A 44,143-nucleotide genomic window follows, 5' to 3' on the forward strand; every position below is an offset into this window, starting at 1 on the left:
CGGGAATGCTTCCACCGGGCAAAAGGCAGGGCGCTGTGCGACCACTGCCGCGCCGCAGTCTATACGAGAACCCACCCGCCTGCATGGGGGACTTCCACGGGCGCCGGAGCCATCCGGGGGTAGAATGCCCCCGCGCCGCCGCATCGCGGGGCCCCGGGGACCTGGAGCATGGCCAAAAGGAAGACGCTGCCGCGGGTGGCCCTGGTGGGGCGACCCAACGTGGGAAAATCGAGCCTCTTCAACCGTCTGCTGGGCCGACGGGAGGCCATCGTCCACGACCGCCCCGGGGTGACCCGCGACCGCATCGAGCGGAGAGTCCGGATCGAGGGGCGGGAGGCGATCCTGCTGGACACGGGCGGGCTGGTGCCCAGTGCCGACGAGGACTTGCTCCAGGTGGTCACGCGCCAGGCCCTTTTCGCCGCCCGGGAAGCTACGGTACTGGTCTTCGTCATCGACGGCAGGTCCGGGGTGACCCCGCTGGACGAGTCCGTCGCCGCCCTGTTGCGGGAGGCGGATGTTCCGGTGGTCGTGGCGGTGAACAAAATCGACGTGCCGGCGCTGGTGGATCACTCCAACGAGGCCTGGCGCCTGGGGCTTGGCGAGCCGATCCCGGTTTCCGCCGAACACAACCTGGGCTTCGACGAGTTCCTCTCACGGGTGGCGGCCCATCTGCCGGAAACCGAGGAGGAAACCGAACCGGACGATCCCCACCGCCTGCCGGACCCGGAAGACGAGTTGCTGCTGGCGGTGGTGGGGCGACCCAACGTGGGCAAATCATCGCTGGTCAATCGTCTGGCGGGAGAGGAACGGGTTACCGTCAGTCCCCTGCCCGGTACGACCCGGGACGCGGTGGACGTGGCGCTGATCCGGGATGGACGGCGTTTTCGACTGGTGGATACGGCCGGGCTGCGCAAGCGCAGCCGGGTCGCCGAGCGCGACGAGGCCATCGGCATCCTCTTCACCCGTCGACGACTCGAACGCAGCCATCTGGCGGTGCTGGTGCTCGACGCGGTGATGGGACCCACGTCCCAGGACGTGGCGATCGCCGGTGAAATCGCCAAGGCCCGCCGGCCCCTGATCCTGGTGCTCAACAAGTGGGATCGGATCGAAGATCCCGAAGCGGCGGTCGAGCGGATCGACGATGCTCTCGAGACCCGGCTGGGGTTCGTGCGCTACGCTCCACGCCTGACGGTCTCGGCCCTCACCGGGCAGCGGGTCTTCAAGGTGCTCGACACGGCCCTCGACGTGGCCCGCGCCGCCGGGCGCCGACTCAAGACCTCGGAGCTCAACCGCTTTCTCGACCGGGTGGTCCGGCGCCACACGGCCGAGGGGGGCAGCGCCCCCAAGATGCTCTACATCACCCAGACGGGGGTCCTGCCCCCCCGCTTCATCATTTTTCACCGGGAGCGGGCCCAGATGACGCCCCAACTCCGCCGTTTTCTGGAAAACCGGCTCCGGGAGGCGTTCGATCTGGGACCCACGCCTGTCGTGATCGACTTCAAGCCGGCTCCCCGGCGGCGCTCCGCGGATGGGCGCGGCGAGTGACGAAACGCTGGGGGCAGGAAAGTCTTTTGACATGCGGCTTGCCCACGCCCTATCTTTCCCGGGAATACGCACCGGAGGGGTGCGTCCGGCTGGCGGCCTGACGAGCGGCGGGTCGCCGGGGAGAAACTTCATGGTCGTCTTCAATTACTCGACGCGAGAATTGACCACCAAGATCGTCTACTACGGCCCGGGACTCTGCGGCAAGACGACAAACCTCCAGTTCATCTACGACAACATGCCTGCCGGGGTCCGCGGGAAAATGCTCTCCCTGGCGACCAAGTCCGACCGGACTCTCTTCTTCGATTTCCTGCCGATCGATCTCGGCGAGATCCAGGGGATGAAGACCAAGGTCCAGCTCTACACCGTGCCGGGCCAGGTCTTCTACAACGAGACCCGCCGCCTGGTGCTCAAAGGCGCCGATGGGGTGGTTTTCGTGGCGGACAGCCAGGAGACCATGCTCGATGCGAACCTGGATTCCTTCCGCAATCTCGAGGAGAACTTGAGGGGGCACGGACTGGAGCTTTCCCAGGTTCCTCACGTTTTGCAGTACAACAAGCAGGATTTGCCCAACGCCCTTTCCGTCGAGCAGCTCAACGAGAAGCTGAACAAGTACAACGTGCCTTTCTACGAAGCCGTGGCGACCACGGGGGTGGGGGTCCAGGAGACCCTGCGGCACATCACGAAGCTGGTGCTGCTGCATCTCAACGAGCGCTACTCCGGCCAGCAGGCGGGACTCTCCGCACCACCCTCCATCGAGGCGCCGGCCGCGGCGGCTTCCGCTCCTCCGGTGGCCACCCCGGTCGCCGGCGATCCTCTGCCGCCCACGGCGACGCCTCAGGCCCCCCCCGCCGCCCCGGTCACGGTTCCTCCCGCGGGGGCCCAGACCCTCGTCGACACTCCCGCGGCCGAGGTCGCTCCCGCCGCGGAGGCACCGAGTTTCGAGTTCGACGACGCCTTTGCCGGGGCCGCTCCGGCGGCCGCGTCCCCGACGCCGCCTCCCCCGTCGCAGGACGTCGCTTCGGGCACCGAGCCTGCCCCCACCGCTCAGCCGGCACCCGCCCCCTCGGCCCCCGTGGCGCCGGCCGCGCCTCCGAGTGCGCCGCCTCCGAGTGCGCCGCCGTTGGGTGACATTTTCGGAGTCGAGCCGCAACTCGCGGTGACTCCCGGGCCCGCCACCGACGACGAGGTTTTCTCCGTGCCGGCTCCCCCTGCGGCGAGTGCCGGCGGAGCGACGATCAAGATCGACCGGCGGGATCTGAACCTGCCGCCGGCGGATCCGCCCGCGGCTTCGACGGCGGTGGCCGCCGTGCCCACGGCCACGGCGACCGCCGTGGAGGTGGAGCCCGAAGATCCCCTGTTCCAGGAGCCGGCCCTGGAAGCCACCCGGCTCGTGGTGGGGCAGCCCCAGGAGATTCTCATTCCGCTCGAGGTGGCCACTTCGGAAGGGGTGCGACGCTATCGCCTGACCTTGACTCTCGACCTGGGTGAGTGAGCTGGAACGGGAGACCTCAAGGTGAGTACGACAGCGGTCAAGACCCGGAGATTTCTCGCAGTGCCGAAGGGCAGCTATCCCGAGCCCTTGAGGGTGCAGGTGCAGGCCTGCGACCCCTCGCCGCTTTCCGCACCTCCCGCGGAGGAGGCCCTGTCGCCGCCGGCCGACGAGCCGGCGCTGCCTGTCGCCTCGCCGCCGGTGTCTCCGGAGGCGGCGCCACCGGCGGAGATCGCCGTTCCGGAGGCCGGGCCGGCCCTGCCCGAAGCGCCGCCGGTTCTGGCTCCCGACCCGCCCCCCGCCGCCGACCCCGCACCGCAGATGGCGGCCGAAGAGGTTCGCCCGGGGGCGGCCCGGGGGCGTATTCTCGTCGGTGGTATGGCGGGGGCCTTGTTCGGCCTTGCGGCAGGTGGAATGCTGCTGGCGCTCTCGGGCGGGGCCGATGGACTGGAGGCGTTATCCCAACCGTTGGAACTCTGGAACGCGGTCGAGGATCCCCTGGTCAAGGCCAGCGCCCTGCTGGTCGCGGTGGGCTTCATCCTGCTGGGTGCGGGGTTGGCCGGCCGTCGGCGCGGCGAGCACGCTGCCCGAGCCGAGCGCTGATCGCCGTCCTGCTGGCTCTTGTCGTCCCGGCTCCCGCGGTCCATGCCGCCCGCCCCAGGGTCGAGCATGCCCGCGTTAGGGACGGCATCGATCTCAACAGCCGCATGTCCCGGGGCGAGACCATCGTCCTGGCCCGTGTCCTCAAGGTGCCGGGCAAGGCCTGGCTCGAAGTCATCGAACGTCTGCGTGGTCCCGAGGACCTGCCGGCCGAGTTGCGCGTCGCTTTCCGGGGAGCCAACCGCATGCGCGAGCCGGGCACCCCGGCATTCGAAGTCCACGAGGGAGAGCAGGCCTTTTTCATCCTCGAGCCATGGCTCGACTCCCACGGGGAGCGCCCGGCGCTGGATCTCTACCGGCCGGCTTTCGGTTACCGCTCGCGGATACCGCTGCCGGCCGAGGGTCGCCAGGCCCTGCTGGAAGCGGTGCGGGCGCTGGTGCGGTACCAGGACGACGCCGACCGCGTCGCCGCCGAGGGCCGTCTCGTACATTGGCTCGAGGGCTCCAACCCGCTGCTGGTGGACATCGCCCTCGAACAGGCGGCACGTTTCGGACTGGCCGACCACCGCTGGGTCCCCGGGCTCCTGCGGCGCAGCCGCGATGCCGATCCTCGGCGCCGCGAACTGGCGGCCACGGCCATGGGGTTGAGCCTCCTGCGGGGACGGCTGCATCGGCCGGCTCATCACCGCGGGGCCGGCGGGGACAGTGCCCTGGCCGCCCAGTGCCATCAAGCCCTGGTGCGGCTGGCGCGAAGCGATCCCCGGCCCGAGGTGCGTCGCACGGCGGTGCGTCAGCTGGTGGACAGCGTGTTCGATGTGGATGCGGTGCTCGCCGCGATCGCCCGTGAAGATGAGGACCAGGCGGTGCGTCTCGAGGCTGCGACCGCGATTCACCGCAGGCGTTCGAAAGGTGGGGGAGAAAACCACCGGGGTTCGCCGTTCGGGGGCTGATGTTGACCCCGGCCGGGGCCGCTCCATATATTCGCAGGGAAACTCGGCTCCGCGCCTGTTGCACCGCGGCGGGGTGTGGGCCGCATTGCGAGAGCGCATGGCATCCGACGTCTTCAGATCCCTGACGGTGTCCTACAAGGCCGGTGAGCGTATCGTCGCCGCCGGCGAGAGAGGGGGCTGCCTGTTCGTCGTCAACGCGGGCAGCGTGCGGTTGCGCGAGCCCGGGGCGGGGGAGGGCCACCCTTCGAGACTGCTCGGGAAGGGGGATTTCTTCGGGGAGTCGGCGCTCCTCGAAGGGCAGCCCTACGGGGTGAACGCCGAGGCGGAGACCGACTGCGAGGTCGTCGAACTCGGACCGTCGGTCTTTCAGCGCCTGCTCGAGGCCAACCCGGAATTCGCGGTGAGGATGATGCGCAAGATGGCAGCCGCCCGGCGCGAGTTCGGCAGGCCGGCGCCCGACGCTCCCGCGGCGAAGGAAGCCGGAACCGTGGCGCCGGCTTCCTCGGCGACCGGTCGGCTGGTGCTCGATGGCGGAGGCGCGATCTTCCCCCTGCAGGGCGAGCAGGTTCTCGTCGGTCGCTACGATCCGGTGACCGAGATCCAGCCGGAAATCGACCTGACGGGAGTCGATACCCATCGCTCGGTTTCCCGGCGCCATTCGCGGCTGACCCGTTCGTCCGAGGGCTGGATGGTGGCCGAGGAGGTGGGTGCGCTCAACGGAACTTTCGTCAACGGCGTGCGGCTGGCTCCCGGGCAACAGGTTCTGCTCCGCGATGGGGACGTGGTTTCCTTCGGCATGGTCCGGGTCGTCTATCGCGAAGCGGAGTAGACTCACGGGGAGATGTTCCCTCCCGCCGACCGTCATCCGTGCTACCGCCTCCTGGCCTTCCTGGTCGCCGGGCTGCTGTCCGGGACGCCGTCCCGGGGCGCTCCCGCAGCGCCGAAGGGAACTCCCGTCGACATCGTGGTGGAATCCCGCCGGGCTGTCGCCGACCGGGACAGGGACGCCTTCGAAGACGCCCTGCTGCTCGCCCTGGTCACCAGCTCGTGCCCGGTGCGCCCGGCCGAGCCGGGCGAGAAGCCCGCCTTGAAGGCCGTCGTGCAACTGGAAAAGTGGCGGGAGGGCCAGGTACCGGGGGGCGTGAACGTCTACGACTACGAGACGGGAACGACGCGCCGCGGCGTGCGGCGCGAAGTGGAAGTGCGCTACGCGGTGCGCATCACGGCCACCGCCGACGGGCGCCTGTTGCGCAAGGCGGAGAGCCGCTTCGTCGAGGTCGCCTCCACCCGCAAGAACCCTCTGTGGGATCCCTACGTGCAGTCCGTGGAACGCGCGCGGCGCAAGGCTTCGCGGGAGATCCTGCGCTGGATCTGCCGGGCCCAGCGGAAGCTGGCCAGGTTGGAGGCAAAGAAGAAGCGAACGTCCCGTTGACCCTTACGCCGGGCGGGTGTTACGCTGCTGCCGGGTCGGAGGAAGGTCCCCGGGGGGCGGGCCGGAACGTGCTCCCCGCGCGTGCCGCGCCATCGGCCTCCAGCGAATATTCAGGGCTTGAACGGGTCCAGGACCGGGTGGCGCGAGAGATGTCCGAGAACACTTCCAATCCACGGCCCGAGATCTTCGCTTCCCCCGTCGACGCTCCGCCACCGACGGGGCTCGAGGTCAGCCTGCCCCAGTTCGAGGGGCCTCTCGACCTGCTCCTTCATCTGGTGCGCAGCCAGGGCATCGACATCCTGGACATCCCCATCACGGAGATCGCCAGCCAGTACAACGCCTACCTCGATCAGATGCGTGAGCTGGACCTGGAGGTGGCCTCCGAGTACCTGGTGATGGCGGCCACCCTGGCTCACATCAAGTCGAGAATGCTGTTGCCGCCCGATCCTGCCGAGGAGGGCGCGGAGGATCCGCGCCTGGAACTGGCGATGCAGCTGCTGGAGTACGAGAAATACCAGAAGGCCGCCGAGGCCCTGGGGGTGCTCGAGACCAGCCGCGAGCTGATGTTCGTGCGGAACGCGCCCCCGCCGGAGGAACTGGCGGGGGTGATGACCCTCGAAGTCGACCTCGACCAGCTGGTGGGAGCCTTCGAAAAGGTGCTCGCGCGACTGGAGAGCGAGGATCTCAACCAGGTCATCCGGCGCGAGAACTTCAAGATCCACGACATGATGGCGCGCATCCTGGCGAGCCTCGAACAGGACGGGCGAGCCAGCTTCCGGGACCTGGTCGAAGCCTGTCGAACCCGGCTCGAGAGGATCGTGCTCTTCCTCGGCTTGCTCGAGCTGGTGCGGCTGGGTAACGTGACCGCGCAGCAGGCCGGATGGCGGACCGAGATTCTCATCCGCCGGCGTCACGACCGGCCGGCGGAGGCTCCCGGGGCTGCGGTGGACGGCGATGAGTGAAGAACACAACGAGCAGTTTGCGGTCCCCGAGGAGGCCGGAAAGGAGCCCGGGGCCGAAAAGGGGCTGGACATTCTCGCCTGTCTCGAGGCCATGCTCTTCGTCTCTCCGGAGCCGCTGGCGATCCGTGAAATCCAGGCGGCCCTCGAGGGCACCGGTCGAGAGGAGATCGAGGCCGGGCTCGAAGCCCTGGCCAAGGCGCTGACGGGGCCGGGCAGGGGGTTGCGCCTGGAGGCGGTGGCCGGCGGCTACCGACTGGTGACCCAGCCCGCCTTCGCGGCTCCACTCAAGGCCCTCTTCCGCTTCCGCAACCGCAAGCGCTTGACGCCCGCGGTGCTGGACGTGCTGGCCATCGTGGCCTACGCCCAGCCGATCACCGCGCCGGAAATCCAGGAGATTCGCGGGACCGACCCTTCCTATGCCCTGCGTTCCCTGCAGGAGCGGCGCCTGGTGCGCATGCTGGGGCGCAAGAAGGTGGTAGGCCGGCCGATCCTCTACGGCACGACTCGGCACTTCCTCCTGCACTTCGGGCTCGACAGCCTCGAGGATCTGCCCCCGGTGGAGGCCTACGGGACCCGGGTGGTGCCCGCTCAGGGGCGGCTTTTCCCGGGCGAGGCCGTGGAGGTCGAGCCCCTGGACGGGGAAGGTGCGGAGGCCGTGGAGGCCGGCGACGAAGCGGGGGAGGGGGCGGCGACGGGGGACGTGATGGAACTGGCCGACGCCCTGTCGCCCCCCGGTGAGGTCGAGGCGGAGAGCGGCTCCCGGGGGACGGCGGGTGAAGACGGCGCTCCGGAAGGCCGCATGGCCGCCGCTCCCTCGCGCACCGAGGAGGAGGTATGAGCGCCGAGAGACTGCAGAAGATCCTGGCCCGCGCCGGGATCGCCTCCCGTCGCGGCGCCGAGCGCATGATCGAAGAAGGGCGGGTGACGGTCAACGGCAAGGTGGTCACTCGCCTGGGAACCCAGGCCGATCCCGAACAGGATCACATCAAGGTGGACGGGAAGTTGCTGCTGGCGGGCCGGCAGGGTCCCCGGCGCTACTTCCTGGCCTTCAAGCCCCGGCGCATGATCACGAGCCTGGCGGACCCGGAGGGCCGGCCCACGGTGGCGGACCTGCTGCGGGCGGCGCGGATCCGGGCGCGGGTCTTCCCCGTGGGGAGGCTGGACTGGGACGCGGACGGACTGCTGCTGCTGACCAACGACGGGGACCTGGCCCAGAAGGTGCTCCATCCCCGCCAGCACATGCCGAAGACCTACCGGGTCAAGGTCAAGGGGCATCCGGACGAGCGCACCCTGCAACGGCTGCGGAAGGGTGTCGTCTTGGACCGGGGCCGACGTACTCTACCCGCCGAAATCCGCCGGGAAAGCGATCTGGAGGGGGCGAGCTGGCTGCAGGTGACCTTGGTCGAGGGGCGGCCGAACCAGATCAAGCGCATGTTCGAGCAGGTGGGGCATCCGGTTCGGCGCTTGCGGCGGGTGGCCATCGGGCCGCTGCGCCTGGGCCGGCTGCGTGTGGGAGAGGTCCGTGAGCTGAGCGAGCGGGAGCTGATCCGGCTGCGGCGGGCCACTGGCATGTCGGACGAGATCCAGGCCCCCTCCCGCCGTCGCGGGAAAAAGAGGAAAAGTTCTTCGCGTCCTTGACCCAAAGTGCTGCCACACCTAGGATTGGGGCTTCGTGGCGCGGGAGGTCCATCGTGAAGCTCCCCGCAGGAGGGTTCGGCGGCGTCGGATGGACGCCGGCGAACCACGGGCGGGTCTGGCCCTGATTCACGTCTTCGGCGCCTTCGCCGGGGCGGGGGTGGGGCCAAATCCCAAGGCCGGCCCGGTATCGGAGGTCTACAGGCAATGGAAACACAACCCAGGCAGAACGAGGAAGACAACAAGCAGGTTCCCGACGCGGAGCTGGATTTCGCAGCGCTGCTCGACGAGTATTCTCCGGCGGAAGACATCCGGGAGGGTGCCGTCACCCGCGGCCGAGTGGTGAAGATCCTCGGTGACATCGTCCTCGTGGACATCGGCTTCAAGAAAGAGGGGGCTGTCGCCCGCTCGGAGTTCCGCAAGACCGGCGAAGAAGACGAAATCAAGATCGGCGACACCGTCGAGGCGGTGGTCGAGTCCCTGGCCGAGGACGACGACTACATCCCGCTCTCCAAGGAGAAGGCCGAACGGATCAAGGTCTGGGAACGGGTCGAGGCGGCCCACCGCTCCGGCGAGGTTCTCACCGGGCGGGTCATCGATCGCATCAAGGGCGGCCTGTCGGTGGATATCGGAGTTCGCGCCTTCCTGCCCGGCTCGCTGGTGGATGTGCGTCCCGTGCGCAATCTCGAGCATCTCAAGGACCAGGAGGTGCGCGTTCGGGTGATCAAGATGAACCGCCGGCGGGGCAACATCGTCGTCTCCCGCAAGCATGTGCTCGAAGAGGAGAACGCCGAGAAGAAGAAGGTGACGCTCGAGACTCTCGAGGAAGGCAGCCGCGTCAAGGGCGTGGTGAAGAACATCACAGAGTACGGAGCCTTCGTCGATCTCGGTGGCATCGACGGTCTGCTCCACGTCACCGACATGTCCTGGGGCCGTGTGAACCATCCTTCCGAGGTGGTCAACATCGGCGATGAGTTCGACGTCCTGGTGCTCAAGTTCGACCGTGAGAAGGAACGGGTCAGCCTGGGCCTCAAGCAACTCCAGGAAGACCCCTGGGCCAACGCCGGCGAAAAGTACCCGCTGCTTTCCCGCGTGCGGGGCAAGGTGGTCAGCCTGACCGACTACGGCGCCTTCGTCGAACTCGAGGAGGGCATCGAAGGCCTGATCCACGTTTCGGAGATGTCCTGGACCAAGCGGATCAAGCATCCGTCGAAGGTGCTCAACATCGGCGACATGGTCGAGGCCGTGGTGCTGGACGTGGACGAGGAAAACCGTCGCCTGAGCCTGGGTCTCAAGCAGACCACTCCCAATCCCTGGTCGGTGATCCAGGAGAAGTACCAGGTCGGCGACGTGATCCGCGGCGTGGTGCGGAATATTGCCGACTTCGGTGCCTTCATCGAGGTGGAGGAAGGCGTCGACGGCCTGGTGCACATTTCCGATCTGACCTGGAACCGCCGGGTCAAGCACCCCGCCGAAGTGCTCAAGAAGGGTGAGGAAGTCGACGCCAAGATCCTCAAGATCGACACGGAGAATCAGCGCCTGAGCCTGAGCGTCAAGGATCTCCAGCCCGATGTCTGGCAGGAGTTCTTCCGGCGCTATCACTCGGGGGACATCCTCGAAGGCAAGATCGTCCGCCTGACGGACTTCGGTGCCTTCGTCGAGCTGGCCGACGGTGTCGAGGGCCTGGTGCATATCTCGGAGATGGCCCACGAGCGACTCGAAAAACCCCAGGACCGCTTCCAGGTCGGGCAATCGGTCAAGGTCAAGATCCTGCGGACCGACCCGGTGGAACGGAAGATCGGCCTGTCGATCAAGGAAGCCCTCGATGCCCTCGGCGGTCGTGACCTCGAGAGCTACAACGAGCAGGTCGCCGAGGAGAAGTCGGCGGCCTCGATCACCCTGGGCGATATGGCCGGTGGTGAGCTGGCCGCGCTGCGGGAACGTGCGGCGGCCAAGGCGCGGGGCGACGAAAACGCCTCCGCTTCGGAGGAGGAGCCCGAAGAGGACAGCGGAGCGGAGGACGCATGACCAAGGCCGACCTGGTGGACAAGGTCGCGGATGCGGCGAGCCTGTCCCGTGCCGAGGCCGAAGCCGTGGTCAACACGGTGCTCGATTCCATCGTCGGTGCCCTCAAGAGCGGCGACAAGATCGAGTTGCGCGGATTCGGATCGTTCAGGCTGCGCATGCGACGTCCCCGCCAGGGGCGGAATCCCAAGACGGGCACCCGGGTCGATGTACCGGCCAAGGCCGTTCCCTATTTCAAGCCGGGCAAGGAGCTGCGCGAAATGCTCAACCCCCCCGGCGGGGAAGGCAATGCCGGCGGCACGGATGCCCAGGCGCCGGAGACACCTCCGTCGTCCTAGCCGTCCGGGATGGAGTCTTTTCGATGGGAGGAGCCGATATCCCCACGCCGGTCTGTGGCGCCGGCGGCGGAATGTTCGGCGCCTCGCGCGGAAGAGGCTTTTTCGGTCGACGGCCGGGCGCCGAAGGCGCGCTTGCGCGGGACGACGCCGGGCGGGGCGGCTGAGTTCGTCAGTCACGACTTCATGGCGGGGGACACCTCAGGGTCGTCCCCCGTTTTTATCTCCAGGCGGGAGACGGGCGCGTCTGTCGCGGAGTGACGAGAGGGCGGGAGTGAAGTGATGGAGAGGCTCTACTGGATCGAGACCTGGGGCTGCCAGATGAACGAGCACGACTCGGAGAAGATGGCAGGCATCCTCGAGGGGCTGGGCTATCAGCGCGCTCCGAACGCGGAGACGGCCGATCTGGCGCTGCTCAATACCTGCGCGATTCGAGAGAAAGCCGAAGAGAAGGTCTACCAGGCCCTCGGGCGCCTGGCGGAAGCGAAGAAGAGACGGCCCGAGATGATCGTCGCGGTGGCGGGTTGCGTCTCCCAGCTCGCGGGAGAAGACGTGCGCAAACGCGCGCCCCTGGTGGACCTGGTGATCGGTCCGCGGGCCGTCAGCCGTCTTCCCGAACATCTGGCGCGCCTTCAGGACGAGCGCGGCGTCGTCGATACCACGCTCTACCAGGACAGCCTGATGCGGCGGGCCGAGCCGGTGCGCAAGATGCAGGGGCGGAGGAAGGCCTGGGTGACGGTCATGGAGGGCTGCAACAAGACGTGCAGCTACTGCGTCGTGCCCACCACGCGGGGCCGCGAGGAAAGCCGCAGCCTGGACGACATTCTCCGTGAGGTGCTTGCGCTGGCGGCGGAAGGTTACGTGGAAATCGAATTCCTCGGCCAGAACGTCAACGCCTACCGCTGCCCGGACACGGGGGCGGGACTGGCGGACCTGTTGCGGGCTGCGAGCCGCGCGGAGGGCGTGCGGCGGTTGCGCTTCACCACGTCCCATCCGCTCCATCTCCGGCAACCGATCATCGATGCCATGGCCGAGATCCCGGAGGTCTGTCCGGCTCTTCACCTGCCGGTGCAAAGCGGCTCGACGGCAGTGCTCAAGGCCATGCGGCGGGGATATACGCGCGAGAAATATCTCGAACGGGTCGAGCAACTGCGCCTGGCGATGCCGGACATCGCCCTGGGGACCGACGTGATCGTGGGTTTCCCCGGGGAGAGCGAAGAAGATTTCGCGCAGACCCTGAGCCTGGTGCGGGAGGTCGGTTTCGACCAGATGTTTTCTTTCGTCTACTCTCCCCGGCCTGGCACCGTGGCGGGCATGATGGCGGACTCGGTGCCCCACCAGCGCAAGATCGAGCAGTTGATGGAGCTGCAGGCCATGCAGCGCGAGATCCAGTTCCAGCGCCATCAGCGGCTGGTGGGGCGGGTGATGGAGGTGCTGGTCGAGGGGCGCTCGAGGCGGGACGCCGGCGAGTGGGCCGGCCGGACGGTGTGTAACCGGATCGTGAACTTTCCGGCCCGGGGACTGGAGATCGGGCAACTGGTGGACGTCCGGGTGACCCAGGCCCGGCCCAACAGCTTGCGGGGGGAGTGGCTGCAGCTCCAGCAGGCGCTTTCTTGACTTGATTCGGGGCCGCACGTATTGTTCCTGCAGGTGTTCGATGCTGGTTTTCTCCGCCTGGCGAAGGCGGGAACGGCAACTCCGGGGCTCTCCGTGAGGGGGGGCCCGGGAGGGCGGATCGCCCGAAAGTCGGTAGCCGGAGGATCCCTCGATGGCGGTTGAAATGCGGATTCAGGGATTGATGATCGATCCCATCACCACTATGCCGCTCTTGGTTCTCCGGGATCCCCGGACCGATGCCAAGCTTCCGATCTGGGTGGCCGTCTTCGAGGCGAACGCCATCGCGACCGAACTCGAAAAGGTCAAGACGCCACGGCCGATGACCCATGACCTGCTGCAGAGCCTGCTGCGGGAACTGGGTGGCCGTTTGCGCAAGGTGACGGTGACCGATCTTCAGGACAACATCTTCTACGCCGTGCTGGAAGTGGAGTGCGGGGGAGAGATCCGGGAGATCGACGCCCGCCCCTCCGACGCCATCGCGCTGGCCCTGCGCTGCGGGGCTCCGATCTACGCTCGCCAGGAAGTGATCGAAGCCGCGCAGAACATCGACTTGACCCAGGGGCACCGGGACTCCAAGCGGATCCGGGAGTGGTTGCAGGGCCTGGGGCAAAGCGAACTCGGCAAGTACGAAATCTGAAGTGGAGAGCAGGAGGTGCGGCTTTTTCGGCTGCTCTTTTTCTGCCGCCGACTTTCGCTTTCGTTGGTATATCGCTTTCGTGCCAGGGAAAACCCCGCCTTTTCCGCTCTTTCCGGCCCCGGTGATGGATTCGCGTTCCACGGGCGTTGATTTCTACCTTTGCGTTCCCTAGCATGTTGCGAGCAGTGGCCGGGGCGCTTCGCATCCGTCTGGTCGCGCCCGGCACCGTTTTCGTCCAAGCCAGTGTTCACGCGGGCCATGAGCCCGCCGAATGGGGTCCAGATGATCATTGCCATCGCCAATCAGAAGGGGGGCGTGGGGAAGACCACCACCGCCATCAACCTGGCCGCCGCCCTGGCGCAGAAGGGGCACCGCACCATCCTCGTTGACCTTGACCCTCAGGCCAATGCCTCTCTTTCCTACGTGGATATCCAGACCGCCGCCAAGTCCATGTACGACGTCCTGGTGGATCCGGAGGTGAGGCTTGCCGACGTGGTCCAGGAGTGCAACGTGGAGAATCTCAAGGTGGCGCCGGCGAGGCTGGCGCTGGCCAAGGTGGAGCCCGCGCTGGCGGGCCAGCTCGACGCTCATTTCCGCCTGAAAGACAAGCTCGAGGCCGCGAAGGAAGGATTCGATTTCGTGATCATCGACACGCCCCCGACCCTGGGCATGCTGACGGTCAACGCCATGGTGGCCGCGACCCACCTGTTGGTTCCGATCCAGTCCTCGTACTTCGCCCTGGAAGGCACCGACGACCTTCTGGAGACGTATGAGAGGATTCGCCTGAGAGCCAACCCCGGCCTCCAGTTCCTGGGTGTGGTGGTAACCATTCACGACAAGCGTACGATTCTCGCCCGTGACATCGATAAGCAGATCAACGAAGTGTTCGGGGACAAGGTGTTCCGGACGCGGATTGGAAAGAATGTTCGACTGGAGGAGTCTCCGGCCTACCGGGAGCCGATCTTCTCCTTCGCGCCTGCCTCCCGGGGAGCTGCCGACTATTACAGCCTGTCGGAGGAGGTACTCAATCGTGTCTAAGGGAAGGGGACTGCCGCCGTCCGCGAGAATGCGGGCTGACGCCCATTTCGTGGACCATATCACCGCCGCACGCCCCGCGGCGGTGGGGCGCATGGTAGAGATCGATTTGATTCGGCCTAATCCGACCCAGCCTCGCCGGGAGTTGGCCGGCATCGAGGAGTTGGCTGAATCCGTGCGGGAAAAGGGGATCCTTGAGCCGATTCTCGTGCGGCCCCGGGAAGACGGCACCTTCGAGATCATCGCGGGGGAGCGGCGATACCACGCGGCGCGCCGGGTGGGCCTGGCCAACGTCCCCTGTATCGAGGTGGATGTGGATGATCGGGGGTGCCTGGAGATTTCCCTGATCGAGAACTTGCAGAGGCGGGACCTGACGCCTTTCGAAGAAGCCGAGGCGATTGCCCGGCTCGTGGAGGATTTTTCCTACACCCACGAACAGATAGCGCGCAAATTGGGGCGTTCCCGTACGAGCATCACTGAGCTCTTGAGCTTGAATCGGATGCCCCCGGCGGTCCAGGAGGCATGTCGGCGCGCCGACATCCGCACGAAAAGCACGCTGATGGAGATTGTTCGCCAGCCCACGGAGGAGGATATGCTCTCCCTGGTGGCGGCGGTGGCCAGCGAGAGCCTGACGCGGGACGAGGTCCGCGAGCGGAAGCGTCGCGGGGGCGGTGGCGAGGGAAAGTCCGAAGGCTCCCGGGTTCGGCCCTACGTTTTTCGGTATAAGCCCCCGGGTCGGGACTTCAGCCTGAGTCTTCGCTTCGAGCGGGAGGTTGTCGAGCCCCGGGAGCTTCTCGTGACCCTGGAGGAGATCGTGAAGGATCTTCGCCGACAGGTGGCCGAGGAGGACGGGCGCGACTGAGAGGTGCGCCCCCCTCGGCGGGGTTTGCCCCTGCTACTTTACATAATACGCCTTATCGGACATTGCGTCGGGACTGGCGTTCATGCCCATTCCGCTGTTTTCGCGGTTGTGTGTGCGGATGTTTGTGAGGGCTGCCCGCCCTTTTTTGCTCTTTTTCGGCCCCTGTCTTGACGCCCGGCGGCTGTCCGGGCTAAAAAGCGGGCTTGGCCGCGAGAATGCGGAGATCGATTCTTCGAGCTTTCCAGCCCGAGGCAGAGCCAGCTTCCCATGATTCAGCGCCCATGAAGATCTGGAATCGACTCGACGGCTACGTGCTGCGGGAAATTCGTTCCCCGTTCTTTCTCGCCGTTGTCGGCTTCACCTTCGTTCTGCTTCTCAACTACCTCTTCCTGCTCGCCCAGCAGACCATCGAAAAGGCTGTGCCGGTTCAGCTGGTTCTCGGATTTCTCCTGGCTCGACTGCCCGGGTTCCTGACCCTGACGATTCCCATGGGCGCTCTGCTCGGGGTTCTGGTGGGCATCGGCCGCCTGGCCGGCCAGCATGAGATCGTCGCCCTGCGTTCCGTGGGCGTATCGGTGGGCCGACTGTTCCGGCCCGTGATCCTGGCGGCCATGCTGTTGACCGTGCTGGATCTGGGGGTCTCCCATTACCTGCATCCCATGGGCCGGCTCAAGGAGCGGGCGCTGTTTCAGGAGATCCTGCGCGCCCGGGATTTTTCCCGGGAAGTCGATCCTGGAGTGTTTTTCGACCGTCTGCCCGGGGCCGTACTATTCGCCTCGCGTTCGCGATCCTCCACGGAAGGGCGAGTCTTCGAGGGTGTTCTGCTCTATCGCGAAGGCAGCCAGCGGGGCACGACCGACCTGATCCTGGCCCGCCGCGGCCAGGGTGATTTCGACCGCGACACCGGGCAGGTCTCGCTGCGCCTCGATGACGTGGAATGGCACGTGGTCGACCCGGCCCGTCCGGAGACCTACACGGTGGTGCGCACCCCCCACGAGACGCTCAACTTCCCGCCGGACCCACGCTTCCTGGCCCGCCGGCGCCTGGGCAAGGTTTCCGGTCAGAAAGAACTGGTGGGGCTCGATCTCTATCGAAGCGTGGCCCGGCGGGTCCGCGAGGTGGCGACGGCTCCCAGCGAGGGCAGCCGGATAGCCGCCAAGGTCAAGCTGCGTAAGGCGGTGATCGAGCTGTCCCACCGGTGGGCCTACCCTGCTGCGGTGCTGGTGCTGGTCTTCGCGGCTTTTCCCCTGGCGGCGCGAACCCGGCGCGGCGGGCGTTTTGCCGGATTTGCCCAGGCGATGGGTATTATTTTCGCCTTTTGGTTGCTTTTTTCCATCGGTGACGGTCTTTCCGAGCAAGGGACCCTGCCCCCCTGGGCGGGCTCGTGGCTGGCCCACCTGGTGATCCTGGCCTGGGGCGTCACGCTCTGGCTGGCCCTCCTGCGGGAGCGAGGAGAGGGCGCGGGCCTGCTTGCCCGCCTGCCGGCCGCCGTCGGGGGACTTCTGCGCCGGCGGTGGGGGGCCGGCGGGCAGGAGCGGCGCCGCGGCCCGCGGTGGGTGCAACAGGATCGATGGGGAGGCCTGACGCGGCTGGATACCTACCTGGCGTCCGGACACCTGCGCATGTTGGGGATCTCTCTCGGCGTGCTGGTGGCCCTGGTGCTTGCGGTGGGCCTCAAGCAGGCCATCGACAGCGTCGATCCGGCCGCCACGCGCTTCCCATGGGCCGATGTCTTTTATTTCGTTGGATTTTCGCTTCCTGGCCAGCTCCAGTTTCTCTTCCCGGTGGCCGCCCTTTTCGGGGTGATGATCTCGCTGGCGGCCCTGGCCCGCGGCGGCGAGGTGATGGCCCTCAAGTCCTGTGGAATCGGCCCGGCGAGGATCTCGTGGCCGTTGCTGATCGTCACGCTGCTGCTCTCCCTCGTCTATGCGGCTGCCCAGGAGTCGGTGGTGCCCGCCGCCGAGCGGGAGGCCCAGCGCTCCCTGGACCGCATCAAGGGCCGTACACGGGTGGAGGCCGTCAGCACGGGGCGCCGTTGGGTGGCGGGCGAGCCGGGGCATTTCTGGATCTATCTCGATTGGGATGGGGGCCGCGAAACGCTGGCCGCTCCGGGATACCTGCAGGTGGACCTGGATCGGGCCCGAGTGCTCGAACGGGTGGAGGCCAGGACGGCCCGCTACGAGGACGGTCGCTGGACTTTCGCGGAGGGCTGGCGGCGACGTTTCGGCGGAGCCGATCGGCCTCGCTTCGAGAGTTTCGAGGCCCTGGATCTGCCGTTGGCGGAACGGCCGGCCCTGTTTGGCGCGACCCGGGGGCGACTTCTTTTCGACAAGAACCTGGCCGATCAGATGACCTTCCGCGAGTTGATGACCCACCTCCGGCGGGTTTCCCGGGCCGGTTATCCGGCGGCGGCGCTGCTGGTTGGCCTGCACCGCAAGTTGATCAACCCGCTTCTGCCGCCCTTGCTGGTGTTGGTGGGCATTCCCCTGGTCGTAGGGGGATCCTCGCGGAGAGGGTCCCTCTTCGGCTTCGGCCTGGCGCTGCTGATCGCCTTCGGGTTTTGGGCCCTGCTGGCGGTGACCACGTCGCTGGGACGTGAGGGGCTGCTCTCGCCGGCGGTGGCCGTCTGGGCCGCTCCCGCCATCCTGTTCGCGACGGGTTCCGTGCTGCTGGCCCGGGCGCGCTGAAAAGAGCCGCGCCCCGCCGGAGCGGGGCGCGGTGGACTCCGCGAGAGCGCGGATCCTCGCGGCTAGAGTTTCGCCTTGAGCGTGTCGACCTCGCGGGTCTGCTCCCAGGAGAACTCGCTCCGCCCGAAGTGTCCGTAGGCCGCCGTGGGCTGATAGACCGGTCGGCGCAGGTCGAGGTATTCGATGATGCCCTTGGGCGTCAGCGGGAAGACCTCGCGCACCATCTGCACCAGGGCGGATTCGGGCAGCTTGCCGGTGCCGAAGGTATGGACCCGCACGGAGACCGGGTCGGCCACCCCGATGGCATAGGCCAGTTGCACTTCGGCGCGGTCGGCCAGGCCCGCGGCGACGAGGTTCTTGGCAACGCAGCGGGCCATGTAGGAGGCCGAGCGATCCACCTTGGTCGGGTCCTTGCCCGAGAAGGCTCCGCCCCCGTGGTGGCCCATGCCGCCGTAGGTGTCGACGATGATCTTGCGTCCGGTCAGACCGGCGTCTCCATGGGGACCACCGATGACGAAGCGTCCGGTGGGATTGACATGGAAGGTCGCGTCCCGGGCCAGCAGATCGGCGGGGATCACCTTGCGGATCACCTCTTCGATCACCCCCTGTTCGATGTCCTCGGTGCTGACCTCGGGATCGTGCTGGGTGCTGACGACGACGGTGGGCACGGCCACCGGGCGATCGCCCTCGTACTCGACCGTGACCTGGGCCTTGCCATCGGGGCGCAGGAAACTCAGCGCGCCTTGTCGGCGAGCCTCGGCCAGGCGCCGGCAGAGGCGATGAGCCAGGGTGATGGGCAGCGGCATCAATTCGTCGGTCTCTTTGCAGGCGTAACCGAACATCATCCCCTGGTCGCCGGCGCCATCCCGGTCGACTCCCATCGCAATGTCACCGGACTGCTCGTCGATGCTGACCAGCACGGCGCAGGAAGTCGCGTCGAAGGCGTATTCCGGATCGATATAACCGATGCGCTCGATGGTCTGCCGGGCGACGGCCTGAAAGTCGATCAGTTGGCTGGTGGTGATCTCGCCGGCGATCAGGCACAGCCCGGTGGTGACCAGGGTCTCGCAGGCTACCCGTGAAGCGGGGTCCAGCCGCAGAGCCGAGTCGAGAACGGCGTCGGAGATCTGGTCGGCGACCTTGTCCGGATGGCCTTCGGTCACCGATTCCGAAGTGAACAGTTGACGATCCATGTTTTGTCTTCCCTCCACGTGAGGTGACCCCCCGGGTCGGTCCCCTCCCCTCCTTCAGGCAGGACGCCAAGCGACCGGGGTCGAAGCAGGACAGCTTACCCGTCCACCGGGCCAGCGGCAATCGCCCCTCTCATGTCGGCCGGCCCATGCGCACGGCGGACGGGCCGAGGACCTCGGCGAGTTCCGCCAGCAGTTCACGGCCTGCCGCGACCCGGCGCTGCTCGTCGACTTCCAGCACGACCTTGTACTCCCCCGGGCGGATCAGCTCGAAGTACACGGGAGCCGGTCCCGGCCGGGAAGCCATCAGGAAGGCGAGTTTCTCGAGCAGGGCCTTGTCGGCGCGCTCCGGGTCGATGCGGAGGGTCAGGCCTTCGATGCGTACGGCAGGGGCCTGTTCGAGGGGCACCAGGTTCTCGACGAAGACGCGACTGTCTCCGTCGGCGTTGTCGAAGCGTCCCTTGACGACGACCGCCTGTTCTTCCTCGAGCCGTTCACCGATCTCCTTGTAGAGCTTCGGAAAGACGACGCAGCCCACGTGTCCGGTGGTGTCTTCGAGGGTGAAGACGGCCATCCATTCCCCCGCCCGCGTCCGGCGGCGACGCAGGGCCGTGATCAATCCGCCGATGCGCACCGGGCCCTCCACCAGGCTTCGAATGTCGTGGCTCGTCACCTCCCGCATGCGCTCGCGATGGGCATCGAGGGGATGGCCAGAGAGAAAGAAACCGAGAGCTTCCTTCTCGCCGGCGAGGCGTTCACGGTCGCTCCAGGGGGCGACTTCCGGAAGGGGCGGCGCCTCGGGCTGCGCGCCGCTGTCGCCTCCGAAGAGGGCGGCCTGGCCGCGGGAACGGTCCTCGGCCATCCGCGCGCCTCGTTCGAGGGCGCCTTCGATGGCGGCGAAGAGCCGTGCCCGCTCGCCGAATTCGTCGAAACTGCCGGCCTTGACCAGGGCTTCGAGAACCTTGCGGTTGAGCGCCCGGCGGTCGACCTCGCTGCAGAACTGGTCCAGGCTCTCGAACCGTCCCACCCGCTCCCGGGCGGCCAGGATCGCGTCGACGGCCCCTTCGCCGATGCCCTTGACCGCGGCCAGGCCGAAGCGGATCGCCTCGCCTTCCACTTCGAAGTAGCGTCCGGAGGTGTTGACCGAGGGGCCGAGGATTTCGAGGCCCATGTCCCGGCAGTCGTTGACGTACTGCACCAGCTTGTCGGTGTGGTCCTTTTCCGACGTCAGCAGCGCGGCCATGAAATGCACGCGGAAATGCGCCTTGAGATAGGCCGTGCGGTAGGCGACCAGCGCGTAGGCCGCCGAATGGGACTTGTTGAAGCCGTAACCGGCGAAGTGGGCCATCAGGTCGAAGATGCTGTTGGCGTCGCCGGAAGAGATGCCTCGTTCGGCGGCGCCGGCGACGAAGAGTTCGCGCTGGCGGTCCATCTCCGCCTTCTTCTTCTTGCCCATCGCGCGGCGCAGCAGGTCGGCGCCGCCCAGGGTGTAGCCTGCCAGCTTGGAGGCGATCTGCATCACTTGTTCCTGATAGACGATCACCCCGTAGGTCTCGGAGAGGATTTCTTCGGTCAACGGATGCGGGTAGCTCACCTCCACCTTGCCGTGCCGGCGTTTGATGAAATCTTCGATCATTCCCGAGCCCAGGGGGCCCGGCCGGTAGAGCGCGTTGAGCGCGATCAGGTCTTCGAATTTTTCCGGTCCCAGCCGCCGGAGAATGTCCCGCATGCCCGACGATTCGAACTGGAACACGCCGGTGGTGTCACCGGCACGGAACAATTCGTAGGTGGCCGGGTCGTCCAGCTCCAGTGCGTCCAGGTCCGGCGGCTGCCGTCCGGAAGCACGAATCGAATCGAGGGTGTCGGTGATCAGGGTCAGGGTTTTGAGGCCGAGGAAGTCCATCTTCAGCAGGCCGGCGGCTTCCACCTCGTCCTTGGCCCACTGGGTGGTGATTTCGTCCTTGTTCGAGCGAAACAGCGGTGCGTATTCGACCACCGGTTCCGGTGTGATCACGACGCCGGCGGCGTGGGTACTGGCGTGGCGTGAGAGGCCCTCGAGCCGCTGGGCGATGTCGAGCAGCTCGCGGATGACCGGGTCTTCACGGTAGAGCTTGGCCAGGGCTGGAACGTCGCTGATGGCGCTGGCCAGGCGTGTACCCAACTCGTCGGGCACCAGCTTGGCGATGCGATCCACTTCGCCATAAGGGATGTCGAGCACCCGGCCCGCGTCGCGGATCGCGGCGCGGGCGGCCATTGTTCCGAAAGTGATGATCTGCGCCACGTTTTCCCGGCCGTACTTCTCGGTGACGTAGTCGATCACCTCCGCGCGGCGCCGGAAACAGAAGTCGATGTCGATATCCGGCATCGAGACGCGCTCGGGATTGAGAAAACGCTCGAAGAGCAGGTCGTACTCCAGCGGATCGATATCGGTGATCTCGAGGCAATAGGCCACCAGCGAACCTGCCGCCGATCCACGGCCGGGGCCCACGGGAATGCCCTGGCGGCGTGCGTGCTGGATGAAGTCGCCGGTAATCAGGAAGTAGCCGGCATAGCCCATTTCGAGGATCGTCGCGATCTCCCGCTCGAGGCGTTGCTCGTAGTCTTCGAGGCTGTGTCGCAGCCGGCCCTCGGCGGCCCGGGCTTCCCATTTCTTCCGTCGCCGGGCGAAGCCTTCGCGCGTCTGCCGGACGAAGGCCGAGTCGAGGGTCTCCCCCCGGGGCACCGGGTAGCGCGGAAGATGCAGCTTGCCCAGCTCCAGTTCCACTTCGCAGCGCTCGGCGATCGCCGCGGTGTTGGCCAGCGCTTCGGGAAAGTCGGCGAAGCGTTCGGCCATCTCGTCGGTGGATTTGAAGTAGTGGTCGGCGGCATAGACCATCCGGCTTTCTTCGCTGCGCTTCTTGCCCGTGCCGATACAGATCAACACGTCGTGGGCCCCGTGATCGTCGCGCTCGAGAAAGTGGCAGTCGTTGGTCACCACCAGGGGGACACCGGTTTCCCGTGAAAGCTCGACCAGGCCGCGGTTGACCTTTTGTTGCTCTTCGATGCCGTGATCCTGCATTTCCAGGAAGAGGTTGTCTTCACCGAAGATCTCCTGGAACTCGTGGACGGTCTGGCGGGCGGCCTCGATATCGTCGTGACGCAGCAGGCTGGGCACCTCGCCCGCCAGGCAGGCGGTCAGGGCGATCAAGCCCTCGCCGTGACGACGGAGCAGTTCCTTGTCGACGCGCGGCCGATAGTAGAAGCCTTCGAGGTAACCGAGGCTGGTGAGCTTGACCAGGTTGCGAAACCCCTGGCGGTTTTTCGCCAGCAGCACCAGGTGGTAGTAGGGCTTGCCCCGTCCCTGGCCGGGATGCTTGTCGAAGCGGCTGCGGGGGGCGACGTAGACCTCGCAGCCGAGGATCGGCCGCAATTGCTCCTTGCGGGCTTCCTTGTAGAAGCGCACCGCCCCGAACAGGTTGCCATGGTCGGTCATGGCCACGGCGGACATGCCCAGGGTCTTGGCCCGCCGGATCATCTCCGGAATCTTCTGGGCGCCATCGAGGAGGCTGAACTCGGTGTGGTTGTGGAGGTGGACGAAGGGGCGACTGCTCATGGTGTTCCCCGCGGAAACAGAGTCCGGGTCAGGGGCCCGCTCAGAGCCATTCGATGGTTCCCGGGGGCTTGGAAGTGATGTCGTAGACCACCCGGTTGACGCCCCGCACCTCACCGACGATGCGGGCGGCGACCCGGGCGAGGAAATCGTGGGGCAGGCGCGACCAGTCGGCGGTCATGAAATCGTCGGTGTCCACCGATCGCAGGGCGACGACCTGCTCGTAGGTCCGGCCGTCGCCCATCACGCCGACGGTTTTCACCGGCAGCAGGACGGCGAAGGCCTGGGAGGTCTTTTGCATCCAGCCCGAGGTTTCCAGCTCTTCGCGGAAGATGGCGTCGGCTTCTTGGAGGATGGCGATCTGGCCGGCCGTGATCTCGCCGAGAATGCGCACCGCCAGGCCGGGGCCCGGGAAGGGGTGGCGCCGGACGAAGGCCGGATCCAGGCCGAGTTGCTCGCCGAGTCGGCGAACCTCGTCCTTGAACAGCCAGCGCAGGGGTTCGATCAGGGAGAGTTTCATGCGCTCGGGCAGGCCGCCGACGTTGTGGTGGGTCTTGATCGTCGCGGACGGTCCTCCCGTGGAGGCCGACTCGATGCGATCGGGGTAGATCGTACCCTGGGCCAGGTAGCGGGCGTCGATGCGGCTCGCCACTTCGTCGAAGACATCGATGAAGGTGTGACCGATGCGCCGGCGCTTCTCCTCGGGGTCGGTGACCCCCTCCAGGGTGCCGAGGAAGCGAGCACGGGCATCGACGGCTTCCACGGGGAGGTGATAGCGGTCGCGGAAAGTGTGCACCACCTGCTCGGCTTCGTCCTTGCGCAACAGGCCGTTGTCGACGAAGACCGCCACCAGTCGTTCGCCGATGGCCTTGTGGATCAGCAAGGCCATCACCGAGGAATCGACACCGCCGGACAGGGCGCAGACGACCTTCTCGTCGGGCCCGACGGTGGCGCGGATCTCGTCGATGGCCTCCTGCTCGTAGGCCGCCATCGACCAGTCACCCCGACAACCGCAAATCCCGAGTGCGAAGTTGCGCAGCAGCTCGCCGCCGAAAAGGGTGTGCCGCACCTCCGGATGAAACTGCACGCCCCAGCGCCGGCGGGCGCGGTCTTCGACCACCGCGTAGGGCGCGCTGTCGGTGCGTGCGATCACCCGCATGCCCGCCGGCAGCTCGACGATGCTGTCGCCGTGACTCATCCACACCACGGATGTTTCCGGCCAGCCCTCGAGCAGTGAAGAGTTTTCGCAGACTTCCAGTTCCGCACGGCCGAACTCGCGCTGGGCGGCGCTTTCCACCCGGCCTCCCGTGCGATGAACCAGCAGCTGCATGCCATAGCAGATGCCGAGAATCGGGCAGGAGGCGGCGAAGACCGCGTCGGGCAGGTCGGGAGCCTGTTCGTCGTAGACCGACGATGGCCCCCCGGAGAGGATCAGGCCTCGGACCTGCGCCTCGTCGATGCGCGCGGCGGCCTTTGCCGGAGAGACGATCTCCGCGTAGACCCCCGCTTCCCGCACGCGGCGGGCGATGAGTTGGGTGACCTGGCTGCCGAAATCGACGATGACGATCGTCTCGTGGGTCTGGCTCAAGGGATGGCTCCTCCACACCGCGGGCAAGTCTACCGTGGATCCCGGGCTCGGGTCTCAGCTTCTCCGGGCCCGAGTGACGAGGCCGCCCGGTGGCGAACAGGTCGCGAGCACCACCGCCTCGAGGGCCGTCGCCGCCGCGCCACCCGACTTGAGCCGTCCGTCGGCCGCCACGCAGGCCGCCAGGGCCCGGTCCGCGTCGATGGAACGGCGGTCGACCGCCTGGCTGTATTTCCTGGCCACGAAGGGGTGGCAACCGAGGGCGGCCTGGACCTCCCCCTCCCCGCCCCCACGGGCCCGGACCTCCGCGGCCACGGCCAGGCGTCGGCAGATGCCGGCGAGCCGGGCGAGGAGCGCCAGCGGCGCCACCGCCGAGCTGCCCTCGAGGTGGCGGTGCAGGCAGGTCAGCGCGGCCTGGCAGCGGCCGGCCAGCAGGGCGTCTTCCAGCGCGAAGGCGCCGGCGGTCCGCCCCGGCGAGAGCAGGGGCTCGATTTCGGCCGCGCCGAGGGGCGGGTCGCCGGGTGTGGCCACCAGGGCGATCTTCTCCAGCTCGCGGCGGGCCAGGCCGGTGTCGGTGCCGGCACAGTCGGCGAGGAGCTGGATCGCGTCGCCTCGTAGCCGCACTCCCACTTCCCGGGCCTCCCCCTCGATCCAGCCCGGCATCTCGCGCTCACGGGGCTTGGAACATTCCACGACCAGGCCCCGCTTGGCCACGACCTTGACCCATTTGAGCCGTTTGTCGATCTTCGGGGAGTCCAGCACCAGGACGGCGTGCTCGGCCGGGGAGTCGAGATAGTCGAGCAGCGTCTGGCGCCCTTCTTCACCATCGAGCAGCCCCGGTTTGAGGCGCACCACCACCAGGCGCCTGCCGCCGAGCAGCGGGGCGGTCCGGGCGGTGTCCAGGACCCGGGCCAGGGGCTCGTCTTCGAAGCGGTCGATGGCCGGGGTTTCGTCCGGAAGATGCTGTTCGATCAAGTGAATCGCCGCCTGCCGGGCGGCACCGTCTTCCCCGGCCACCAGGATCACCGACGGCCAGGGTTCCTTCTCCAGGGCGCGCAGCAGCGCGGCGGGGGGACGGGCCATCAGAATCCCTCGAGAATCGACGTGGTCACCGAACGCGCGAATCCACGGGAGATTTCTTCGATGGCGACGATCTCCCGGTCGAACTCGGTGAGGGGGGTTTCGGGCACGTCGTACTGTTCGCGGAAGACGAAGTGGTTCTGGCTCCAGAGCACCTTCTCCGGCGAGGTCTGCACCAGTCGCACCCGGGCCGTGATGGTCACCTCGACGCGGTCGAAGCGACCGCTTTCGGTGAAGGTCACCGGGTCGGTCTTGAACGAGGAGATCTCTCCCTCGAGCAGCACGTCGGCTCCCCGGGCATCGGGTACCGCCTCGAGCCGGCTGCGTCGGAGGAACTCGTCGACCAGCGCTTCGGTGATCCGCTGTTCGATCTCCGGACGGTCGGTCGTGTTGGCGAAGGTGGGTATGCCCAGGGTCTTCACGGTCGGGGGAATGAACGACGCTCCCGTGGAGCGCCCCGCCAGATGGTAGCCGCACCCCACGGCCGCCAGAGCCAGGCAGAGTCCGGTGACGAGCCGGCTCGGGCGGATGGTGAGAGGACTACGCACCACGCTTGATCTCTCCGGTCTCGAGGCGGCGCCGGATACCGTCGAGGACCCCGTTGACGAAGGCCCCCGATTCCTCGCCGCCGTAGAGCTTGGCCAGCTCCACCGCCTCGTCGAGAATCACCGCCGCGGGGGTCTCGGCTTCGTCGAGCAGTTCGAAGAGGGCCAGGCGGATGACGTTGCGATCCACCGCCGCCATGCGTTCGATCCGCCAGTGGGCGGAGCCCTGGCGGATCAGGCCGTCGAGCTCGTCGCGCCGGCGACGCACCCCCCGGAAAAGATGCTCGGCGAAGCGTCGGGAGGGGCCTCCCGGCGGGGTGTCGGAGAGTTCGCCTTCCAGGTAGGCCCGTATCACCGCTTCGGTGGGGTCACCGGAAAGGTCGGCCTGGTAGAGCATCCTCAGGGCGGCTTCCCGGCCCTCGTGTCGAGCTCCCATGGCGGCGCGTTCCCCTCTTTCTTCGGGTTATTTCAGGTCCCGCAGCAGGCGGGCCATTTCGATGGCCGAGGTGGCGGCCTCGAAGCCCTTGTTGCCCACCTTGCCTCCTGCGCGATCGAGGGCCTGCTCGAAGCTGTCGCAGGTCAGCAGGCCATTGGCCACCGGCCTGCCGCATTCCGCGGCGAGGCGCTCGAGGGCGCGAGTCACCGTACCGGCCAGGTAGTCGAAGTGGGGCGTCTGTCCGCGCACCAGGGCACCGAGGGCCAGCAAGGCGTCCGGCGGGTTCTTGCCGCCCGCCAGGGCCCGGAGGGCCGTTGGCATTTCGAAGGCGCCTGGAACCCGGACAACGGTGATGGCGCTCTCCTCGGCGCCGTGGCGGAGGAGGCCGTCGACGGCCCCGGAGAGCAACAGGTCCGTGATCCGGCTGTTGAATCGGGAAAGCACGATGCCGAAGGTCAGTCCCGTGGCGTCGAGTCTTCCGGCGAGCTGGCGCATGGCGGAGTCCTTTTTGGGGGATGGTGATGCCGCGGCGCCCGGGCCGCCCTTCGGCCGCCCTTCGCCGCCGCGCGAGCATAGCACGCTCCAGCGGGGATGCGCCGGGCCCGCTCAGCCTTCCAGGCTGACGCCTGCGACCTCCCGCAGAACGCGGGCCCACCCCGGGGCCAGCAGGGTCTTGAGCAGCAGGTCGAAGAGCCACAATCCGGCCGCGGCGAGCAGCAGCCGGCGCTCGCCGTTCCACCAGGCCAGGGGGCGGGGCCGTTCGAGCAGCACCCGTGCCAGGCTCACTCCCAGCATCACGAACGCGACCACCCGCAGTACGGCCCAGGGGTGCCAGCCGAGGGTCGCGGCGAGCCAGGGGTGCGAGGCGTGGACGGCAAGCTGACCGACATAGAACGACATGTAACCCGTCAGGTAGGCGCCGAGAATCAGCGCTCCCAGTCCGGCGGTGGCCAGGGCCAGCACGACGAATCCCAGCAGGTGCAGGACGTGCTCGGGAACGAAGAGTTCGGGCAGCGCTTCCTTGCCCATGCCGGTGGCCACGTAAGGGGCCATCTCCGCCCAGTAGGCCTCCCCATGGGGGATCAGCCGGCCGGCCGCCGCCGGATCGCGGATCGTCAGCGCGATCAGCACGGCCGACAGGGTGACGGCCCAGGCCAGCAGGTGGGCGATGACCCGGCCCCGCGGGTCCCGGTGATGGCCGCGGAGGTAGGCGAAGGCCAGGGAGCCGGCGGCCAGGGGGGTCAGCCAGCCGCCGCCCCCGAGCCCGAAGGGGAGCGCGGCGGCGGCCGCCGCCCCCGCCGGCAGCCAGAGGACCGGCCGACCCAGCCAGGTGCCGAGTGTCCCGTTCACCCCAGCACGCGCTCGACGATCAGGCCCAGGCGTTCGCGGGCGGCGGCGGGGATCGAAGCGGGAGCGGTGATGATGGCGCTGTCGAGGGCGTGCCCGCAGCCGCACTGCCGGGGGGCCTGGCCCAGGACGCCGGCCAGAGCCGACAGGGTGCGCTCGGCCAGGGCGGCATTGCGCTGCAGGCGTTCGATCACCACTTCCACCGATACGGGAGCCTCGTCGGTCTTCCAGCAGTCGTAGTCGGTGACCAGGGCCAGGGTGGCGAAACAGAGTTCGGCCTCCCGGGCCAGCCGCGCTTCCTGCAGGTTCGTCATGCCGATCACCTGCGCCCCCCATCCGCGGTAGACCTCCGACTCGGCCCGGGTGGAGAACTGGGGACCTTCCATGCACAGGTAGGTGCCGCCCGGGTGGACCCGGGCTCCCGCCGCGCGTGCCGCCCCGGCCAGGTGCCGGGCCAGGTCGGCGCAGAAGGGGTCGGCCAGGGAGACGTGGGCGACGATCCCCTCGCCGAAGAAGGTGTCGCAACGGTGCCGGGTCCGGTCGATGAACTGGTCGGGAATCACCACGTCGAGGGGATGGATCGCCTCGTGGAGCGATCCCACCGCGGACGCGGCGACCAGCCATTCCACGCCCAGAGACTTCATGGCGTAGATGTTGGCCCGGTAGTTGATCTCCGTCGGCAGCAGTCGATGGCCCCGGCCGTGGCGGGCCAGGAAGGCCACCTCCACTCCCTCGAGACGGCCCACCACGATCGCGTCACTCGGTGAACCGAAGGGGGTTTCCACCTCGATCGTGCGGGCTTCGGTCAGGGCCTTCATGTGGTAGAGGCCGCTTCCGCCCAGGATCCCGAGACGCGCTCCTGTGCCGCTCATGGCTTGCCGGCCCGCTCGGCCCGGGCTTTCTGTTCGAGCCTCTTCTCGCGCAGATCGTGCAGCGCCGCCCGGACGCCTCCGGGAACCTCGATGCGGCGGCCCCCCAGCCCGTCGTAGAAGGGGAAGAGGCCCGGCCGCGCCTGGATCGAGAACCCCGCCGCCACGATGGCTTTCGGCTCGGTGGCGGGGTCCATGGTCTTGACCAGGGTGAAGGGGAAGGCGGATCCCATGGCGGCCCGGCGCAGCGCCGCGCCTTCCTCCTGGTCCTTCCTGGCCACCACGACCGCCATTTCGGGAGAGAAGTGGAACTCGTAGAGCGCCAGGGCGTAGGCCGGAATGAACAGCCCCACCCGGTCGTAGGAACCGCCGAAGGCCTTGAGGATCTCCTGGGCGGCCTTGCGCCAGAGACGTTCGCCCTGGCCGAGGTAGTGCAGTCGCACCAGGACGCGCACCATGCGGGCATTGGCCTTCTGGGGGTAGACCGCCCGCCGCAGGGGCATCGGCCCGCTGGGGGCGGGCACCACGTCCCGCAGGGCGCCGGTGGCCGGATCGCGCAGGTTGGCCAGGGTCGTGCGCGCCAGGTCCCGGGCGGTCTCGAGCCACGCCTTGTCGCCGGTGACCTGGTAGGCCTCGATGAAGGCCCACGCGCTTTCGGCCAGGTCTTCGAGGACCAGGTTCCCCGGGGGCTGGCCCGTACCGTCGACCACCGCACGAGGCATGCCCCGGCCGGGCTTGTAGCGGTGTTCTCTGAGGAAACGCGCGCCGGCCAGGCCGCGTTCGAGGATCGCGGTGTCGCCGGTGGCCGCTCCACAGCGGATCAGCGCGGCACTCGCCTGGGCCTGGTCCCCGGTCAGTACCGTTCGATCGATGCCGTCCGGGCAACTCGCGCAGACGGCGGCGGCCAGCGACCCGTCCCCGTTGTCCAGGTGCTCGAGGATCCAGCGCGCCTGGGAGAGGGCGGCGTCCCGGTCGGAGCGTTTGCCGCTGATGCGGAAGCGCAGGGTGAGCAGGTCCAGCCAGCGGGCGTTGCGATCGAGGAGCTTCTCTTTCTGGGGACGCTCCCACTCCAGCCCGAGGGCCATGCGGTAGAGCCCTCCCCGTTCGGCGTCGACCAGGTGGGTCGCGAGGGTGTTTATCGCCGCGCTGCCCATGACCCGGGTCGATTCCTTGCGCCGCTCGACGCCGGCGGTGAGCAGCAGTTCGATCAGGTCGAAACGGGGGATGCGCGGCGGGCCGCCGAAGTAGCGATGTTCCTTGTCGAAGGTGGACTCCATCCGGCTCACCAGCGCCCAGGTCAGGGATTCGCCCACCTTGCCGGCGGTGGGCGGAGAGGACTCGCGAATCTGGGTCTCCCCTTCCCTGGACATGCGGATCGCGTCGCTCCGCCGGGCGCGGTAGAAATCGGAGGCCACGGTCAGCAGGCGGGCCATGGAAGCCGCCGGGCGGAAGCCGGAGGTGACCCGGCGAGGCTGCCCGGTCTCTTCGGAGAGCATGCGCAGGGGCGTGCCGTCGGGGAGCAGGATACTGACCGCCGGCCAGCCCTCCGCCGGGTAGCGCCGGGTCAGATCGGGGCGGATGTCCGCCCGTTCGCGGATGGCCACGTAGCGTTCCCGAATCGCCTCGACCACCTCGGGCTGGTTCCAGACCTCGTTGCGGGCCCGAGTGGAGTACTCGCTCCACGGGACTTCGAGCACCAGCAGGATCAGCCGATCCGTCCCCTGGGCCCGGCGGAAGGCGGCCGGCCCGAAAGGTTTCCACAGGCCGGCGGCCTGTGCCGCCGCCGGTGGAGGGGCCTGGGCTGCGAGGATTCCAGGGGACGGCAGGAGCAGGGAGAGGAGGATCAGCAGGCTGCCGAAGACTCGGCCGGGGGAACGCAACGCGGGCATCTGGGTTCTCCTTGGCGGGCACCCGGGGGGTGCCGACGATCCCGGATTATGCCCGAGACCAGGCCCGAAGACCCGCAGCGGACCGCTAGGGAGGCGCGCCGATGGTGACGCTGAGCAGGCTGCCGCCGACCCGGATCTCGTCGCCGTCCTGCAGTTCGACGCTCTGGACCCGGCGACCGTTGACGAAGGTACCGTTGGTGGAGTCGAGATCCTTGAGCAGCACGCAGGCCGAGCCGTAGACCTCCAGGCTGGCGTGGCGTCGCGAAACCCGGGGGTCGTCCAGGGTGATATCCGCGGCTCGGCCGATCAGCACCCGCGAGCGCGTCACCGGGAAGGACATCCCTTTCTGGGGGCCCTCCAACACGTCGAGGGAGATTTCCCATCCCGCGGGCAGGGGGATGCGACCGAGATCGTCCCCCGCGGCCTGGGGAGCCGCCAGGGAGTCGAGGAGTTTGCGGGTCGGCAGGGCGACGGTCTTCCCGCCGATGTTCTCGGCCCCTTTTGCGGGCTTGTCCGGCTTGTCGGCCATTACTCGCGCTCCCGCACTCCCGGCAGGCCTTCGGCCAGCCGCCGGTGGGTCCGCTCTTCGAAGCGGCGCTGTAGAGACGGTAGGTCCGCGGTGTCCCGGTCGGCCAGTAACTTATCGATACGGGAGGCCGGGAAGAATTGCAGGGAGGGTGCCAGGGGGCCCTTCTCTCCCCGGGCCCACTGGTTGACCCAGTCTTCCCAGGCATCCAGGTCCAGGCCTTCGATGGCCAGTCCGTCGGCGCTTTTCGAGCGGATCACCCCTACCACCCGTTCCCGGGGCTCCCGCAGGTAGGCCACCACCAGGGTGCCGGTGCCGAAGGGATCCTCCCCCTCTTCGTGCTTTTTCCCTTCCAGTCGAGGTTTTTCGCTCAGTTCCAGCAGCACACCGCCCGTGTCCCGGGGGTGCAGGAAGGCCACGCGGCACCCCCCGGCTCCTTCCCGGATGCCCGGCGGCAAGGGCTCGAGACCCGCGGCGGCCAGGCGGGCGAGCAGGGCTTCCAGGTCGTCGGTGGCCAGGCAGAGGTGATGCAGGCCCTCGCCCCTCCGCTCGAGATGGCGCGCGAGGGCCCCCTTTTCGTCCAGGGGTTCGAGAAGCTCCACGTGCACTCCGGCGGCGTCGAGGAACCAGGTGCGCACGCCCTCGGAGGCCACCGCTTCACTGCGTTCGAGGGGCAGGCCGAGCAGGTCGGCCCACAGCCCGAGCCGCTGTCGCGGGTCCTTGACCGCGACACCGAGATGGGCGACGCCCAGCACTCTTCCCTTCACGACTCTCTCCTCACCCTGGATTCGCCGGCCTGCTCGCTCAGAGGCGCCCGAGGATCTGCCGGGCGATCACCAGCCGCTGGATCTCCGAGGTGCCCTCGCCGATGGTGCAGAGCTTGGCGTCCCGGTAGAACTTCTCTACCGGGTAGTCCTTGACGTAGCCGTAGCCCCCGAAGACCTGGATCGCGTCGTTGGCCACGCGGACCGCGGTCTCGGAGGCGTAGAGTTTGGCCATGGCCGACTCGCGGGTGGTCTTTCGCCCCTGGTCCTTGAGCGAGGCCGCGCGGTAGGTCAGCAGCCGTGCAGCGTCCACTTCGGTGGCCATGTCGGCCAGCATGTTGCCGATGCTCTGGAAGGTGCCGATCTTGCGGCCGAACTGCTCGCGCTCGCGGGCGTAGGCCAAGGCGTGCTCGTAGGCTCCCGCCGCGGTTCCCAGGGCCAGGGCCGCGATGGAGATCCGGCCCCCGTCGAGGACGCCCATCGCCGCGCGAAATCCGCTGCCGGCCTCGCCGATCATCGCGTCGGCCGGCACGCGGCAGTTCTGCAACACCACCTCGCAGGTGTCCGAGGCGCGCATGCCCAGCTTGTCCTCGTGCTTGCCCACCGAGTAGCCGGGGTTGTCGGCCTCGACGATGAAGGCGGATATGCCGTCGTGGCCCTTGTCCGGATCGGTGACCGCGAAGAGCACCGCCACCTCGCCCACTCCGCCATGGGTGGTGAAGGTCTTGGAGCCGTTGAGCACCCAATCGTCACCGTCGCGCACCGCCGTGGTGCGGGTGCCCCCGGCGTCGGAGCCGGCGGTGGGCTCGGTCAGGCCCCAGGCCCCGATCCACTCGCCGGTGGCCAGTTTGGGGAGGTATTTCTGTTTCTGCGCTTCCGAGCCGTACTGCAGGATGTGGCCGGTGCAGAGGCTGTTGTGGGCGGCGACGGAAAGGCCGATGGCCGGGTCCACCTTGCTGATCTCCTCGACGATCGTCACGTACTCCACGTAGCCGAGGCCGGCGCCCGAATAGCCCTCGGGAACGAGCACGCCGAGAAAGCCCAGTTCCCCCGCCTTGCGGAAGACCTCCCGCGGAAACTCGGCCTGGTCGTCCCACTGGCGGATATGGGGTTCGATCTCCCGCCTGGCGAAATCGGCGGCGGCCTGACGCATCATCTCCTGGTCGTCGTTGAGCAAGAAATCCACGGCTGCTTCTCCTGGAGTGGCTGGGCGGATGGGGACCCCGAACGTCCGGTGACAGGAGGGCGGGCGCCAGGGGCCCTGCGATCATAGCGCATGGTCGGCCTCCCTCCCTCCCCCGGCGGCGGGCGCGGGTCAGAGAAGGTCGACGAAGACCTCGTCGGCCAACAGAACGCCCCGCCCGGTAAGCCGGTAGCGGCTTCCCTGGCGGGCCACCAGTCCCGTGGCCACGGCCCGGTCGAGCACGCGGCGGCGCGGGGCCAGATCCACCTCTCCGTAGTGTCGGCTGACGGTCTCGAAATCGACGCCCTCGGCGAGCCTCAGGCCGAAGACCAGGGCTTCCCCGGCCAGCCGGTCGGCAGGGCAAGGGGCGACGGCGGCCCCGGGGGGCGACTCGCCCGCGGTTCGCAGGTATTCGGAGAGCCGGCGTGGATTGGTCCAGCGTCGCCGGGCGAAGTACGAGGCGGCCGAGGGGCCGAAGCCGACGAAGGGGCGGTCGCGCCAGTAGAGCCGGTTGTGACGCGATCGATGGCCGGGGCGGGCGAAATTGGAGATCTCGTAGCGCTCGAGGCCCGCCTGCCCGAGTCGTTGGCAGGTCATCTCGTAGAGCGTGGCGGCGTGGTCCGGATCCGGCGCGGGCAACTCGCCCCGCTCGACGGCCCGCACCAGGCGGGTGCGGGAGGTGGTCTCGAGAGCGTAGGCCGAGATGTGGGGCGGGCCGACCTGGAGGACCGCTTCCAACTCGGCCATCCAGGGCGCGGTGGCTTGCCCCGGGGTGCCGAAGATCAGATCCGCGCCCACCGAGGCGAAGCCCGCCTCCAGGCTGCGGGCCAGGGCCACCAGGCCCAGTTTCCCGGGCAGGGGCCGGCCGATGTCCTCGAGACGCTGATCGTCCACCGCCTGCAATCCCACCGTCAGCCGCGTGACGCCCGCCCGGCGCAGCCCCGCCAGGCGCTCGGGGGTCAGGTCATCCGGGTTCGCCTCGAGGCTGATTTCGGCATCCGCCTCGAGATTGCCCAGGCCGGCGACGGCTTCCAGCAGGCGGGCCACCGCGTCGGGATCGAGTCGGGAGGGCGTGCCACCGCCGAAATACAGCGTTTCCACCGACTGGGGGCCCCAGTGCCGCCGAAAGGCCTCGATTTCTCTCTGCACGGCGGCGAGGTACTCCCCCGCCCGGGCGAGCTGGCCGGTGACCACGGCGAAATCACAGTAGGCGCAGCGGTAGGCGCAGAAAGGAACGTGAATGTAGACGCCGATGGGGTCGGAGGCACTCATCGGCGCAGCATAGCCCAGACCGTGGCGCGAACGGCGCTGGATCCTCCGTCGAGCGGGCTTCTATATTCCACCTGGGACCGCTCGGTGCGTTCCGATGGAGAGCGATGAAGCAGAAACTGGCGGCCGCCTTCATGTTGATCGCGGCTTTCACCGGGATTTCGGTTCTGGCCACCCGCCTGCTCGAGCGGCACCTGGGGCTGGGTGCGGCGGTGTTCACCCTCTGCCTGATTCTCCTGCTCAGCCTGGGGGGGGCGGTGCTGCTCGCCCAGCATCTCTCCCGGCGCCTGTCGAGCCTGGCCCAGGCCGCGAGGGTGATCGCCGACGGGGATCTCACCGCGACGATTCCCGTCTCGCCCGACTGGTCGGGTCGGGACGAGATCGACGATCTGGCCGCCTCCTTCGCCATGATGCGCCACTCGCTGGTACACGTGCTGACGGAATTGCAGGAGACCTCGGGGCAGATGAGCGATTCGGCCCAGGATCTCTCCAGCGCCGCGCGGGATCTCTCCCGGCTGACCGAGGAGATCTCGGGCACCGCACGCCGCCTGGCCTCCGGCGCCGAGAGCACGGTGGAACGCATTCACCGGACTTCCCGGGTGACCCACAAGGTGGCCGCCTCGGCCGAGCGCATCGGTCAGCGGGCGGCGGCGGCCCTCGAACTGACGCGGCAGGCGGGCAACGCCGCCGGCCGGGGACGGGAGCTGGCCTCCCGGGCCGACGAAGAACTCGAGCATCTCGGCGCTCGCATCGAGGCGATGAGCCGCACGGTGGAGGGCTTTCGCGAGCAGGCCCTGTCGATCAACAAGACCGTGGAGATGATCGCCAGCATCGCGCAGCAGACCCACCTGGTGGCGCTCAACGCGGCCATCGAGGCGGCCCGGGCCGGCGAGCACGGCGAGGGTTTCGCGGTGGTCGCCGAGGAAGTGCGCCTGCTGGCCGAGCGGGCGGGACGTTACGCGGAGAAGATCTCCGGCTTCGCCGACCACATCAACTCCGGTTCGGGCCGGGTCATCGCCACCATGCAGGAGGCGACCCAGGCCACCCGCCACGGCCGCTCGGTGGTCTCCGGCGCCAGCGAGACGCTGCGCGACATCGCCGGCGGCGTGCTGCCCCTGGTGCGCCAGGTGGAGGAGATCGCGGGCCTGGCCGCCGAGCAGGTCCAGGGGATGGAAGAACTGGTCGAGGGCATGGAGGAGATCTCCCGCATCGCCAGCGAAGGCGCCGAGGGGATCGAGGAGACCTCGGCGGCCACGGCGCGGCAGAACCGCTCGATGGACGCCATGGCGCACTCGGCGGTGGGGCTGGCCGACACGGCGGGCCGGCTGCGGGACTTGTGCGCGGTCTTCCGCCTCGGCGGCGAAGAGCGGGAGGCACGGTGAGCGGAGAGGACGCCGGTGTGGCGCGCGCCGACCGGGGTCGGCACCTCGCCTTGCACCTGCCCGGCGGGCTGCTGCTGCTGGACGTGGAGGTGGCCGGCCGGGTCGAACCCGCCCTGACCGTGTTGCCGGTGCCCCACTCTCCGGAGGGGGTCATCGGCCTGGCTGAACTCAGGGGGCGGCCGGTGACCCTGATCGATCCCAGCGTGTGGCTCGAGGGACGGGGCCGCCTGGCCTCCTCCCCGGCGGAACTGGGCGCCGGGGGCGTGCAGGCTCTGCTCCTGGCCCCACCCCTGAACCATCTGGCCTTCGGGTTGCCGCCCTCGGCGACCCTGCGTCCCCTCCGCGGGTCCCCGGAGTCCGGCGTCGTTCTCGATGCGAAGGCGATCGTCGCCCGCTTCGCCCCCGCGGTGCAGCCCGCCCCATGAACCGCAGCGAATTGCTCGGGATCTTCTGCGACGAGGCCCGCACCCACCTCGCCGCCGCCCTGGAGGAGCTTCGGGAGCTGGTGCCCGACTCCGCCCGGAGCCTCGACGAGCTGTTCCGCCGTTTCCATTCCGTCAAGGGCATGGCGGCGTCCCTGGGCCTGGACGACCTCCGGCAAAGCCTGCACGAAGCCGAGGAAACGGTGGACGAGGCCCGGCGTGCGGGGCGGGGCCTCGACGCCGGCGCCATCGAGGCCCTCGCCGGTCACTGCCGCCGGGCCCTGGGCCGCCTGGACCGCATGGAAGGCTTCGAGGAGGACACCACCGCCGGGGAGATCCTCTCCCAGGCCCGGGGCGCCCTGCCGCCGGTGCGGGTCGACGCCGACCGCCTCGATCGCCTGCTCGACCTGGTGATGAGCCTGTCGGTCTCCCAGCAGCGTCTCGAACACGTGCTCGGTCTGCCCGACGATCCCGGGATGCTGGCCATCCGGGACACCCTGGCCGAGGCCGTCCGGGGACTGCGGCGGGAGATCCTGGAGATTCGCCTGCTGCCCGTGCGAGGCCTGCTGCCCCTCCTCGAGCGGGCACTGCGGAACTGGGCCCGGGAGCAGGGTGTGAAGGTGGCCCTGTCGGTTCGGGGCGAGTCCACCCGCATCGATCGCACGCTCCTCGAGCGCCTGGTCGATCCCCTGGGGCAACTCCTGCGCAACGCGGTGGCCCATGGCATCGAGGCGCCGGAAGAGCGCCTGCGGGCGGGCAAGCCCGAACGGGGTCGCATCGACCTGCAGATCGGTGCGGGCAAGGACCGGGTCCGTTTCGTGGTGCGGGACGACGGCCGGGGGATCGAGGCCGCCGCCGTGGTCCAGCGGGCTGTCGAGCGGGGGGTCCTGCCCGCCGGCGCCGATCACCGCCTGGACGAGGGCCGGGCGCTGGGGCTGCTGGCCACCCCGGGCATGTCGGGCCGGGGGCGGGCCGACCTGCTGGCCGGTCGGGGGGTGGGGCTGGCGGCGGTGCGGGCCCAGGTGGAGAGACTGGGCGGCCGCTTGCACCTGGCCAGCCGCCCCGGTGGCGGCTTTGCGGCGAGTTTCGAGATTCCCACCCGCGTCGCCCTGGTGGACGTCTTTCTCGTGCGTTGTGGCGAACATCGTTTCGCGGTGCCCGTGACCACGGTCCGTCATGTGTTGGAAGGCGTGGAACCCGCCTCGGTCACCGAGGGCCTCCCCGACGAGATCGACTCCCTGTCCCGGCGCCTGGGGCTCCGGGAGGCGGCTCCCCCCGACCCCCACGCCGCCTGCCTGGTGATCGAGCGCGAAGGGGGCCGGGTGGGTCTGAAGGTGGACCAGATAGCCGGTCGCCGGGAACTGGTCGTCCGCTCCCTGGGGCCGCCCCTGGACCGGCAGGGGCCCTGGGCGGGGGCCGCCGTTCTCCCCGAAGGCGGCGTGGCGCTGGTGGTCGATCCCCAGCGGTTGGTGGACAATCCCTGAGTGCCGGTCCACATCCCCGTCGACCGGCCCGAGATCCAGCCGATGCCTCCTTCGAGTCCCGGGTCCTGGCCGCCGGCACGCCGCCGCTGGGGCCAGAACTTTCTTGCCTCGCCCGCGGTGGCCCGCCGGCTGGTCGACCTCTTCCTGGGGGACGTCGCCGGCGAGCGACGGGCCCTGCCCGTGGTGGAGATCGGGCCGGGCCGGGGTGCCCTGACCCGGGAACTGGCTTCCCGGGTTCGGCGGCTGGTGGCCCTCGAAATCGACCCCCTGTTGCACGAAGAGTTGCTGCGGGAGCTGGGAGCGTCGCCCGCGCTGGAAGTGCGGCTCGGCGATGCCCTGGAGACCGACTTCGAGGCCCTGGCCGAAGAACTCGGCGGCGCCTTTCGCGTCATTGGCAACCTGCCCTACAACGTGGGAACCGCCGTGGTGCGACGCCTGCTGCGGGTGTCGGCCGTGGCGGACTTCCAGGTCGTCCTGCAGCAGGAGGTGGTCGATCGCTTTCTCGCCCGGCCCGGGACCAAGGCCTACGGGCCCCTGGCCGTGATCAGTCAACTGCGGGGCCGACCCCGCCGGCTCCTCGCCCTGCCTCCCTCCCTCTTCCGGCCCCGGCCCAAGGTGCATTCGGCGGTGCTCAGCCTGGTCGTCGACCCCCGGGCCCCCCTGGCCGCCGGCGACGTCGAGAACCTGGAGCGCTGGCTCTTTCGCGGCTTCGGTCACCGGCGCAAGACCCTCGCCGGCAACCTGGGACCCTGGAAGGAGGCGGTGCGGGAGTTCCTCGTCGGCCGGGGCCTGCCCGCCGACGCCCGGGCCGAGGCGGTGCCCGCCGAGGATTGGCTCGCACTGGGGCGGCGACTGGACGCCATCGCCGGGGCGTCCCGATGAGCGGGGTGCGCCCTCCCCGGCCGGTGGGATAATCCCGCCGATGAACAGCGCTCTCGAGATCGTCTCCGTCGGCGGCAGCGGCGGGTTCGGGCAGAACGCCACCTTGCTCGTCTGGGAGCGGGTGGGGCTGCTGATCGACTTCGGCATCGGGTTTCCGCGGGGTGCGCCGGTGGGAGCCACCCGGGTGGTGCCCGACGCCGAACCGCTGGTCGGCCGTTGCGAGCGCCTGGCGGGGATCGTTCTGACCCACGCCCACGACGACCACGCGGCGGGGCTGGCCTGGCTGCCCGCAGCCTGGCAGGGGGCGACCGTCTACGGCTCCGCCTGGACCCTGGCGGCCGCCCGCGACCGCTACGAACAGGTCACCGGCAGGCGCCTGGTCGGGCGGACGGTCGACGGGGGGCAACGGGTGGAGTGCGGCCCCTTCGCCTTTCACCTGCTGCCGGTGACCCATTCGGCTCCCGAGAGCCGGGCCGTGCTGATCCGGACGCCCGTGGGCAGCGTGGTCCACAGCGGCGACTTCAAGCTCGATCCCCGTCCGTGGAGGGGCGCGCCCACCGATTTCGAAGCGTTTCGCCGACTGACCCGGGGCAAGGTACGGGTGCTGATGGTGGATTCCACCGGAGCGCGGCGCCGAGGCCGGAGCCGGTCGGAGAGCGAAGTGCGACCGGCCCTGGAAGAACACATCCTGGGCGCTCGGGGCCAGGTGGTGGTCTCCACCTTCGCCAGCCATCTCCACCGTCTCGAGGCGGTCGCCGAGGTGGCGCGGGCGGCGGGGCGCCGGGTCGCTCCCCTGGGCCAGCGGATGAACGAAGTCCTGCGCCGCGCCGTGGACATGGGGAGCTGGGCGCCCCCTCCCGGTTTGCTGGTGAGTGCCGAAGAACTGGCCCGGGAGCCGCCGGCCGCCCGGCTGTACCTGGCCGGTGGCTGCCAGGGGGAGCCCGGCTCCTCGCTGTCCAGGATTTCCCGCGGCGACTTCCCCGGGGTGGCGGTGGGACGCGGCGATCTGCTGCTCCTCTCTTCAAGCACGATTCCCGGCTCCGAGGTGCAGGTCGGCGCTCTCGAGGACCGCTTCCTGCGGCTGGGTTGCCCGGTGGTCAGCGCCCGGGACGACCCGCGGCTCCACGCCTCGGGCCACGGCAACCGGGAAGAAATCACCGAGTTCATCGCCCGGATCCACCCGGAGATCCTCCTGCCGATCCACGGGGACCGGGTGCATCTCGAGCGCTGCGCGGAACTCGGCCGGGCCCTGGGTGCTGGTCCCGGGCGGGTGGAGATCCTCGAGCGCGGCGAGAGCCTGCTTCTCGATGCCTCCACCGCCCGACGGGGCGAGGGGGTGGAACTCTCCCCCCGGGTGCTGGACGATGCCGGCCGCCACCTGGCCCGGGAAGAGATCCGGGATCGCCGGCGCCTGGGCAAGGGCGGCGTGGTGGTGGTGCGTGCCAGCTGGGATCCGGGGCGGGAGGAGCCCCGGATCCGCTCCGAGGCGCTGGGCATCCCGCAGTGGCAGGGAGACGCCGGCCGTTCCGGGCGGGTCGAGGCCATGGTCCGGACCCTGCTCGAGGGGGTGAGCCGGCCCGATCCGGGCCTCGAAGAGCTGGTGGCCCGCCGCGTTTCGAGGTTTCTGCGCTCGGGTCGACGGGACCGGCCCCAGGTGGTCGTGATTCTCGATCCGGGTCCGGCGCTGGACAAGCAAGAGGAAAGCCGATGATGCCGATCACCGTCACGCCCCTCGACGCGGCCCTGCTGGGTCTGGTGGAGGGGCTTACCGAGTACCTGCCGGTCTCTTCCACCGGGCACCTGATTCTCACCTCTCGACTGCTGGGCCTGGGGGAGAGCCCCGCGGTCAAGAGTTTCGAGATCGTTATTCAGGCCGGGGCCATCCTCGCCGTTCTGGGACTCTACCGCCAGCGGGTTCGGCAGATGCTCGCCGGGCTGTGGGGTCGCGATCCGGCGGGGCGCCGGCTGCTGATCAACCTGGTGGTGGCCTTTCTACCCGCCGCGGTGATCGGCCTGCTGCTCAAAGACCTGATCAAGGCCTACCTCTTTCACCCGACCCCGGTGGCCGCCGCCCTGGGGCTCGGTGGCCTGGCCATGGTCTTCAGCGGCGGGCTCCAGCGCCGCCGCAGCGCCCAGGGGACCTCCCTCGAGCACCTGCGGCCCGGCCAAGCGCTGCTGATCGGCCTGGCCCAGTGCCTGGCCATGTGGCCGGGCACTTCCCGCTCCCTGGCCACCATTCTGGCGGGCCTGGGGATCGGTCTGACTCCGGTGGCGGCCGCGGAGTTCTCCTTCCTGCTGGCGCTGCCGACCCTGGGGGGGGCGACTTTTCTCGACCTGCTCACCGACGGCCGAACCCTGATCGAGGGCGTGGGTCCCCTGGCCCTGGCCATCGGCCTGGCGGTCGCCTTCGCCAGCGCTGCGGTGGCGGTCAAGGGCTTCGTGGCCTGGCTGACCCGGCACTCCCTGGCCCCTTTCGGCTATTACCGCCTGCTTCTCGCGGGCCTGGTCTGGTTTTTCTGGCTCCGCTGAGCGCTTTCCGGTGGCCTGAACAGGGGTTGACCATGGTCAGGCCTCCACGAGCCGGAGAGGGCCATTCCATTTCTGTTCAAACAGCGCTAGGATCTTCCGCACGGAAGGAGTTTCGGGGTGGGGTCCGCACCCCGGAGTCGTCGTGCCCGCCCGCGCGGGACAGCCCGGGGGCGGCCGTTCGGGACGGCGCCGGGCCGGAGGGAAGACTTTGCGACTGCGCGAATTCCTCGACCAGCCCAAGGGGCGGGAGATGGCCGGGATCGTCCTGACCGGTCTTTCCCTGCTGGTGGTCATCGCCCTGGCTACCTACTCGCCGCGGGATCCATCCTTCTTCACCTCCGGACCGGGACCCGCGCGCAACTGGATCGGTCCCGCCGGAGCCCAGGCCGCGGCCCTGCTCTACGAGGTCTTCGGCCTGGGAGCCTGGTTCCTGCCGCTGATGCTGCTGGCCGCCGCCTTGCGCCGCCTGCGGGGTGCCGAGGAGCCCCTTCGGCGGAGCGCCGTGGCCGGTTTGGGGGCCGTGGGGCTGGCCACCTCCCTGCTGCTGGCCCTGATCGTGGGGCGGATCGAGTTCCGCCAGGCCTCGCTGCTCGCCGGCGGCGCCGGCGGTCACATGGTCGCGACTTTCCTCGAGGGGGTTTTCGGTGACGTGGGGGCGGTGATCCTGGCGGCGACGGTGATGCTCGCGGGCCTGGCCCTGGCCGCCCGATCCTCCCTGGCCGAGTCCACCGCTGAGGGGGCGGAACTCCTCCGGCGCGGTGTGGCCCTGGGGCTCGGGTGGATGCGGCGCTCGATGGCCTCGGCCCGTCGGCCCTCGCGCCCGGCCTCCACCCCCAAGGTGCGTGGGGCCCGGGAGCCGTGGTGGCGGCTGCGTCCCGGCAACTGGATGACACGGCTGCGGCGCTGGTGGCCGCGCCCCTCGCCTCTCCCGCGCGAGCCGGTGGAGGCGGTGGCCGAGGCGGAGGACCCGGTCGAGCCGATTCCCATCGTCGACCGCCCCGAGCCGGCTGCCGGGTCCGCCGTGGCGTCCCGCCGCAAGCGGAAGTCCCCGGCCCCGCGACAGGCCCGGCTTCCGGTGGAACTGCCCGGAACCGCTCGTCCCCGGCTGCCGCCGCCCGAGCTGCTGGCGCCACCACCCAAGAGCGAGCCGGTGGACCGACAGGAGCTGCTGGCCACCGCCCGCCAGGTGGAAAGCCGATGCGCCGAGTTCTCCGTGGGCGGCAAGGTGGCCGAGATCCACCCCGGCCCGGTGGTGACTACTTTCGAATTCCGCCCCGAGGCGGGCATCAAGCTCTCGAAGATCACGGGGCTGGCCGACGACCTGGCCCTGGGGCTCGAAGCGGAGTCCGTCCGCATCGCCCGAATCCCGGGACGCTCGGCGGTGGGCATGGAGGTGCCCAATCGCAAGCGGGAAGTCATCGCCCTGCGGGAAATCGTCGAGTCGAGAGCCTTTACGACCCCCAGGGACCTGCTGACGCTGGGCCTGGGCAAGACCCAGGACGGTGAGATCTTCTGCGCGTCGCTGGCCAAGATGCCCCACCTGCTGATTGCCGGCTCCACCGGGTCGGGCAAGAGCGTGGGCCTCAACGCCATCGTCTCCTCGATCCTCTACCGGGCGCGGCCCGACGAGGTGAAATTCATCCTGGTCGATCCCAAGATGCTCGAACTGGGGATCTACGAGGGCATGCCCCACCTGCTCGTGCCGGTGGTGACCGATATGAAGCTGGCGGCCAACGCCCTGCGATGGGGCGTGCGGGAGATGGAACGGCGCTACCGCATCCTGGCCGCCTGCAACGTGCGCCACCTCGACGCCTACAACCACCTCTACCGCAAGGACCCCAAGGCGGTGGCCCGGGCCCTCGAGGGCCTGCCCCGTCCCGATGGAGCGGAAGCGCCCCGGGCCGAGCCCCTGCCCTACATCGTGATCGTCGTCGACGAGCTGGCGGACATGCTGATGACCACCGGCCAGGAGGTGGAGGAGGCCATCGCCCGGCTGGCCCAGAAGGCGCGGGCGGTGGGTCTGCACCTGGTGCTGGCCACCCAGCGGCCCTCGGTGGACGTGCTGACCGGTGCGATCAAGGCCAACTTCCCGGCCCGCATCGCCTTCCGGGTGGCGTCCAAGATCGACTCCCGGACCATCCTCGACGCTTCCGGGGCCGAGAAACTGCTCGGGGCCGGCGACATGCTCTACCGCCCCCCCGGCTCGTCGCGCCTGCTGCGGATTCACGGCGCCTGGGTCTCCGAGCAGGAAGGCCTGAGGCTGGTGGCCTGGCTCAAGCAGCAGGCCAAGGCCAACTACGACGAGAGCGTGCTGGCCGAGCCTCCCGACGCGGGGGGGGACGGCGCGGGCCCGGGTTCAGCGGGAGCGAGCGAGGATCCGGTCTACCGCAAGGCCGTGCGCCTGGTGATCGCCACCGGGCACGGCTCGACCTCCTTCCTGCAGCGAAAGATGCGCCTGGGTTACTCCCGGGCGGCGCGGATCGTCGACCAGATGGAAGAGGAAGGCATCCTGGGGCCGGCGGACGGTTCCAAACCCCGTCCGTGCCTAGTGGGCACGGAGTTCCTCGAGCGGATGGACCAGCAGGACCGGGAAGAGCCCCTTTGAAGACCGGGGTCGCCGGAGGCCCGCTCCTCGCGCGCGAGAGTCTTTTCGAGCGGGCCGTCAGTGCCTGCGCCGTGCAGGTGTGCTGGCCTCGGCGCGGGAGCGGCCGAGCCGCTCGAGGGCGTCGGCCGCCGCGGCCTGCTCCGCCCGGCGTTTGGCCGTTCCGCTGCCGCGGCCGCGGCTCCGCCCCTGGACGAGCACCTCGATGGTAAAGCGCCGCTGGTGGTCGGGGCCGCTTTCCCGGACGACCTGGTAGACCGGCAGGGGCCATCCCCGGGCCTGGCAGAATTCCTGGAGGCGAGTCTTGGCATCCATTCGGGAAGCGTGATCGGTGGGCCACTGTTCGATCCGCTTCGTGAAGAGTCTGCGGACCAGGGTCCGGACGGGACGAATGCCTCCGTCCAGAAACAGCGCGCCGATGACCGCCTCGAAACCGTTGGCCAGCAGCGCCGGCTTGGACCGGCCTCCCGTGCCCTCCTCGCCCTTGCCCAGCAAGAGCGCCGAGCCCAGTCCCAGCCGGCCCGCCTCCTCGGCCAGGTTCTGGGTGTTGACCAGCGAGGAGCGCAGCCGGGTCATGTTCCCCTCCCCCATGTCGGGCCTCCGGCGAACGATGCGTTCGGCGACCAGGAATCCCAGCACGGCATCGCCGAGGAATTCGAGCGGTTCGTTGTCGTGGTCCAGGTCGCGCTCGTGGGCATAGGAACGGTGCACGAGGGCCTGGTGAAGTTTGCCGCGGTCCTTGAACGTGTAGCCGAGCGC

Annotated in this window: 37 protein-coding genes and 1 pseudogene; 23 read left to right on the plus strand and 15 right to left on the minus strand. The window is 68.9% G+C overall.

The genetic code is table 11. From position 1 onward, the window contains the following. Window positions 1–168: 168 nt before the first annotated feature. From der to Q9Q40_03530, 16 genes and pseudogenes are all read left to right on the plus strand, one after another. Window positions 169–1,545 (plus strand): ribosome biogenesis GTPase Der, encoded by a 1,377-nt coding sequence (gene der / locus Q9Q40_03455; GenBank protein ID MDQ7006265.1) that lies wholly within the window; start codon window positions 169–171, stop codon window positions 1,543–1,545. Window positions 1,546–1,675: 130 nt separating this feature from the next. Beyond that, window positions 1,676–2,254: pseudogene (locus Q9Q40_03460) on the plus strand (ADP-ribosylation factor-like protein). Between the two features lie 804 nt (window positions 2,255–3,058). Further along, window positions 3,059–3,637 carry a hypothetical protein gene (locus Q9Q40_03465; GenBank protein ID MDQ7006266.1) on the plus strand — a complete coding sequence of 193 codons (579 nt, stop codon included), beginning with the start codon at window positions 3,059–3,061 and terminating at the stop codon, window positions 3,635–3,637. Window positions 3,638–3,741: 104 nt separating this feature from the next. Next, window positions 3,742–4,584 (plus strand): hypothetical protein, encoded by an 843-nt coding sequence (locus Q9Q40_03470; protein MDQ7006267.1) that lies wholly within the window; start codon window positions 3,742–3,744, stop codon window positions 4,582–4,584. Between the two features lie 97 nt (window positions 4,585–4,681). Further along, entirely contained in the window at window positions 4,682–5,413 is a 732-nt protein-coding gene (locus Q9Q40_03475; GenBank protein ID MDQ7006268.1) for a cyclic nucleotide-binding domain-containing protein, read from the plus strand. Window positions 5,414–5,425: 12 nt separating this feature from the next. Next, window positions 5,426–6,016, plus strand: coding sequence for a hypothetical protein (locus tag Q9Q40_03480; GenBank protein MDQ7006269.1), 591 nt, complete (start codon window positions 5,426–5,428; stop codon window positions 6,014–6,016). 149 nt (window positions 6,017–6,165) lie between these two features. Then, window positions 6,166–6,978, plus strand: coding sequence for a segregation/condensation protein A (locus Q9Q40_03485; protein ID MDQ7006270.1), 813 nt, complete (start codon window positions 6,166–6,168; stop codon window positions 6,976–6,978). Next, window positions 6,971–7,816 carry an SMC-Scp complex subunit ScpB gene (gene scpB, locus Q9Q40_03490; GenBank protein MDQ7006271.1) on the plus strand — a complete coding sequence of 282 codons (846 nt, stop codon included), beginning with the start codon at window positions 6,971–6,973 and terminating at the stop codon, window positions 7,814–7,816. Before Q9Q40_03485 ends, scpB begins: the two co-directional genes overlap by 8 nt. Continuing rightward, window positions 7,813–8,616 (plus strand): pseudouridine synthase, encoded by an 804-nt coding sequence (locus Q9Q40_03495; protein ID MDQ7006272.1) that lies wholly within the window; start codon window positions 7,813–7,815, stop codon window positions 8,614–8,616. The genes scpB and Q9Q40_03495 overlap by 4 nt, the downstream gene beginning before the upstream one ends. Window positions 8,617–8,820: 204 nt before the next feature. Beyond that, window positions 8,821–10,641, plus strand: a complete 1,821-nt coding sequence (locus Q9Q40_03500) for a 30S ribosomal protein S1 (GenBank protein ID MDQ7006273.1) — start codon at window positions 8,821–8,823, stop codon at window positions 10,639–10,641. Continuing rightward, complete coding sequence (locus Q9Q40_03505) at window positions 10,638–10,976, plus strand: integration host factor subunit beta (GenBank protein ID MDQ7006274.1); 339 nt, start codon at window positions 10,638–10,640, stop codon at window positions 10,974–10,976. The genes Q9Q40_03500 and Q9Q40_03505 overlap by 4 nt, the downstream gene beginning before the upstream one ends. Before the next feature lie 279 nt (window positions 10,977–11,255). Further along, on the plus strand, window positions 11,256–12,590 hold the full coding sequence (miaB, locus tag Q9Q40_03510) for a tRNA (N6-isopentenyl adenosine(37)-C2)-methylthiotransferase MiaB (protein ID MDQ7006275.1): 1,335 nt from the start codon (window positions 11,256–11,258) through the stop codon (window positions 12,588–12,590). A 151-nt stretch (window positions 12,591–12,741) separates the two neighbouring features. Continuing rightward, on the plus strand, window positions 12,742–13,227 hold the full coding sequence (locus Q9Q40_03515; GenBank protein ID MDQ7006276.1) for a bifunctional nuclease family protein: 486 nt from the start codon (window positions 12,742–12,744) through the stop codon (window positions 13,225–13,227). A 282-nt stretch (window positions 13,228–13,509) separates the two neighbouring features. Further along, the gene (locus Q9Q40_03520) at window positions 13,510–14,265 is read left to right on the plus strand and encodes a ParA family protein (protein MDQ7006277.1); all 756 of its coding nucleotides are present in this window, start codon (window positions 13,510–13,512) and stop codon (window positions 14,263–14,265) included. After that, window positions 14,258–15,124, plus strand: a complete 867-nt coding sequence (locus tag Q9Q40_03525; protein ID MDQ7006278.1) for a ParB/RepB/Spo0J family partition protein — start codon at window positions 14,258–14,260, stop codon at window positions 15,122–15,124. Before Q9Q40_03520 ends, Q9Q40_03525 begins: the two co-directional genes overlap by 8 nt. A 281-nt stretch (window positions 15,125–15,405) precedes the next feature. Next, window positions 15,406–17,811, plus strand: coding sequence for an LptF/LptG family permease (locus tag Q9Q40_03530; protein MDQ7006279.1), 2,406 nt, complete (start codon window positions 15,406–15,408; stop codon window positions 17,809–17,811). A gap of 62 nt (window positions 17,812–17,873) precedes the next feature. Here Q9Q40_03530 and metK read toward each other — a convergent pair whose 3' ends face one another. From metK to hemW, 14 genes are all read right to left on the minus strand, one after another. Beyond that, on the minus strand, window positions 17,874–19,004 hold the full coding sequence (gene metK, locus Q9Q40_03535) for a methionine adenosyltransferase (GenBank protein ID MDQ7006280.1): 1,131 nt from the start codon (window positions 19,002–19,004) through the stop codon (window positions 17,874–17,876). Between the two features lie 130 nt (window positions 19,005–19,134). Then, window positions 19,135–22,593, minus strand: coding sequence for a DNA polymerase III subunit alpha (dnaE, locus tag Q9Q40_03540; protein MDQ7006281.1), 3,459 nt, complete (start codon window positions 22,591–22,593; stop codon window positions 19,135–19,137). A 40-nt stretch (window positions 22,594–22,633) separates the two neighbouring features. Beyond that, window positions 22,634–24,178, minus strand: coding sequence for a glutamine-hydrolyzing GMP synthase (gene guaA / locus Q9Q40_03545; protein ID MDQ7006282.1), 1,545 nt, complete (start codon window positions 24,176–24,178; stop codon window positions 22,634–22,636). 54 nt (window positions 24,179–24,232) lie between these two features. Continuing rightward, window positions 24,233–25,258: a DNA polymerase III subunit delta gene (holA, locus tag Q9Q40_03550; protein ID MDQ7006283.1), complete on the minus strand. Its 1,026-nt coding sequence runs from the start codon at window positions 25,256–25,258 to the stop codon at window positions 24,233–24,235. After that, on the minus strand, window positions 25,258–25,806 hold the full coding sequence (locus tag Q9Q40_03555) for an LptE family protein (GenBank protein MDQ7006284.1): 549 nt from the start codon (window positions 25,804–25,806) through the stop codon (window positions 25,258–25,260). Before Q9Q40_03555 ends, holA begins: the two co-directional genes overlap by 1 nt. Continuing rightward, entirely contained in the window at window positions 25,796–26,236 is a 441-nt protein-coding gene (gene nusB / locus Q9Q40_03560) for a transcription antitermination factor NusB (GenBank protein MDQ7006285.1), read from the minus strand. Before nusB ends, Q9Q40_03555 begins: the two co-directional genes overlap by 11 nt. 27 nt (window positions 26,237–26,263) lie before the next feature. Further along, window positions 26,264–26,731, minus strand: a complete 468-nt coding sequence (gene ribH, locus Q9Q40_03565; GenBank protein ID MDQ7006286.1) for a 6,7-dimethyl-8-ribityllumazine synthase — start codon at window positions 26,729–26,731, stop codon at window positions 26,264–26,266. A gap of 111 nt (window positions 26,732–26,842) precedes the next feature. After that, window positions 26,843–27,586, minus strand: coding sequence for a hypothetical protein (locus Q9Q40_03570; GenBank protein MDQ7006287.1), 744 nt, complete (start codon window positions 27,584–27,586; stop codon window positions 26,843–26,845). Further along, window positions 27,583–28,455, minus strand: a complete 873-nt coding sequence (gene mtnP / locus Q9Q40_03575) for an S-methyl-5'-thioadenosine phosphorylase (protein MDQ7006288.1) — start codon at window positions 28,453–28,455, stop codon at window positions 27,583–27,585. Before mtnP ends, Q9Q40_03570 begins: the two co-directional genes overlap by 4 nt. After that, window positions 28,452–30,341: a DUF255 domain-containing protein gene (locus tag Q9Q40_03580; GenBank protein MDQ7006289.1), complete on the minus strand. Its 1,890-nt coding sequence runs from the start codon at window positions 30,339–30,341 to the stop codon at window positions 28,452–28,454. Before Q9Q40_03580 ends, mtnP begins: the two co-directional genes overlap by 4 nt. 85 nt (window positions 30,342–30,426) lie before the next feature. After that, window positions 30,427–30,870 (minus strand): FHA domain-containing protein, encoded by a 444-nt coding sequence (locus Q9Q40_03585; GenBank protein ID MDQ7006290.1) that lies wholly within the window; start codon window positions 30,868–30,870, stop codon window positions 30,427–30,429. Continuing rightward, window positions 30,870–31,634 carry a VOC family protein gene (locus Q9Q40_03590; GenBank protein ID MDQ7006291.1) on the minus strand — a complete coding sequence of 255 codons (765 nt, stop codon included), beginning with the start codon at window positions 31,632–31,634 and terminating at the stop codon, window positions 30,870–30,872. The genes Q9Q40_03585 and Q9Q40_03590 overlap by 1 nt, the downstream gene beginning before the upstream one ends. Before the next feature lie 37 nt (window positions 31,635–31,671). Next, entirely contained in the window at window positions 31,672–32,817 is a 1,146-nt protein-coding gene (locus Q9Q40_03595; protein MDQ7006292.1) for an acyl-CoA dehydrogenase, read from the minus strand. A 129-nt stretch (window positions 32,818–32,946) separates the two neighbouring features. After that, window positions 32,947–34,086 (minus strand): radical SAM family heme chaperone HemW, encoded by a 1,140-nt coding sequence (gene hemW / locus Q9Q40_03600; protein MDQ7006293.1) that lies wholly within the window; start codon window positions 34,084–34,086, stop codon window positions 32,947–32,949. 104 nt (window positions 34,087–34,190) lie between these two features. Between hemW and Q9Q40_03605 the strand changes: the two genes are divergently transcribed. The 7 genes from Q9Q40_03605 to Q9Q40_03635 all read left to right on the plus strand — a co-directional run bounded on the left by Q9Q40_03605 (window position 34,191) and on the right by Q9Q40_03635 (window position 43,387). Then, window positions 34,191–35,465: a methyl-accepting chemotaxis protein gene (locus Q9Q40_03605; protein MDQ7006294.1), complete on the plus strand. Its 1,275-nt coding sequence runs from the start codon at window positions 34,191–34,193 to the stop codon at window positions 35,463–35,465. Then, the gene (locus tag Q9Q40_03610; protein MDQ7006295.1) at window positions 35,462–35,890 is read left to right on the plus strand and encodes a hypothetical protein; all 429 of its coding nucleotides are present in this window, start codon (window positions 35,462–35,464) and stop codon (window positions 35,888–35,890) included. The genes Q9Q40_03605 and Q9Q40_03610 overlap by 4 nt, the downstream gene beginning before the upstream one ends. Further along, a complete protein-coding gene (locus Q9Q40_03615; GenBank protein MDQ7006296.1) occupies window positions 35,887–37,371 on the plus strand; it encodes a chemotaxis protein CheW in 1,485 nt (494 codons plus the stop codon). Before Q9Q40_03610 ends, Q9Q40_03615 begins: the two co-directional genes overlap by 4 nt. Continuing rightward, window positions 37,372–38,253, plus strand: coding sequence for a 16S rRNA (adenine(1518)-N(6)/adenine(1519)-N(6))-dimethyltransferase RsmA (gene rsmA / locus Q9Q40_03620; GenBank protein ID MDQ7006297.1), 882 nt, complete (start codon window positions 37,372–37,374; stop codon window positions 38,251–38,253). Between the two features lie 40 nt (window positions 38,254–38,293). After that, on the plus strand, window positions 38,294–39,964 hold the full coding sequence (locus Q9Q40_03625) for a ribonuclease J (GenBank protein ID MDQ7006298.1): 1,671 nt from the start codon (window positions 38,294–38,296) through the stop codon (window positions 39,962–39,964). Continuing rightward, entirely contained in the window at window positions 39,961–40,782 is an 822-nt protein-coding gene (locus Q9Q40_03630; protein MDQ7006299.1) for an undecaprenyl-diphosphate phosphatase, read from the plus strand. Before Q9Q40_03625 ends, Q9Q40_03630 begins: the two co-directional genes overlap by 4 nt. A gap of 208 nt (window positions 40,783–40,990) precedes the next feature. Then, window positions 40,991–43,387, plus strand: coding sequence for a DNA translocase FtsK 4TM domain-containing protein (locus Q9Q40_03635; GenBank protein ID MDQ7006300.1), 2,397 nt, complete (start codon window positions 40,991–40,993; stop codon window positions 43,385–43,387). A 57-nt stretch (window positions 43,388–43,444) separates the two neighbouring features. Here the strand turns inward: Q9Q40_03635 and rnc are convergent. Next, the coding region (gene rnc / locus Q9Q40_03640) for a ribonuclease III (protein ID MDQ7006301.1) at window positions 43,445–44,143 on the minus strand (699 nt) is incomplete at its 5' end.

It is taken from the genome of Acidobacteriota bacterium (genome assembly GCA_030949985.1).
Lineage (GTDB): Bacteria > Acidobacteriota > Polarisedimenticolia > J045 > J045 > JALTMS01.

Coding starts and splice junctions, on each gene's coding strand:
- Q9Q40_03520 (MDQ7006277.1), top strand. CDS start 13,510: ATGATCATTGCCATCGCCAATCAGAAGGGGGGCGTGGGGAAGACCACC.
- Q9Q40_03505 (MDQ7006274.1), top strand. CDS start 10,638: ATGACCAAGGCCGACCTGGTGGACAAGGTCGCGGATGCGGCGAGCCTG.
- hemW (MDQ7006293.1), bottom strand. CDS start 34,086: ATGAGTGCCTCCGACCCCATCGGCGTCTACATTCACGTTCCTTTCTGC.
- mtnP (MDQ7006288.1), bottom strand. CDS start 28,455: ATGAGCGGCACAGGAGCGCGTCTCGGGATCCTGGGCGGAAGCGGCCTC.
- nusB (MDQ7006285.1), bottom strand. CDS start 26,236: ATGGGAGCTCGACACGAGGGCCGGGAAGCCGCCCTGAGGATGCTCTAC.
- holA (MDQ7006283.1), bottom strand. CDS start 25,258: ATGGCCCGTCCCCCCGCCGCGCTGCTGCGCGCCCTGGAGAAGGAACCC.
- scpB (MDQ7006271.1), top strand. CDS start 6,971: ATGAGTGAAGAACACAACGAGCAGTTTGCGGTCCCCGAGGAGGCCGGA.
- ribH (MDQ7006286.1), bottom strand. CDS start 26,731: ATGCGCCAGCTCGCCGGAAGACTCGACGCCACGGGACTGACCTTCGGC.
- Q9Q40_03630 (MDQ7006299.1), top strand. CDS start 39,961: ATGATGCCGATCACCGTCACGCCCCTCGACGCGGCCCTGCTGGGTCTG.
- Q9Q40_03530 (MDQ7006279.1), top strand. CDS start 15,406: ATGAAGATCTGGAATCGACTCGACGGCTACGTGCTGCGGGAAATTCGT.
- Q9Q40_03480 (MDQ7006269.1), top strand. CDS start 5,426: ATGTTCCCTCCCGCCGACCGTCATCCGTGCTACCGCCTCCTGGCCTTC.
- Q9Q40_03615 (MDQ7006296.1), top strand. CDS start 35,887: ATGAACCGCAGCGAATTGCTCGGGATCTTCTGCGACGAGGCCCGCACC.
- dnaE (MDQ7006281.1), bottom strand. CDS start 22,593: ATGAGCAGTCGCCCCTTCGTCCACCTCCACAACCACACCGAGTTCAGC.
- Q9Q40_03500 (MDQ7006273.1), top strand. CDS start 8,821: ATGGAAACACAACCCAGGCAGAACGAGGAAGACAACAAGCAGGTTCCC.
- Q9Q40_03605 (MDQ7006294.1), top strand. CDS start 34,191: ATGAAGCAGAAACTGGCGGCCGCCTTCATGTTGATCGCGGCTTTCACC.
- Q9Q40_03585 (MDQ7006290.1), bottom strand. CDS start 30,870: ATGGCCGACAAGCCGGACAAGCCCGCAAAAGGGGCCGAGAACATCGGC.
- metK (MDQ7006280.1), bottom strand. CDS start 19,004: ATGGATCGTCAACTGTTCACTTCGGAATCGGTGACCGAAGGCCATCCG.
- Q9Q40_03580 (MDQ7006289.1), bottom strand. CDS start 30,341: ATGCCCGCGTTGCGTTCCCCCGGCCGAGTCTTCGGCAGCCTGCTGATC.
- der (MDQ7006265.1), top strand. CDS start 169: ATGGCCAAAAGGAAGACGCTGCCGCGGGTGGCCCTGGTGGGGCGACCC.
- Q9Q40_03475 (MDQ7006268.1), top strand. CDS start 4,682: ATGGCATCCGACGTCTTCAGATCCCTGACGGTGTCCTACAAGGCCGGT.
- Q9Q40_03485 (MDQ7006270.1), top strand. CDS start 6,166: ATGTCCGAGAACACTTCCAATCCACGGCCCGAGATCTTCGCTTCCCCC.
- Q9Q40_03495 (MDQ7006272.1), top strand. CDS start 7,813: ATGAGCGCCGAGAGACTGCAGAAGATCCTGGCCCGCGCCGGGATCGCC.
- Q9Q40_03625 (MDQ7006298.1), top strand. CDS start 38,294: ATGAACAGCGCTCTCGAGATCGTCTCCGTCGGCGGCAGCGGCGGGTTC.
- Q9Q40_03470 (MDQ7006267.1), top strand. CDS start 3,742: ATGTCCCGGGGCGAGACCATCGTCCTGGCCCGTGTCCTCAAGGTGCCG.
- miaB (MDQ7006275.1), top strand. CDS start 11,256: ATGGAGAGGCTCTACTGGATCGAGACCTGGGGCTGCCAGATGAACGAG.
- Q9Q40_03515 (MDQ7006276.1), top strand. CDS start 12,742: ATGGCGGTTGAAATGCGGATTCAGGGATTGATGATCGATCCCATCACC.